Source organism: Geobacillus sp. FJAT-46040, assembly GCF_002335725.1.
GTDB classification, from domain to species: Bacteria; Bacillota; Bacilli; order Bacillales; family Anoxybacillaceae; genus Geobacillus; species Geobacillus thermoleovorans.
On sequence record NZ_NISS01000001.1, the window covers coordinates 1,325,011 to 1,382,681 of the forward strand.

General features: G+C 53.5%; 56 protein-coding genes, 1 other RNA gene and 7 pseudogenes (2 of these 64 only partly in view). 19 read left to right on the top strand and 45 right to left on the bottom strand.

The features are described from left to right. Positions 1 to 430, bottom strand: partial view of a thioredoxin family protein gene (locus tag CD000_RS07050; RefSeq protein WP_021322406.1) — the 5' portion only. It extends 134 nt beyond the left edge of the window; the window shows 430 of its 564 coding nt (coding positions 1-430); its start codon is at positions 428 to 430; the stop codon falls past the left edge of the window. Positions 431 to 530: 100 nt separating this feature from the next. Between CD000_RS07050 and CD000_RS07055 the strand changes: the two are divergent. From CD000_RS07055 to CD000_RS07065, 3 genes and pseudogenes are all read left to right on the top strand, one after another. Then, a pseudogene (locus tag CD000_RS07055) lies at positions 531 to 965 on the top strand (hypothetical protein); the annotation flags it as partial. 260 nt (positions 966 to 1,225) lie between these two features. Next, positions 1,226 to 2,230, top strand: coding sequence for an LLM class flavin-dependent oxidoreductase (locus tag CD000_RS07060; RefSeq protein WP_096225321.1), 1,005 nt, complete (start codon positions 1,226 to 1,228; stop codon positions 2,228 to 2,230). A gap of 5 nt (positions 2,231 to 2,235) precedes the next feature. Further along, positions 2,236 to 2,883 (top strand): MOSC domain-containing protein, encoded by a 648-nt coding sequence (locus CD000_RS07065; RefSeq protein ID WP_042379447.1) that lies wholly within the window; start codon positions 2,236 to 2,238, stop codon positions 2,881 to 2,883. Positions 2,884 to 3,042: 159 nt separating this feature from the next. Here CD000_RS07065 and CD000_RS07070 read toward each other — a convergent pair whose 3' ends face one another. The 9 genes from CD000_RS07070 to CD000_RS07110 all read right to left on the bottom strand — a co-directional run bounded on the left by CD000_RS07070 (position 3,043) and on the right by CD000_RS07110 (position 15,536). Continuing rightward, positions 3,043 to 4,848, bottom strand: a complete 1,806-nt coding sequence (locus tag CD000_RS07070; RefSeq protein ID WP_096225322.1) for an ABC transporter ATP-binding protein — start codon at positions 4,846 to 4,848, stop codon at positions 3,043 to 3,045. Continuing rightward, a complete protein-coding gene (locus CD000_RS07075) occupies positions 4,832 to 6,568 on the bottom strand; it encodes an ABC transporter ATP-binding protein (protein ID WP_096225323.1) in 1,737 nt (578 codons plus the stop codon). The genes CD000_RS07070 and CD000_RS07075 overlap by 17 nt, the downstream gene beginning before the upstream one ends. Before the next feature lie 440 nt (positions 6,569 to 7,008). Further along, positions 7,009 to 8,559, bottom strand: a complete 1,551-nt coding sequence (locus CD000_RS07080) for an IS1182 family transposase (protein WP_198962485.1) — start codon at positions 8,557 to 8,559, stop codon at positions 7,009 to 7,011. 217 nt (positions 8,560 to 8,776) lie between these two features. Beyond that, positions 8,777 to 9,202: an STAS domain-containing protein gene (locus CD000_RS07085; protein ID WP_096225324.1), complete on the bottom strand. Its 426-nt coding sequence runs from the start codon at positions 9,200 to 9,202 to the stop codon at positions 8,777 to 8,779. Positions 9,203 to 9,294: 92 nt separating this feature from the next. After that, positions 9,295 to 9,720 carry an ATP-binding protein gene (locus tag CD000_RS07090; RefSeq protein ID WP_096225325.1) on the bottom strand — a complete coding sequence of 142 codons (426 nt, stop codon included), beginning with the start codon at positions 9,718 to 9,720 and terminating at the stop codon, positions 9,295 to 9,297. A 12-nt stretch (positions 9,721 to 9,732) separates the two neighbouring features. After that, positions 9,733 to 11,178: a SpoIIE family protein phosphatase gene (locus tag CD000_RS07095; protein WP_096225326.1), complete on the bottom strand. Its 1,446-nt coding sequence runs from the start codon at positions 11,176 to 11,178 to the stop codon at positions 9,733 to 9,735. Positions 11,179 to 11,553: 375 nt separating this feature from the next. After that, positions 11,554 to 12,657: a GerAB/ArcD/ProY family transporter gene (locus CD000_RS07100; RefSeq protein ID WP_096225327.1), complete on the bottom strand. Its 1,104-nt coding sequence runs from the start codon at positions 12,655 to 12,657 to the stop codon at positions 11,554 to 11,556. Positions 12,658 to 12,711: 54 nt separating this feature from the next. Continuing rightward, on the bottom strand, positions 12,712 to 13,914 hold the full coding sequence (locus CD000_RS07105) for a Ger(x)C family spore germination protein (RefSeq protein ID WP_096225328.1): 1,203 nt from the start codon (positions 13,912 to 13,914) through the stop codon (positions 12,712 to 12,714). Beyond that, the gene (locus CD000_RS07110) at positions 13,911 to 15,536 is read right to left on the bottom strand and encodes a spore germination protein (protein ID WP_096225329.1); all 1,626 of its coding nucleotides are present in this window, start codon (positions 15,534 to 15,536) and stop codon (positions 13,911 to 13,913) included. The genes CD000_RS07105 and CD000_RS07110 overlap by 4 nt, the downstream gene beginning before the upstream one ends. Positions 15,537 to 15,661: 125 nt before the next feature. On the opposite strand from CD000_RS07110, the gene CD000_RS07115 reads away from it, so the two are divergent. Then, positions 15,662 to 15,889, top strand: a complete 228-nt coding sequence (locus CD000_RS07115; protein WP_021322398.1) for a YczF family membrane protein — start codon at positions 15,662 to 15,664, stop codon at positions 15,887 to 15,889. Between the two features lie 69 nt (positions 15,890 to 15,958). Here CD000_RS07115 and CD000_RS07120 read toward each other — a convergent pair whose 3' ends face one another. The 4 genes from CD000_RS07120 to CD000_RS07135 form a co-directional block, all read right to left on the bottom strand. Next, positions 15,959 to 17,668 carry an ABC transporter permease gene (locus CD000_RS07120; RefSeq protein ID WP_096225330.1) on the bottom strand — a complete coding sequence of 570 codons (1,710 nt, stop codon included), beginning with the start codon at positions 17,666 to 17,668 and terminating at the stop codon, positions 15,959 to 15,961. Beyond that, on the bottom strand, positions 17,643 to 18,542 hold the full coding sequence (locus CD000_RS07125) for an ABC transporter ATP-binding protein (protein ID WP_096225331.1): 900 nt from the start codon (positions 18,540 to 18,542) through the stop codon (positions 17,643 to 17,645). The genes CD000_RS07120 and CD000_RS07125 overlap by 26 nt, the downstream gene beginning before the upstream one ends. Beyond that, positions 18,508 to 18,915, bottom strand: a complete 408-nt coding sequence (locus CD000_RS07130) for a GntR family transcriptional regulator (protein ID WP_015374759.1) — start codon at positions 18,913 to 18,915, stop codon at positions 18,508 to 18,510. The genes CD000_RS07125 and CD000_RS07130 overlap by 35 nt, the downstream gene beginning before the upstream one ends. A gap of 120 nt (positions 18,916 to 19,035) precedes the next feature. Next, complete coding sequence (locus CD000_RS07135) at positions 19,036 to 19,314, bottom strand: YetF domain-containing protein (protein WP_053532572.1); 279 nt, start codon at positions 19,312 to 19,314, stop codon at positions 19,036 to 19,038. A 166-nt stretch (positions 19,315 to 19,480) separates the two neighbouring features. Between CD000_RS07135 and CD000_RS07140 the strand changes: the two are divergent. The 5 genes and pseudogenes from CD000_RS07140 to CD000_RS07165 form a co-directional block, all read left to right on the top strand. Further along, positions 19,481 to 19,771, top strand: a pseudogene (locus CD000_RS07140) (spore gernimation protein); the annotation flags it as partial. 152 nt (positions 19,772 to 19,923) lie between these two features. Next, positions 19,924 to 21,042, top strand: a complete 1,119-nt coding sequence (locus CD000_RS07145) for an RNA-guided endonuclease InsQ/TnpB family protein (RefSeq protein WP_096225332.1) — start codon at positions 19,924 to 19,926, stop codon at positions 21,040 to 21,042. Positions 21,043 to 21,334: 292 nt separating this feature from the next. Continuing rightward, positions 21,335 to 21,553: a hypothetical protein gene (locus CD000_RS07155; protein WP_483299624.1), complete on the top strand. Its 219-nt coding sequence runs from the start codon at positions 21,335 to 21,337 to the stop codon at positions 21,551 to 21,553. A 60-nt stretch (positions 21,554 to 21,613) separates the two neighbouring features. After that, positions 21,614 to 21,823, top strand: a pseudogene (locus CD000_RS19090) (hypothetical protein); the annotation flags it as partial. Between the two features lie 268 nt (positions 21,824 to 22,091). After that, entirely contained in the window at positions 22,092 to 23,384 is a 1,293-nt protein-coding gene (locus CD000_RS07165) for a sensor histidine kinase (protein WP_096225334.1), read from the top strand. Between the two features lie 56 nt (positions 23,385 to 23,440). Here CD000_RS07165 and CD000_RS07170 read toward each other — a convergent pair whose 3' ends face one another. After that, entirely contained in the window at positions 23,441 to 23,647 is a 207-nt protein-coding gene (locus CD000_RS07170; RefSeq protein WP_011231108.1) for a DUF6501 family protein, read from the bottom strand. Between the two features lie 212 nt (positions 23,648 to 23,859). Then, positions 23,860 to 24,024 (bottom strand): NETI motif-containing protein, encoded by a 165-nt coding sequence (locus CD000_RS07175; RefSeq protein WP_233130413.1) that lies wholly within the window; start codon positions 24,022 to 24,024, stop codon positions 23,860 to 23,862. Positions 24,025 to 24,557: 533 nt separating this feature from the next. Between CD000_RS07175 and CD000_RS07190 the strand changes: the two genes are divergently transcribed. The 3 genes and pseudogenes from CD000_RS07190 (at position 24,558) to CD000_RS07200 (ending at position 26,607) form a co-directional block, all read left to right on the top strand. Further along, a complete protein-coding gene (locus CD000_RS07190; protein ID WP_483299624.1) occupies positions 24,558 to 24,776 on the top strand; it encodes a hypothetical protein in 219 nt (72 codons plus the stop codon). A gap of 60 nt (positions 24,777 to 24,836) precedes the next feature. Then, positions 24,837 to 25,046 (top strand): annotated as a pseudogene (locus tag CD000_RS19095) (hypothetical protein); the annotation flags it as partial. Between the two features lie 268 nt (positions 25,047 to 25,314). Beyond that, a complete protein-coding gene (locus CD000_RS07200) occupies positions 25,315 to 26,607 on the top strand; it encodes a sensor histidine kinase (protein ID WP_096225334.1) in 1,293 nt (430 codons plus the stop codon). 56 nt (positions 26,608 to 26,663) lie between these two features. On the opposite strand, the gene CD000_RS07205 is transcribed toward CD000_RS07200, so the two are convergent. The 17 genes and pseudogenes from CD000_RS07205 to CD000_RS07290 form a co-directional block, all read right to left on the bottom strand. After that, a complete protein-coding gene (locus CD000_RS07205; RefSeq protein WP_011231108.1) occupies positions 26,664 to 26,870 on the bottom strand; it encodes a DUF6501 family protein in 207 nt (68 codons plus the stop codon). Between the two features lie 212 nt (positions 26,871 to 27,082). Beyond that, a complete protein-coding gene (locus tag CD000_RS07210) occupies positions 27,083 to 27,247 on the bottom strand; it encodes an NETI motif-containing protein (RefSeq protein ID WP_233130413.1) in 165 nt (54 codons plus the stop codon). A gap of 737 nt (positions 27,248 to 27,984) precedes the next feature. After that, positions 27,985 to 29,121, bottom strand: coding sequence for an IS110-like element ISGka2 family transposase (locus CD000_RS07225; protein ID WP_096224841.1), 1,137 nt, complete (start codon positions 29,119 to 29,121; stop codon positions 27,985 to 27,987). A gap of 271 nt (positions 29,122 to 29,392) precedes the next feature. Further along, positions 29,393 to 29,473: pseudogene (locus tag CD000_RS19545) on the bottom strand (DUF2639 domain-containing protein); the annotation flags it as partial. 82 nt (positions 29,474 to 29,555) lie between these two features. Next, on the bottom strand, positions 29,556 to 30,347 hold the full coding sequence (locus CD000_RS19550) for a penicillin-binding transpeptidase domain-containing protein (RefSeq protein WP_369806547.1): 792 nt from the start codon (positions 30,345 to 30,347) through the stop codon (positions 29,556 to 29,558). Beyond that, on the bottom strand, positions 30,283 to 31,053 hold the full coding sequence (locus tag CD000_RS19555) for a penicillin-binding transpeptidase domain-containing protein (RefSeq protein ID WP_369806548.1): 771 nt from the start codon (positions 31,051 to 31,053) through the stop codon (positions 30,283 to 30,285). The genes CD000_RS19550 and CD000_RS19555 overlap by 65 nt, the downstream gene beginning before the upstream one ends. Before the next feature lie 141 nt (positions 31,054 to 31,194). Further along, a pseudogene (locus tag CD000_RS07240) lies at positions 31,195 to 32,457 on the bottom strand (DHA2 family efflux MFS transporter permease subunit); the annotation flags it as partial. A 37-nt stretch (positions 32,458 to 32,494) separates the two neighbouring features. After that, on the bottom strand, positions 32,495 to 32,935 hold the full coding sequence (locus CD000_RS07245) for a MarR family winged helix-turn-helix transcriptional regulator (RefSeq protein ID WP_011231100.1): 441 nt from the start codon (positions 32,933 to 32,935) through the stop codon (positions 32,495 to 32,497). A gap of 201 nt (positions 32,936 to 33,136) precedes the next feature. Next, a non-coding RNA gene (gene ssrS, locus CD000_RS07250) (6S RNA) lies at positions 33,137 to 33,325 on the bottom strand. Between the two features lie 63 nt (positions 33,326 to 33,388). Beyond that, positions 33,389 to 34,942: an acyl-CoA carboxylase subunit beta gene (locus CD000_RS07255; protein ID WP_096225336.1), complete on the bottom strand. Its 1,554-nt coding sequence runs from the start codon at positions 34,940 to 34,942 to the stop codon at positions 33,389 to 33,391. A 173-nt stretch (positions 34,943 to 35,115) separates the two neighbouring features. Further along, a complete protein-coding gene (locus CD000_RS07260) occupies positions 35,116 to 35,898 on the bottom strand; it encodes an enoyl-CoA hydratase (protein ID WP_096225337.1) in 783 nt (260 codons plus the stop codon). A 17-nt stretch (positions 35,899 to 35,915) separates the two neighbouring features. Further along, entirely contained in the window at positions 35,916 to 36,815 is a 900-nt protein-coding gene (locus CD000_RS07265) for a hydroxymethylglutaryl-CoA lyase (protein ID WP_096225338.1), read from the bottom strand. A gap of 16 nt (positions 36,816 to 36,831) precedes the next feature. Continuing rightward, entirely contained in the window at positions 36,832 to 37,092 is a 261-nt protein-coding gene (locus tag CD000_RS07270; RefSeq protein ID WP_233130503.1) for an acetyl-CoA carboxylase biotin carboxyl carrier protein subunit, read from the bottom strand. Then, entirely contained in the window at positions 37,067 to 38,419 is a 1,353-nt protein-coding gene (accC, locus tag CD000_RS07275; protein ID WP_096225339.1) for an acetyl-CoA carboxylase biotin carboxylase subunit, read from the bottom strand. The genes CD000_RS07270 and accC overlap by 26 nt, the downstream gene beginning before the upstream one ends. 71 nt (positions 38,420 to 38,490) lie before the next feature. Next, on the bottom strand, positions 38,491 to 40,125 hold the full coding sequence (locus CD000_RS07280; protein ID WP_096225340.1) for an AMP-binding protein: 1,635 nt from the start codon (positions 40,123 to 40,125) through the stop codon (positions 38,491 to 38,493). 59 nt (positions 40,126 to 40,184) lie between these two features. Continuing rightward, positions 40,185 to 41,327: an acyl-CoA dehydrogenase gene (locus tag CD000_RS07285; RefSeq protein ID WP_033025298.1), complete on the bottom strand. Its 1,143-nt coding sequence runs from the start codon at positions 41,325 to 41,327 to the stop codon at positions 40,185 to 40,187. A 137-nt stretch (positions 41,328 to 41,464) separates the two neighbouring features. After that, positions 41,465 to 42,091, bottom strand: a complete 627-nt coding sequence (locus tag CD000_RS07290; RefSeq protein WP_063329931.1) for a TetR/AcrR family transcriptional regulator — start codon at positions 42,089 to 42,091, stop codon at positions 41,465 to 41,467. Positions 42,092 to 42,501: 410 nt separating this feature from the next. On the opposite strand from CD000_RS07290, the gene CD000_RS07295 reads away from it, so the two are divergent. After that, entirely contained in the window at positions 42,502 to 42,750 is a 249-nt protein-coding gene (locus CD000_RS07295) for a hypothetical protein (protein ID WP_013145420.1), read from the top strand. Positions 42,751 to 42,756: 6 nt separating this feature from the next. Beyond that, the gene (locus tag CD000_RS19360; protein WP_020755515.1) at positions 42,757 to 42,891 is read left to right on the top strand and encodes a hypothetical protein; all 135 of its coding nucleotides are present in this window, start codon (positions 42,757 to 42,759) and stop codon (positions 42,889 to 42,891) included. Between the two features lie 49 nt (positions 42,892 to 42,940). On the opposite strand, the pseudogene CD000_RS07300 reads toward CD000_RS19360, so the two are convergent. Beyond that, positions 42,941 to 43,147, bottom strand: a pseudogene (locus CD000_RS07300) (GNAT family N-acetyltransferase); the annotation flags it as partial. Positions 43,148 to 43,386: 239 nt separating this feature from the next. Between CD000_RS07300 and CD000_RS07305 the strand changes: the two are divergent. Further along, complete coding sequence (locus tag CD000_RS07305) at positions 43,387 to 43,644, top strand: DUF6154 family protein (protein WP_023634448.1); 258 nt, start codon at positions 43,387 to 43,389, stop codon at positions 43,642 to 43,644. A gap of 569 nt (positions 43,645 to 44,213) precedes the next feature. Here CD000_RS07305 and ilvA read toward each other — a convergent pair. After that, positions 44,214 to 45,422: a threonine ammonia-lyase gene (gene ilvA, locus CD000_RS07315; protein WP_096225341.1), complete on the bottom strand. Its 1,209-nt coding sequence runs from the start codon at positions 45,420 to 45,422 to the stop codon at positions 44,214 to 44,216. A 528-nt stretch (positions 45,423 to 45,950) separates the two neighbouring features. Here ilvA and CD000_RS07320 point away from each other — a divergent pair. The 3 genes from CD000_RS07320 (at position 45,951) to CD000_RS07330 (ending at position 48,847) form a co-directional block, all read left to right on the top strand. After that, positions 45,951 to 46,082 carry a hypothetical protein gene (locus tag CD000_RS07320; protein ID WP_014195711.1) on the top strand — a complete coding sequence of 44 codons (132 nt, stop codon included), beginning with the start codon at positions 45,951 to 45,953 and terminating at the stop codon, positions 46,080 to 46,082. 38 nt (positions 46,083 to 46,120) lie between these two features. Further along, a complete protein-coding gene (locus CD000_RS07325; RefSeq protein ID WP_096225342.1) occupies positions 46,121 to 47,383 on the top strand; it encodes a two-component system sensor histidine kinase NtrB in 1,263 nt (420 codons plus the stop codon). 96 nt (positions 47,384 to 47,479) lie between these two features. Continuing rightward, positions 47,480 to 48,847, top strand: a complete 1,368-nt coding sequence (locus CD000_RS07330) for an MATE family efflux transporter (protein ID WP_096225343.1) — start codon at positions 47,480 to 47,482, stop codon at positions 48,845 to 48,847. 582 nt (positions 48,848 to 49,429) lie between these two features. On the opposite strand, the gene CD000_RS07345 is transcribed toward CD000_RS07330, so the two are convergent. From CD000_RS07345 to CD000_RS07375, 7 genes are all read right to left on the bottom strand, one after another. Continuing rightward, entirely contained in the window at positions 49,430 to 50,317 is an 888-nt protein-coding gene (locus CD000_RS07345; RefSeq protein ID WP_096225345.1) for a DUF1028 domain-containing protein, read from the bottom strand. A gap of 139 nt (positions 50,318 to 50,456) precedes the next feature. After that, entirely contained in the window at positions 50,457 to 50,591 is a 135-nt protein-coding gene (locus tag CD000_RS07350) for a YjcZ family sporulation protein (protein WP_096225346.1), read from the bottom strand. Between the two features lie 33 nt (positions 50,592 to 50,624). Then, entirely contained in the window at positions 50,625 to 50,723 is a 99-nt protein-coding gene (locus CD000_RS07355) for a YjcZ family sporulation protein (RefSeq protein ID WP_011231081.1), read from the bottom strand. 124 nt (positions 50,724 to 50,847) lie between these two features. Further along, positions 50,848 to 51,777 carry an EamA family transporter RarD gene (gene rarD, locus CD000_RS07360; RefSeq protein WP_011231080.1) on the bottom strand — a complete coding sequence of 310 codons (930 nt, stop codon included), beginning with the start codon at positions 51,775 to 51,777 and terminating at the stop codon, positions 50,848 to 50,850. A 185-nt stretch (positions 51,778 to 51,962) separates the two neighbouring features. Then, entirely contained in the window at positions 51,963 to 52,067 is a 105-nt protein-coding gene (locus tag CD000_RS07365; RefSeq protein ID WP_013145431.1) for a YjcZ family sporulation protein, read from the bottom strand. Positions 52,068 to 52,399: 332 nt separating this feature from the next. Next, positions 52,400 to 53,356, bottom strand: coding sequence for a magnesium/cobalt transporter CorA (gene corA, locus CD000_RS07370; protein WP_013523676.1), 957 nt, complete (start codon positions 53,354 to 53,356; stop codon positions 52,400 to 52,402). A 237-nt stretch (positions 53,357 to 53,593) separates the two neighbouring features. Further along, positions 53,594 to 54,472 (bottom strand): cation diffusion facilitator family transporter, encoded by an 879-nt coding sequence (locus tag CD000_RS07375; protein WP_483299625.1) that lies wholly within the window; start codon positions 54,470 to 54,472, stop codon positions 53,594 to 53,596. A 177-nt stretch (positions 54,473 to 54,649) separates the two neighbouring features. Between CD000_RS07375 and CD000_RS07380 the strand changes: the two genes are divergently transcribed. Then, a complete protein-coding gene (locus tag CD000_RS07380) occupies positions 54,650 to 55,348 on the top strand; it encodes a class I SAM-dependent methyltransferase (RefSeq protein ID WP_096225348.1) in 699 nt (232 codons plus the stop codon). A 38-nt stretch (positions 55,349 to 55,386) separates the two neighbouring features. Here CD000_RS07380 and CD000_RS07385 read toward each other — a convergent pair whose 3' ends face one another. The 3 genes from CD000_RS07385 to CD000_RS07395 form a co-directional block, all read right to left on the bottom strand. After that, positions 55,387 to 56,205 (bottom strand): M15 family metallopeptidase, encoded by an 819-nt coding sequence (locus CD000_RS07385; RefSeq protein ID WP_023634442.1) that lies wholly within the window; start codon positions 56,203 to 56,205, stop codon positions 55,387 to 55,389. A gap of 32 nt (positions 56,206 to 56,237) precedes the next feature. After that, entirely contained in the window at positions 56,238 to 56,948 is a 711-nt protein-coding gene (gene deoD / locus CD000_RS07390; RefSeq protein ID WP_011231075.1) for a purine-nucleoside phosphorylase, read from the bottom strand. A 515-nt stretch (positions 56,949 to 57,463) separates the two neighbouring features. Next, positions 57,464 to 57,671: the 3' portion of a hypothetical protein gene (locus CD000_RS07395; protein ID WP_011231073.1), read on the bottom strand. 200 nt of this gene lie beyond the right edge of the window; 208 of the gene's 408 nt are visible here — the last part of the coding sequence; the start codon falls outside the window, past its right edge; the stop codon is at positions 57,464 to 57,466.

A 57,671-nucleotide genomic window follows, 5' to 3' on the forward strand; every position in this document is an offset into this window, starting at 1 on the left:
GCGAATCATCAAGCTGGCCGCGGTAAACGCATTTCAGCTCACGGTCGAAAATATAAAAATCCGGGGTGCAGGCGGCGTCGTACGCCTTCGCCACTTCTTGCGTTTCGTCATACAAGTATGGGAACGGGTAGCCAAGCTCTTTAGCCACTTTTTTCATGTTTTCGGGCGAATCTTCCGGATATTGTTCAGCATCGTTGGAGTTGATGGCGACAAACGACACCCCTTTGGGCATATAATCGTTTGCTAGGCGAACAAGCTCGTGCTGTACATGCTTTACAAACGGGCAATGATTGCAAATGAACATAATGACAGTCGCTGCGTCCGATTTCACATCCTCAAGACGAACGACGTTGCCATCGATGACATTCGTGAGGGCAAACGGGGGCGCTTGTTTGCCAAGCGGAAACATATTCGATTCGACAGCTGGCATACCTAACACCCTTTCTTCCATTTTTCTCTTTCTATTATACCAAAAGAGAGCGGAACGCCACAAATAAACCGCCCAAACCGACCGAGCGGCAGCGGCATAGGAGCACGAACAGCGGCGCGCATGGGAGGAGCAGTTTACAAAAGAAGAAACAGCGCGCCAAGCGGTCATCGAAGCGTTGATGGTGCAAAGTGAAGCGATGCACCGGCTTGAGCGGCAATCGACTGAGCGGGAACAAACAACCGAAAGAATGGCCGCCCGCCTGGAAGGACAAGACAAACTGTACCAAAAATTAGTGGAACAGCTCGAGTTGCAGCACGTCTTTCACCAGACCGTCATCGAGCGGCTTGAAGCGCAAGAGGCGGCGCAATACAAAGTGACCTGCCAGCTCGACAGCTTAAAAGAAGCGCTGTATGAACGATGCTCCTTTATCGTTGACAGCGTCAAACAACTGTTTTCCTCGTTCTTTTCCGGGAGGGGGCGCAGCCAAAAAATCGACCGCCAAGCCGCTGAACCAAAAAACCCGATCCGCTTGTAGAATGTCATCCTCTTTCGGCGTCTGCCGCCATCCGCCGGCTGAAACGGCGGACTGTTTTTTTGGCTGGCTGCCGTCGGATGGCAAAAGCAAATCAATGGACAACAAGAAACGAAACATCCCATAATAAGAACTAACCATTTTTATCATCTCGCGCCGAGAAGACCCCCACTTCCACGCGTTAGCGTAGGTGGGAGAGCGTTCAACTGCAAGGAAAAGAAAGCCTTGATACATCAACATTTCGAGAGGGAGGAGAAATGATCATGCCGCTAAAGCTCAGCGTTCTTGATCAATCGCCCATCGCCGAAGGCATGACCGCGGAAGAAGCGCTTGAAAACACGGTCCGGCTCGCCCAGTTTGTCGAAGAGCTCGGCTACAAGCGTTTTTGGGTGTCCGAACATCACGACGCGAACAGCCTCGCCGGCTCGTCTCCAGAAGTGCTGCTTGGACACATCGGGGCGAAAACGTCGCGCATTCGCATCGGCTCAGGCGGAGTGATGCTGCCGCACTACAGCGCCTATAAAGTGGCAGAAAATTTCCGCGTGTTGGCGGGTCTAGCCCCCGGCCGCGTCGATCTCGGCATCGGCCGCGCGCCTGGCGGCATGCCGCGGGCGACGATGGCGCTCCAAGACGGCCGGCCGCGTTCAGCGGATCGCTATCGGGAGCAAATCGATGACTTGCTTGGGTATTTGCACGATGCGCTTCCGCCCGTCCACCCGCTTTATGGCGTCAAGGCGACGCCGATTGTGCAATCGCCTCCAGACGTTTGGCTGCTCGGATCCAGTTCGGAAACAGCGAAGCTGGCGGCGGAAAAAGGGCTGCCGTACGCCTTCGCGCAATTTATTAACGGCGAAGGCGGCCAAGAGTACATGCAACTGTATCGCGACCGGTTTACCCCATCGCCGCATTTGGACGAGCCGCGTACACTCGTGGCTGTATTTGCGATTTGCGCCGAAACGGATGAAAAAGCGGAATGGATCGCGGGAAGCCTTGACTTGACGCTCCTCATGATCGAACAAGGGATGGCCGTCAACGGCACGCCGAGTCCGGAAAAAGCAGCCGCCTACCCATACAGCCCGTATGAACGCAAACGGGTTGCGGACAACCGGAAGCGGATGATCGTCGGCAGTCCGGCGCGCGTCAAAGACGAGCTGTATCGGCTGAGCGAAAAGTATGAAACAGAGGAAATCATGCTCGTGACGATTACATACGACTTTGAGGATAAACTCGCGAGTTTCCGGCTCATCGCCGACGCTGTATGGGGGTGAACGCGATGCAGATTCTCTCCATTAATGTCGGGAAGCCGAAAACGCTCCACATCGGCGGCCAGCGGATCACAACCGGCATTGACAAAACGCCGGTCGCTCATCCCGTTGCGGTCGGCAAACAAAACTTGGCTGGAGATGGACAAGCCGACCTCGTCCATCACGGAGGAGAAGATAAAGCGATTTGCGCCTATCCGTCCGAGCATTTCGTCTATTGGGAAGAGCGATACGGCCGCCCGTTTACGGCGGGGGCGTTTGGCGAAAACTGGACGCTTCTCGGTTTGACGGAAGACGATGTGTGTCTTGGCGACATTTATGCCGCCGGCACGGCGCTCGTACAAGTGTCACAGCCGCGCCAGCCGTGCTCCAAATTGGCGTTCAAACATCAGCTGCCCGATTTGCCGAAAGCCGTCTGCCAGACAGGAAAAAGCGGGTTTTACTTTCGCGTTCTCAAAGAGGGCGTCGTCGCTCCAGGCGCGCCGCTCGTTCTCGTCGAGCGGGGCGCGGGGGCGCTATCCATCGCGTATATCAATCACATTTACTATCATGAGCGGGACAATGCCGCTGCCATGAAGCAAATCGCCAGCCATCCGGCCTTATCCGCAAGCTGGCGCGAAGCGTTTCAAAAGCGCCTCTCCGAGCGAACGCGTCCTTAAGCCTATGCTGGCAAGACACGCCCGACACAAGCCGGCGTTTCACATAGCGATAGAAAGGCGCCCTGATCGTCGACCCTCGCGACACATGGCTTTGTTCAACGATCGGGGCGCTCGTTTTCGGTTCAGCGGGAGAGCGGCGTCGCCGCGCAGGCGCATTCCTCATCGGGCCGCATGCACACTGCGCTTCCAATAGCGGCAATACAACTGGAAATAAAATCCTTTTGCGACCAACAGCTCTTCATGCGTCCCTTGCTCGATCACTTTGCCTTCGTTGAGTACAAGGATGCGGTCGGCATGTTGAATCGTGTTCAACCGATGGGCGATGACCAAGCACGTCCGGCCGTTCATGAGCCGCGCGAGCGCTTCTTGAATGCGCACTTCGGTCACCGTATCGATGTTGCTCGTCGCTTCGTCCAAAATCAAAATGGCCGGGTCGGCGATCATCGCCCGAGCGATGGCCAACAGCTGCCGCTGCCCTTGGCTGATTCCGCCGCCTCCTGGGGCCAAAACGGTGTCATAGCCGTCCGGCAGCTTCATAATAAAGGAGTGGGCGTTCGCCTGGCGCGCCGCCTCCTCAACTTCTTCATCGGTCGCCTCAAGCCGGCCGTAACGAATGTTGTCGCGGATCGTTCCGGCGAACAAAAACGTATCTTGAAGCACAAATGCCATATGCCGGCGCAAACTCGCCCGCTTGATCGTCCGGCTGTCGCGCCCGTCGATCAAAATCACTCCTCGATCTGGATCGTAAAAGCGGGTCAACAGCTGCAATACGGTCGTTTTGCCGGCTCCAGTTGGGCCGACAAGCGCGACCGTCTCCCCTGGGGCGATGGAAAAGGTGACGCCGTCGAGCGCCGGGCGCTGTTTGTCGTAAGAAAAGACGACTTGACGAAACTCAATGCGTCCATCAAGCCGGTCCAAGGCCACCGCTTCCCGCTCGTCTTCCTCTTCTTTCGGCAAATCCAAAATTTCCAACACCCGTTCAGCGCCAGCCAACGCCGACAGCAACGTGTTCCATTGGTTGGCCAGGTCATTAAGCGGTCGGGTAAACTGGCGGGCGTATTCGACAAACACGACGATCGTCCCGACCGATATCGCTCCTTTGGCCGCCAGCCATCCGCCGACGCCAGCGATGAGGGCGAAGCTTACGTTGTTTAAAAAGTTCATCAGCTTCGGGATGAAGCCGGAATACGTTTGCGCCCAAAACCCGGCTTGTTTCAGCTCGGCGTTTTTGCGCGCCAATTCAGACTCCATCCGCTCTTCTTGGGAAAACAGCTTCACGACTTTCTGTCCGGAAATGACCTCTTCGATAAAGCCGTTCATCTCACCGAGCGCCCGTTGCTGCTCACGGAAACGCACCCGCGTCCGGTTTGTGATCCAGCGCATGCCCACATACATCAGCGGCACGACAACAAGCGTTACGATCGTCAACACAACGCTCTGTGAAAGCATGACCACGATAGCGCCCATCAACGTCAACGTGCTCGAGACGACCTGGACAACAGTACTGTTAAATGTCTGGCTCATATTGTCGATGTCGTTTGTAATCCGGCTCATCAGCTCCCCTTGCTGGCGGCGGTCAAAAAACGAAATCGGCAGCTCATGAAAATGGCGAAACAACCGCTCTCTGATCGCATGCACCGTCCGCTGGCCGACATCGATCATCCAATAGTTTTGCCAAAACGTCGCCGCGCCAAGGGCCATATAAATGGCAAGAAGCAAAACGAGCGTCGCTAAAAAACCGTCCGTCCTCCGCTCGACGATGTACACATCGACCGTCCAGCCGATGACGTACGGACCGGCGAGCGCCAGCGCTGAGCTGACGACAACCATGGCCATAGCCGCAAACAGCTTTCGCTTTTGCGGAGCGATAAATGCCCAGAGCCGCCGCAAGGTGCCGACGCTGTTTTTTGCCCGCTGCGGACTTGCTCCCAAACGCGCTACGTGAGGACTATGCCGTAGTGACATCAATCGATCCCTTCTTTCCTTCCTGCGTGGCGACGATGCGTCGATACAGTTCGCTTGCCGCCAGCAGTTGTTCATGGCTTCCTTGCGCGATCAGGCGGCCGTCTTCCAAAAGCAAAATCGTATCCGCCGCCATCGCTGTGCTCACCTTTTGCGTCACTATCACCGTCGTGCACGCATACCGCCGCAACGCTGCGAGCAGCTTTGCTTCCGTCTCTGCATCGAGCGCGCTTGTGCTGTCATCCAAAAGCAAAATGCGCGGTTGCCCAACCAAGGCGCGGGCGATCGACAGCCGCTGCTTTTGCCCGCCTGATAAATTGACGCCCTTTTGACCGATCAGTGCGTCGTATCCATCCGGAAACCGAGTGATGGTTTCATGAATTTGCGCATCACGAGCCGCCTGCACAATCTCTTCCATCGTCGCTGTCATCTTGCCGAAGCGAAGGTTGTCGGCAACCGTTCCGGAAAATAGCAGCACTTCCTGCGGAACAAAACGAACATACATTCGCAGTTGTTCGACAGAAAACTCGCGCACATCGATGCCATCAATCAACACGCGCCCGCCGCCTGGTTCATACAGCCGGGGGATGAGCTGAAGAAGCGTCGATTTGCCGGAACCAGTCGCCCCTAAAATAGCCGCCGTTTCTTGCGCGTGGATGACAAACGATACGTCAGAAAGCGCGTCAAGTTCGCTGTCTGGATAGCGGAACGAAACGTGCTCAAAGCGAATTTCCCCGCGCCGGACGATCGGTTCATCGGCTCTGTGCTCCCCGCTTCGCTCTTCCGGCACCTCAAGCAGTTCAGCGAGGCGGGCGGCCGAGGCGCGCGCCCGCGAGAACGCCATGGTAATAAACGTAAACATCGACAACGCCGCCGTCGCCCGCGTCGCGTAGTTGACGACGGCGACGACTTGCCCGGCGCTCGCCGTCCCGGACTCAACATCCAGGCGGCCGAAAAACAGCAGAGCGAGAATGGCCGTGTTCATCAAAACCAACAACACCGGGGTGATCGTCTCGATGAGGCGCAGCACGCCCATCGTCCGCTCCATGAGCGCATTGTTCGCCGCCGCAAATCGCTCCTCTTCATATTCTTTTCTCATCCATGCTTTGATGAGGCGCATGCCGGCCAAATTTTCACGCATCACGCCATTCACTCGATCGAGCGCCCGTTGGACGGCGGAAAAGGACGCCGCTGCCCTTTGCACAACCCACAATAAAAAAGCGGCGGAAAGCGGAACCGCGACCGCTAAAACCAACGCCAGACGAGCATGGACGACAAACGCCATCGCGACGCCAAAGACGACCAGAAGCGGTGCACGCAAGGCGATGCGCAAACTCATAAACAACATGTTTTGCACTTGGGTCACATCGTTCGTCATCCGGGTGATGAGCGAGGCCGGCGCCAACTGCTCGATGCGCGCAAGCGAAAACGATTGGATTTTGGCAAACAGCGCCGTCCGCAGCCTAAATCCATACTCCTGCCCAACATAAGCGGCGGCAAATGAGTTGGCGATGCCCGAGGCAAACGCCAACAGCGACGCCCCGAGCATCACGGCTCCCCACGTGAAAATGGCCGCAACATCCTGTTTCATGACACCATCGTCGATGATTTTCCCCATCAACAGCGGCTGCCAAAGCTCGATGATGAGCTCGGTCAACATAAACAACCAAGCCAACGCCATCCACTTCCAGTATGGCCGCAAATAGATCAGCACCCGCCCCATGTCTGCGCCACTCTCCTCTCCATTCCGATCGCGGGGCCCAGCCGCCGTTCATCGTTGTGTGTAATTTTATTCTAAACCCGAAATATTTATTTGACAATGAGAATGCATTTGCAGAAGCGGAGATGCTCCCGGCCAAGAGGAACAAAACCCCCGAACGAATGTCTCATCACTCGGGGGCCATCGGCGGCAATAGGGGAACAACTGGTCTGTTCAGTCATTTCGATCGAGATGCCCGACTGGCGGGTGACTGAACAACACCGCTTCCAGACCCATGCATGGGTCTGTGAAGCAGGGGGTTATTCAGTCTTCCGTCACACCTTGGCGCGACGAAGGGGCTGACCCAAAAGTCCGCCAAAAAGCGGACTTTTGGAGTCAGCCCTCTCTGGTTTTTGTATATTTTACCAAACGGAACAAAATTCCGACTCTGTTCTCCCCCTCATTTACGCCACCAAGGACAATTGCTTGTCCCTAGCGGCTTTTTTGAGAAGATTGTGGGCAGCACAAACCAGCCCCCATTCGATGGAAACTTTTTGGAGGCCTCGCAGGACAAAGCGACGAAACCCGCGATTTTGTTTGATTTGCCCAAATGCACTCTCAATGTCGGTTTGGCGTTGGCGGTATCGGGCTTGCCCTTCTTCACTCTCCAACCGTTCGCGGGCTTTCTGTTTTTGTTCATGATAGACGGGGTTCCATTGCGTGGTTCGTCCATACTTGGAAGTCGTGCAGGCCGAACGGAACGGACATCCTTCGCATTCATGGCATTGGTAGTGTCGGGTGACCGAGGTGTATCCTGATTCCGTGGTCTGTTTCGAAGTTCCGGTGCGAACCAGCTTTTTCCCATTGGCGCAAATCCAAACGTCTTCTTCTTCCACATAGGTCCAATTCTGCTGATGATGCGGATTTTTCTTGACCTTGCGCGTGTTCTCCTTCTCATACGTATGGTACTTGATCAAGGCCGATATGTGCTTCTCTTCCAGCTTCACGTAGTTCTCTTCCGAGCCATAAGCCGCGTCAGCGATCAAACGTTCGGGTTCCACGCCGTACTTCTCTCGAACGGTCTCCAAATGCGGGAGAAGACAACGAGTGTCGCCCGGCCTCTGATGAAGGGAATACCCCAAAATAAATTGGCCGGAAGAACCCACCTGTACGTTATAGGCCGGCTTGAGCTGGCCGTTTCGCATGTGATCCTCCTTCAACCGCATGAAGGTGGCATCCACATCGGTCTTGGAATAGCTGTTGCGATCCCCGCATACATGGAGTTGGTGTTCATACTTTTCACTGCGGGGCAAGTAGTCCTCCTTCATCTTCTTGATGGCCTTCTTCAACGGTTGGTTGTCCGGCTCGGCCTCCAACCGTTTTTCCCACTCCTCGGTTTTCTTTCGGATTTCTTCTGACGTAAAGGCCGGCGAAGGGTCGATGTCTTCCGCCTTTTCTTCTTCCACGATCGCCTCGATCTGGGCAATCAGCCGATCGACATTGGCTTGGAGTTTCTCCTGGTACTTCTCAGCCGATTTGCGCCAAACGAAGGTGTACCGGTTGGCATTCGCTTCAATTTTCGTTCCATCCACAAAATAATCTTCCATCTTGACATAGCCGTCGGCCACGAGCAGCGTGATCATTTCCCGGAACAGGTCGTCAATCAGGTCTTTCATCCGCTCCGAACGAAACCGATTGATGGAGCGGAAGTCCGGCTTTTGAAATCCACTTAGCCACATGAGGGGAAGGTGGACTTCGAGCTGCCGTGCAATCTCACGGCCATGATACATTTTTTGGGTGTAAGCGTAAAGGAGGATTTTGGTCATCATTTTCGGATGATAGGCGGAGGCGCCCCCTCCTTTGTAGTAAGCAAGAAACGTCTCCATCGGGATGCGTTCAACCATCTCATGAACCACGTGGGCCATGTTATCCCGTGGAATGAGATCGGCGATGTTGCTTGGCAAAGAGAGGTTGTCCATGGTATACTCTTTAAAGGAAATATGATCATGTTTCATAAAAGAATCGCCCTTCTTTCGGTGGTAGTGGTTTTGGTGACTCTATTCTACCAGAAAAAAGGGCGATTCTTCTATATTTGAGGCAAAAAAGTGGGGGCTGATCCCAAAACGCATTCGCGTTTTGGGTCAGCCCCTTCAGCAGTCGGAAAAATAGACGACACGCTTTTGGGCCAGCGAAATGTGAAACCTTCCAGTTGATTCGGCATGAGAGCCATGTCTATGACGAACGCTGACGCCATGCCGAATAAAGCGCCTCCTGGCTCATATGGTCGAAAGAGCTTGGCGGTGCAAGGGACAACAGCTGTTGTTCATCGCCAACGATCGGCAGCAGCCGGTCGAGCTTGGCTATCAACAAAACCTTTTCTATAGCCGCGTTATCCCGGACGACGATGGCCATGGCGCGGCTTTCGCTGACGATTTGCTTAAAAAAGCGGACAAGGAGCGCTAATCCAGTACTGTCCAAAAATCGAAGGCCGCTCACGTCGACGACGACAAGGCGGCGCTTGACAGCAGCCATCGCCGTCGTCAGCTTTTGTTCCGCCGCAAGCTGCGTATCATAGGCGAGCCGTCCAGTTAGCTTGATGCATTCGTATGCGCGTTCTACAACCATTTCCAATTCAAACGACAACCGATGCTGTTTCATTGTATCCCCCTATCGTTGACCAGCCATGCCCTGCCCCCGCCACCACCCGCATTCGTTTCGATCATATGGATGCGTCCTTGCACCAAAGCCAGTTATGTTGCGTTTCGGCTCATTTTCATGACCAGCATCCGACGGCCTCCCTTCCGCTCAACCCACATAACGTCATCCATAATTTCACGGATGAATAGCAACCCCCGCCCCGATTCGGCGAGCAATACATCAGAGAGCGTCATTTGATCGAGCTGTTGGATCACTTCCACCGGAACGCCGCCGCCCTCGTCCTCAACCGCCACGGCCACATCAGCGCTCGTGACGAAAAAGGAGAGCGAAATCGTCCCCGCCTCCATCCCCGCCCGTTGAACAGCTTTAACGGCATTGACGACCGCTTCATGCACCGCCAACACAAACAATTCCGCATCACGGACAGCAAACAACGAAGCAGCCTGCTCCGCAAGGAGATGGCAAACCAAAACCGCTTCCTCGTCCGCCCGGCAGCGCACGATCCATTCACACACCACCAAGCGTCCCGCCTATCCATGAACCGTGATGGACAATAAGCAAATGTCGTCCGAAGGGCTGACAAGCGGCGGACCTTGGCTGATTAAACGTTCGAGGAAGCGTTTATCCGGCAAATGGCGGTACATTTGCGTGCATGAGCGAATTTTTTCAATGCTTTGCAAAATCGACGGGTCGATCTCCTCTAAAATGCCGTCTGTATACAAAAGGAGGCGGGCCCGCTTGTCGTAATGAATCACCTCTTTTTCAAACGGCAAGGAAAACGGGCTGCCGATCGCCAAACCGCCTTTGTCCAACTCGTGGACGCTTCCGTCGTCCAAAACGAGCAGCCCAGCCGGATGGCCGGCGTTCGTATATTCAATTTTCCGCTCTTTCGTGTCAATCACTAAATAAATCATGGAAAATAGGTGGCGGATGTCGTTGGCCTCATCAGGAAACAACGTTTGCACATGCTTCTCCAGCTCGCTCGCCACCGAGACCGGGTCAATGACGCGCACGATCAACCCGCGCAAAAGCGAGCGGAGCAGCATGCTCACCAAGGCCGACGAAATGCCGTGGCCCATCACGTCGATGACGATCACCCCGTAGCGGTACAGGTCGATTTGATAGCAAGCGTAAATATCGCCTGACAAATCATCGGATGGAATATAGACGGCTTCCATCGTCACCGCCTCGTTTTGAATGAGTGGCGTCAGCAAATTTTGCTGAATTTTTTTGGCCAGCTCGACTTGGCGCCGCCGCTCCGCCTCTTTTTGCTTTTGCTTCGTCTCATCTTCGATAAGGACGATATATCCGTCCCCCTGAAGCACGGGAATGACCGTATAGGCGACATTGGCGGACGTGCCGTCCGGACGCTGAACCATCCCTTTGCCGCATCGCTGCTCTTTGGGAGGAAATGGAATCCATGTTGGGCCGCCGCAACGAAAGAGCGACCATATCGGGCGGCCGACCGCCTCTTCTTTTCGGCGTCCAAACAGCCGCTCGGCACTAAGCCCCCAATCTTGCACAATTCCGTCCGCCGCCACCGGAACAACCGCGAACGGGGCGGAATCGCAAATGACTTCGAGCCACTCAGACGGCGTCGGTCGATCAGCCGGAGGCATAGCGGTTTGTTCAACAAAATGCCAAACGAGCCATTCTCCCTCGCTGCCTGATAGCCGATAGACGTTCATCCAGCTCATGTATGCTTTCCCGCTTTTCGCCACATGGCGCGCTTCTCCTTGCCAGCACCCGTCCTTTTTTACCGCCTCGGCGATGCCATCCAACAACGCGGCCGACCATTCGGCTGAAAACAGAACGCCGACCGGCCGCCCGACTAATTCGTTTTTGGCAAATCCGAGCCATCTTGGCGTCGGCTCGCTGACCGCAACAATCAAAAGTTGACGGTCGGTCATCACCATGCCGCTGCCCAACTGCTCTGCGTCTAGCTGATCGATCGCCTGTACATTCGCCTTCACCATCGTTCAACCCTTTTCCGTGAAAATGCATGCGCCCCGATGAGTCATTTTCATGCCCGGGTGGAGAGCAAAAATTGCTCATGGAACTTTTCCGTGAAAATGCATGCGCCCCGATGAGTCATTTTCATGCCCGGGTGGAGAGCAAAAATTGCTCATGGAACTTTTCTTTGTAATCAAATCGATAACCCTCAGCTGACACCGGCCTCCCGAAACCAAAACGCGCATCGGCGCCGGGTTGTTTCCACCCCGCCTTCGGGTTGCATGTTCAGCACCATTTTTCGTTCCATTGTTCCCTATAGGAACAAGATGATTGTTGTATTCGAGTTTTTTGACGGTTTTTCCTGCTTGCTGCCGCATAAATCTTCTAGTCCGTTTTTCTTATTTTGCCGATGATCCAAACCGCCGGCGAATCGCCGCAATCACAAGCAAGAGCACCGGAATGATGATTTGCATCGGGATGTGCAGATAGAGCGTGACAATCTTTAATCCTTCATGAATATGCTCCACGTAGTTGCTTGCCATCGCCACCGACCACAATAAGACAAGCGCCCCAAACGGATAAACAAGCCGCTGGTGGTTCGAAAACCTGAATACATGAGCCACCCCCACGATGCCGGCATAAAAAAAGATGGAGACTTTAAAAAACCCGCCAATAATCAGGACAATCATAAAAAAGACATCAAGCCGCTCTAAAAAGTGAGCGACTTGAATGCGGCGGATCGTATCGAGCAGTGGAAACGATGAACGTGACACCTCATCAGCTCCCAAGACGGCCGTATTAACGGCCATAATGATCGCCAGGTTGATCCCGGTCAACACCATCCCGGCAACGGCGGCCCGCCGCGCTTTTTCCGAACGATTCAAGTATGGAAACAGCATGGTAAACACGATCATTTCGCCAAACGGCACGTACAACGTTTCCGTGAACACCGTTTTCCACACCCGTTTCCACCCTTCCTCTAACACTGGTTGGAGCTGGGTGAGATCAACAACTCCGGAAGCGATAACTAAGATGAATCCAACAACCGCCAGTATTTGCAATAACGTATAAAGCAGTTCGCCGGTGCGCGCCAATACTTCGATGCCTTTATAGGCGCTGTACATGACCGTCATAGCCATAAGGACATTCAAAACAAACAGCGGCGTTTCCGGATAGGCAAACGTGAGCAACAGTTCGCTAAAGTCACGCAACACACGGGCGGCGATATAGAAAAAATAGGTAATATAGAGAACCGCCAACAACTTGCCGAGCGGCTTGCCGACGATATGTGTCACATAGGAAGTCAGCGGCTGATCGGGGTAATAATGAAACAAACGCTCGTAAACCAAAAACAGCAACAGCCCAAGCGCCAGACCGAGCAAAATGGCGATCCACATATCTTGCTTGGCGCTGACGCCGAGTGGAATGACCATCGCACTGCCATGCTCAAACAACACAATCAGGACAAACAGCTGGCGCACATTGATTTTGCTATGTTCCATCTCGCTCCATCGCCCCTCACTCCACCGTATCCAAGTTTTTCGAGCCGAAAACGCTTATTTGATGTATGGCGTATTCCGCAATCCCGTGCGTCGAATGGAAGCATCCACTTTTACTGTTACCCGAAGATGAGGGAAATAGCGGTCATCCCACTCTTTTTTGATTCTCTTCCATAAGAGGGGATCGGCGCGATGCACCGCCTCGCCAAAACCAAAAACATCGGTTTTTTCATGCTGGGCCGTTTCAATCGCCTGTTTCACTTCCCGTTCAATATCCCGGCCAATCGCCTTTTCCAGTTGAAACAATAACCGGTAATCAGCCAAATTGATCGGGACGTACGTCTCACTGATATCCCCTTCTGTTTGAATGTGAACCAAAATCGAAGGCTGGCCGTTTTTCAATTTCACTTTTAACCCCGTTTTCACTCCCATCGTTCGATAACCAATCGCTTCTTTTTTTCCTTTCCAGGGGATCGTAATATTCGTTTGTTTGATTCGATCCAACACCCAAAGCACGCCTCGTTCCGTTGAGCCGTTCACCCAGCGAACAAGACGGTCTTTTTTAAATAACGCCAGTCCATCCAAGCTGATGCGAGCATCTGGCACAGAGGATTGAACGTTTGTTTGCCGTTTGCCCTGCTGTGGGTTTCCTTCAATGACAACACCCGTCACGACTGTATTTCTTCCTGAAGATGTCAAACCACGAATCGCCCACCAGACATCAGTGTTGATTGTCTGCCCCCAGGACATCTCGGAAAACTCCAACGTCTTAGTAATTTGATTGGCGGAAATTTTGTCAATCGGTGTTAATACGCTTAACACCTCTTTCGCTGAGTGGCCACGAGCAATAACCAGCCGCGCTGTCGTCCGAAACTGGTGGCTCCGTTCCATCGCATCGAATACGCCATTCAACCCTTGGCGCGCCACTTCTTCGCCGATGACCACCAAGTTGGTATGAGCGTAATACAGGATGCGCGACAGCTTTTTCGAGGCTTTCCGGCTTGCCTCGACCAACGTGTCTCCGGTCGACGTATAAATGGAGACGGGCACGCCGCCCGCTCCGCCTCCTCGTTGGATCGCTCCCGCAACGTTGCCCGGGTTGACGACTTGAAACGAGGCCAAATATCTGCCGTCTTTTGTTTTATCGAGGCCGACGGCAATGACAACGGCCAAATCGGTTAACTCTTTTTTACTCCAACAGCCAGCCAGCAGCACCGCACAAACAAAAAAGGACACAAACATGGCGATAGGTCGTTTCATGATCCATCCTCCTTTTCCCGGCGTGTTGGTGCCGGAGGCTGCGGTTTCTGATCCCCTGATTGGCGAATGATATTTTTCTGATTAATCAAGCGCGGCCGCTCGCGGTACATCCATGTCGGAATCCGAAACAGGGTATCGCCTACATTGGTTGCAATAAATGGAGCAAGCGGCGACATGTATGGCATGCCAAACGAGCGCAAGCTGCATAAATGGAGAATCATGACCAGCAGACCCATTATAATGCCATAAAACCCGAACATCGCCGCTAAAAACATCAACCCAAAGCGGATGAGGCGGGCTGAGATGGCGATGGCAAACGACGGCGTTGCAAAGCTGGCAATCGCGGTGAGCGAGACAACGATAACCATGGCCGGTGAAACGAAGCCGGCATTGATCGCCACCTCACCGATGACAAGCGCCCCGACAATCGACACCGACTGTCCGACTGCACGCGGCAGCCGAATCCCCGCTTCGCGCAAAATCTCAAATGTCACTTCCATGATCAATGCCTCGACAAAAGCGGGAAACGGCACAGCCTCACGCTGGGCGGCAATGGCGATGACGAGCTGGGTCGGGATCATTTCTTGATGAAACGTCATCGCAGCAATATAAATAGAGGGCGCGACGAGCGAGAGAAAAAAAATCAATACGCGCAAAAAGCGAAGAGCAGTGGCGATATCAAAACGGGTATAATAATCCTCTACCGCTTGAAAAAATTGGATAAACAAAACCGGCACAATCAGGATAAACGGCGTCCCCTGAATCAAAATCGCAATCCGCCCCTCCAGCAAATTCGCCGCCACCACGTCGGGACGCTCGGTATGGTAGATCGTCGGAAATGTCGTAAACGTTTGATCTTCGATTAACTGTTCAATATAACCGGACTCAAGCACGCTGTCCGTATCAATGCGGCGCAGGCGCGCTCTCACTTCCTCGATAACCTCGTCATTGGCAATGCCTTTGATGTACATGATCGCGACATCCGTTTGCGTCACGGTGCCGATTTGCATCGTTTCCAGCCAAAGATTGGGATTTTTAATGCGGCGGCGGATCATCGCGGTGTTCGCGCGCAACGACTCCGTAAATCCCTCGCGCGGCCCGCGGATGGCGAGTTGCGTTTGCGGCTCCTCGATTGCACGATATTGGCCGCCTTCCGTGCTGGCGCTGACAGCGGACGGCACCCCATCCAGCAAGATGATGGTCTCTCCGGAAAACAGCTCCAAAAACAGGTGTTCCCAATCGACGACATGCTTCACACCGCCCACCGCGGCCAACTTTTGTTCGATCCACGGAAACGATTCTTTTTCTGTTAATGACAGTGGAAATGACGCCTCCAGCAACGGCGTCAGCAAAAACTCGTACACATGTTTTTCGTCAACAAGGCCATCCACAAAGACGATGGCTGCTTTGATTTGCCTCTCTTGACCCAGCGAAAACCGACGGATGACGACATCGCTGCTTTGTCCAGTCGTTTGGCGGATGATGTCAAGGTTGACGGCTAATTCAGCTGACATCGGCTCTTGCGGGACGTCCGCCGCCTCGCCGCTATGGTCCGGTCCTTCTTGTTTCACCCCGTCATTGATCTGCTTTTTTTGTCGGCCCATTCCCCATTGAAACAGCATGTTTTTCCTCCTCACTCCGCTTCCTTTTTATCCCTCATTATGGACACGAAATCGGGAGGACATACGCCCGTGCATCGGTTTTGAATCAATAGCAAAAACTAAAGAAAAACAGCAGGTGGAACACCATGAAACTAATTGTTGTTTGGCTGATGTTTGCCTTACTCGCCATAGGAACGATGGTAAGCATGGATCAGTTGATGGGGATGACCTTGCATCAATCGTTGCATATCGTGCTGAACCCATTTCGAGTAATGAAGGCACCAGAACTGTTTATTTTCTCATTGTTCGTCCTTTCACTATTGCTCGATCTATTGAACGTTTGGATGTGGAAACGAAAAAACAAAACGTCTTGACCAACAGCCGGGGGCAAAAAGAGGAAGGTGCCCCAAAAGCAACGGGACACCTTTCCTCTTCATTGGGCATTACCTTTTCTGTATTTGCTCCCAATGATGCTGTTGTTGCAACCACTCGCGAACATGGGTGCTGTGTGAAGACAAGGGAACGGTAAACGAATCGCCGTCGCTTTGCAGCAATTCAATATACCCCTGCCATGTGCTCCCCACGCCGATGATGTCCTCCACCGGCTCATTCCACAAATCTTGTTTGAGCGCCTGGACAAACGACTCAATCTCCTTCGGCTCGGCAAGCACAACCTCTGCCCGCCCGGTTTCCACATTTCGGATCGTCACCTGACGGATCGGCGCATAGCCGCTTGGGCGAAGCAGCAAATAATATTGCTGCTTATATTCGTTTGAGCCCATGATGCGCTGAAAATACAGCATGTACGGTTCAATCGGCACTTCGTAGCGGCGGAGGAGACGCGTGCCGTCTTTGAGCACATACCCGATCACAATCGGCCGGACGTTGCCAAAACGTGACGGGAGCGGCTGATCGTGCACAAGCTGCGCATGAAGCGCCCTGACAGCTTTGATGTTGTCCTTCGTGCGCAAAAACTGATCGAATGCTTCAAACTCTCTTTCCATCAAGTTAGGATTTTGCCAATTCATCACCGACTGGCCGAAATAGACTTTCTCAATATCGGACAAATTCGGAACGTGTCTCACATATCCAACCGGATCAAGGCGCACAGTCAAAAATAAGACCGACATCACAGCGGCAAAGGCGATATACCCTTTCCATTTATGAAAAACACGCCATGTTTTCATCACGACCATTTGCGCAACGGCATACCCGATAAGCGAAAACGCAACATACCCAAAGATGATCCATCCCCACTGCCGTTGGACTTGTCCAAAGTAGAACCCGCCGGTCAAGCACATGCAAAACGCCACTCCATACACAAACAGTGGGCGAAGCACTGAAAAGGCGAGCGCCTGTCCGGCCGCTTCCGTCGGCCGCCGCTCGTACAACCAAATGGACACCCCGAAAAACAGAAGCGACAACAGCAGCAACAGTCCGGCTTCCCCCGCGCTCATCGCCTGATCCGTCAGCATCGCATAACGAATCGGCAGCGCCCAATCCATCAGATTTCCCGATAAATAGTACCCATCAGGGAATCCATACAACCATAACGGCAAATTGCTAAACAGCAACACCATGATGCCTGTCGGAAAAAAGAGAGCAATATTCGTTAACACAATATGAACGATCGATTGGCCGACGAGCACGCCGACCATGACACCTAGCGCAAAAATCACCGTCTCTACGACAAGCGTCTCGCCAAGCCATCGTCCCACATCCCCCGCTCCAATCGGCCACGGGAGATCAAGTCCGTACAGACATCCGATCGCAACCAAGGCGGTCAACACGAGCGGAACCGCCAAAAAGAGCCATCCAATAAGCATCTGCCCGGCAAGCAGTTCGGTGCGGCGGATGGGCAAGCTATGGATGAAATCAGCCGACCGTTTCTCGTGCATGTAGCGAACCACGCCGGCCGCCGCCAAGATCGGGACAAGCCAAGCAATCAACGTCTCGAACCCGTTGGATATATCGTAAACGTCTTTCCATGGCGGCACATTTCCGACTTTTGGATCATATTGCGAGTACGAAAGCCCAATCGGCAATACGATCGCCGCCAGCCATAACAGCAGATGAATGATGGCAATCCAGCCGATTTGGCGAACATTTTGCGTCCACATGGCGCGGTTAGCCGACAACCGTTTCGCGGACATCGACAACATCCCCCATTTCATACACAAAAATTTCTTCCAACGACAACGGCAAGACGTCAAGAATGAGCGGAGCAAACGAACTCACCGTCTCTTCGATGGATCGTTTCTCGCCGCGGACGACAAGAAGAACGATGCTGCCGCGCTCCTCGCGATGCACGATGTCAAGGTGTTCGGCCAACTCGCTCGGAAATCTGCCGCGAAACGCGACTTGAATTTTATGCATCCCGGCGCGCAGCTCGTTTAAATCGCGCTCCATCCGTACGGTCCCTTGCGCCATCAATCCGACGATGTCGCATAAATCTTCGAGCTCGCGCAAATTGTGCGACGAAATGACGACCGTCATCTCCCGTTCGGCCACTTCTTCTATGAGCAGCTGCTTCACATGACGGCGGACGAATGCATCGAGCCCATCAAGCGGCTCATCCATAATGAGCACATCCGGCCGGACGGAAAAGGCGAGCCAAAACGCCGCTTGGCGCTGCATGCCTTTGGAAAACTGCTGAATCTTTTTGTTCGGATCAAGCGCAAAGACGGACTGCAATTCCATAAACCGCCCGCGGCTGAACGACGGGTACAGTTGCTCGTAAAAATCCGCCATTTGCCGAATCGTCGCGTGCGGAAAAAAGTAGACAAAGTCCGGCAAAAACAAAAGGCGTTGCTTCACCCGGACATTTTCCCACACATCCTCCCCGTCCACTGTAATCGTTCCGCGATCTTGGCGGAGAATGCCGGCCATCATCTTGAGCAGCGTCGTTTTTCCGGCGCCGTTCGGGCCGAGCAGCCCGTAAATCGATCCTTTTGGCACCATCATGTTCGCGCCCTTGACAGCGGCAAATCGATCAAACATTTTCGTCACGTCCACAAGTTGAATCACGATTCTCCCCCTCTTTCTCTCCTTCTCGAACCCATTGCCATAACTGCTCATTTGTCACCCCTAAAAACCGTGCTTCCTTGACAAGGCGGACAAGCTGCTCACGGACCGCAGCGATCGCCTCGATGTTTGGTTCTTTCGAGCGCGGGGCAACGAAGCTGCCTTTCCCTGGAATCGAATAAATCCAGCCGTCGCGTTCCAGTTCGCGGTACGCTTTTTGAATCGTGTTCGGATTCACCATCAGCTGTTTCGCCATCGTCCTGACCGATGGCAGCTGATCGTGCGGCTGCCATAGTTCGCGAACGATCATTTCTTTCATTTTGTCAATCAGTTGTTCGTAAATCGGCTGGCGGCTGCGGATATCAAGCTCAAACATCTCCCCTCCTCCTCTCATTGTCACAACCGTACTATAACCAATAGTACACATAAAACAGAAGAAAGGCAAGAGTTTTTTCCAAAATAAAGAAAGAATCCATCCCTGGATTCTTTCTTTCTCTCATTCCGACGCCGTCGACCGCCGCGTTGACCGTTGCCGCTCGGCAGGCTGATACGTCTGAACAAACAGCCCATCTCCTTCGAGCCACTCGGCGATCAATACGTCTTTTGGCGAGGCAATTCCTTGTTTTTGCAGTTTGGCGGCCAGCCATTGCTCCGTTTTCCCAAGCTCCGCTAATTCGTCTGCCAACAGCTGGCCATCGCGGATCAGCGTCACCGGGACATACACCGGGTGGGGCGGCAGCTGGAAATCTTCACGCCGATCGTCAAATGAAGCCATTTCATGCTGCGCCCCCCTTGCATGCCGTTGATGTTCGCCCTTTCTTCCCTGTATTGTGCCCCCTGCCGCCTGAGAAGTTTCGCTGTTGGTTTGCCGTTTGCGCGGATAAATTACCCTAGACTGGAAACACTATCGTTCTAGAGATTGCATGGAAAGAAAGGGATCCATGATGAACGGACAGCCGCTTAGCGCCCTGCAATTGTTATTCATGGTCATGCTGTCAGTCGGGCTGATGAATCATGTCATCATCATCCCCTTTATGCTTGAGGCCGCCCACCGCGATGCGTGGATCGCCGCCTTGGGAGCGTTGGCGTGTTTGCTCGTTTGGCTGCCGCTGCTTTATTTCACCATCCGACAACTGAACGGCGAGCGGCTGTTTGACTGGCTCAAAGCCCGATTTTCGAGCGCGGCTGCTTATGCGATGGCCGGTGTCAGCAGCGCTTTTTTGCTTCTTCATCGTCTTTGGCGAGGAGACCCCCACTTCAACGACCAAAGGGAGTAAGTGGGGGAGGAATCGCTTTTTTTTGTTTTTGTATCACTAAAAAAATATGATATAATATATGATATAATATATTATATAATATATTTAGTGAAAGAGAGGTGAGACAAATGGACATGACGTTAACAGCCAAAATCAAAATTTACCCAACGGCGGAACAAGCAGAAGTATTGAAAGCCACCCTTTCCGCTTATCGACAAGCGTGCAACGCTGTATCTGTTGTGATTTTTGACACAAAAGTGCTTGCACAAGCCAAGTTGCACGACATGACCTATCGTCTACTTCGATCAAACTACGCTTTGCGTTCGCAAATGGCGCAATCTGTGATTAAAACGGTGATCGCTAGATACCGTTCCCTAAAAAGCAATGGTCACGAATGGACATTGGTTCGCTTTAAAAAGCCTGAATATGACCTCGTTTGGAATCGAGATTATTCGCTTGTTCAAGGGTTATTTTCTGTCAATACACTAGAAGGACGAATCAAAGTGCCATTCGAACCAAAAGGCATGGAACAATATTTTGATGGCTCATGGACGTTTGGCACAGCCAAACTCGTCTACAAGCATAACAAATTCTTTTTGCACATTCCCATGACCAAAACGATTCCAACCGTGGATGAACACAACATTCGCCAAGTGGTCGGTGTCGATGTAGGGGTTAACTTTCTTGCAGCAGCTTATGATTCGCAAGGGAAAACTACCTTTTTTAACGGGCGAAAAATCAAGCATATGCGGGCGAAGTACAAACGAATGCGAAAAACCCTCCAGCAAAAAGGGACGGCTTCTGCGCGTCGGAAGTTGAAAACAATCGGACAACGAGAAAACCGTTGGATGACGGATGTGAACCATGCTGTCACGAAGGCACTCGTTCGTCAATATGGAGAACGTACCCTTTTTGTATTAGAAGATTTAACAGGCATTCGTGAAAAAACAGAACGTGTACGTATCCATGACCGATATGAAACCGTATCGTGGGCTTTCTATCAGTTCCGTCAAATGTTAGAGTATAAGGCACGTTTGCATGGGTCAAAAGTGATGGTGGTTGCTCCGCATTACACCTCTTTGACATGTCCAAAGTGCGGGCATACGGAAAAAGCCAATCGAAAGAAACGTACACACACCTTTTGTTGCCGAACATGTGGATACACCTCAAACGATGACCGCATTGGTGCTATGAACCTTCAACGAAAAGGAATAGAGTACATCGTTGAAGGAACGACACAGGCATGACCTGCGTCGTTGGGTAGTTGTCAACCTGCCCCTAATGCAACCCCAAGTCAAGGAAGGAGGACGAAGTCCGCTCGCACTTCTGGGGAGTTGCAAGCCCCCACTTCAAGCGTTAGCGAAGTGGGGGTAGTTGACAGTTTTGTCACGTTAAACGATACGATCACGTTCACCACTACCTCCTATTTGACAGCGACGCCGAGATGGGCGCTGATTTTGGTCATAGGCGCAAGGCGCCATCATCGAACTGCGCAAACCGCTCTCGCGAAAACAACTGACCAAACTGGCGGAACAAACGGTGAAGCAGGAGATCCGCCGCTTGTATGAACTTGGCAAGAAGCAGCAGATCGATATATTGAATCTGTCGGAGCAGCTGTATCGCCAGCGTCCGAATATTTGGAAACAACATCAGTCCAATGGCCTCATCCCGCTCGGCAACAACACGCTGTCCGTGAGCGTCAAGCTCGCGATCGGGGCATCCGGAAAAGAAAAGTTGAATTACCGGGCCGGTGATTGAAAATATAATAAGATCAAGTATAATTAGGAATATTAGATATATTTTGAACAGGGGAGAACGATGAACACCCATACAGAGCGAACGAGCGCCGCAAGAATGACCGTCTACCCGATTTTGTTCGCCATCAGCCTCGGCCACTTTTTGAACGATGCAATGCAAGCGGTCATCCCGGCGCTCTTTCCGATTTTGCGCTCGACAATGGAGCTGTCGTATGCGCAAATCGGCTGGGTCGCCTTTGCCTTGAACATGACATCATCTGTCATGCAACCGGCTGATTCCGAACCATGTCGGCATGGCGTCCGGACTCATCGTCGGCCTGGCGTTTGACATGGGGGCGCTCGGCGCGGTCGTGCTCGGCAAAATCGCCGACTTGTCGTCGCTCGGCACATGAATGGGGCTTTGCAGCGTGCTGCCGCTCTTTGGCGCCTTGGCGGTTTGGCTGCCGAAAGACCGGACATAGCCAATGCATATTTTTCTTTCAATCTCTTTTCGCTATAATGGAAGGTGATAAGGTCCATTCAGTTAGGAGATTTTTCGTATGGCGGGTTTATACATTAACCAGCACGTCCTGAACAACTTATTTTATATTTTAGTCACGATCTTTGCCTTTTCGTTTATTTATGACCATAGTCGAGCGATCCGGCAGCGCCCGCTCTATGGCCAGGCGCTGCTTGGGGCTTGTTTGGCGTTGGCGGCCGTTTTGTGCATGAAATTTCCGATTTACATTGATCCGCTGTGCGTCCATGATTTCCGGCAAATTCCGTTTTTGCTTGGGACATTGTATGGCGGCGGCGCGGTCGGGGCGGTGCTGTTTGTTGTCTTGATGCTGGCACGCACCGTTTTGTACGGATTTCAGCCGCTCACGTTGATCGTTTACGCCATCATGTTTGCCATAGCGGCGGCCGCTTCGCCGCTGTTTCGCAAGCTGCCGCAGCCGAGCAAGCTCGTTATGTCGCTTTGGCTGACGTTTTTGCTCGCGGTGCTGACGACATTTGTCGCCGTGATGATTGCTGATTTTCCGGTAACGAAGCCATATATCGTGTATTTTATTATAATGCCGCCGTTCGTCATGATGTTCGCTGTCTATTTGATGGAGACGCTTCATGAGGCGCAGTTCGCTCGGGCAGAGCTGATGAAGATGGAAAAAATGCAGATCGTCAGCCAAATGGCGGCCAGCATTTCCCATGAAATCCGCAACCCGCTCACCGTCGTCAAAGGATTCATCCAGCTGCTGCAAACTGGTCGGCTGCCGCGCGAAACCGAAGAGCGGTACATTCGCATCGCCTTAGAGGAACTCGAGCGGGCGGAAGCCATCATCCGCGACTATTTGACGTTTGCCAAACCGGCGCCAAAAGAGACCGAGCCGATTGATGTCGCCACCCAGCTTCAGAAAGTGCTGCAAATGATTACGCCAATGGCGCATATGCATTCGATCCATGTATCCTCTTCCCTCGAACATGGTGTCGTCATCGGAAACGTACAATATTTCCAACAGTGTTTTCTCAACTTGTTGAAAAACAGCATTGAGGCGATGCCGAACGGCGGCACGCTCCATGTTGCGGCCGAGAACCGGGGGGCATCAGTCGTCATCACCATTTCCGACAACGGCGTTGGCATGACGAAAGAACAAGTGCGCCGCTTCGGCGAGCCATACTTCAGCACAAAAGAAAAAGGCACTGGGCTTGGTGCGATGGTCGCCGTCAAAATCATCGAACAAATGGGAGGAACGTGGACGATCGAAAGCGCCGTACAAAAAGGGACGACGTTGACGATCACGCTGCCGGCAAGCCGGTTGCGGCCGCCGACGGCGGAACAAAGCGCCGCCGGCTGATCGAAAAAACGGATGCCCTGTTTCGGACATCCGTTTTTTCTTGGCTATTGGCGCGATCACTTGACTTCCTCAAAATAATCTTTGTAAAACCCGCCGACTTTTCCGCTGTTGTCGATGACAAAATAAAACTCGTCCGTTTCGCTTTTCACTTCATATACTTTGCCCGGCGTCAACACATTGCTGACCATGTACTTTTCCGCGTTCGTGTGAACGCACTTTACTTTTTTGATCGTCGGCCGGGTCGCCCATGTGTGATGAATCATGGCGTCATCCCCTTATCTAGATGGTGTTCTCTTTTTTATTGTAGCGGGACGGCGCGCCGGCTGCAACTTGGAATTCCCGCTTTGTATAGGCGGCGATCGTTGGGAAAAGAACTTCCTTCGCAATTTTTTGATGAATTCTCTTGCCCCTATAACCAGAGCCCGTCGAATCTGCGGCCGCGCCTTCAGCCTAAGGTGGAGCCAACAACCGCCCGTTATGGCTCATCGCGCACACCCTCAAATTCGATGATGCGCCCGCACGGCTCAACCATCGTTTCGCCGTTCGTTTCCACTTCGCGGAAAATCGGCTGCTCGATGCGGCGGACAGGGCGGTAGCCTTCCTGTTTCATCCTATTTCGCGCAGGAGACTCCCACTTCAACGACCAAAGGGAGTAAGTGGGAGAGGAATGTGCGTTCCCCCTTTCTTTTGTGTATGATATAATAAAGGCATGGAGAAAACCGTTCAATAAAGGCACTCCAATAACGGCTGCTCGATGGATGGAGTTGGTTGCAGGAAATGTTGCAACCGTAAAACATCGAGCGTAGGTCTGTCTGTTGTGTGTGGAAGCCAAGTACTGCCAACAGACACACCGAGAGAATCGGTAACGATGCAGGCATGACCTGCGTCGTTGGGTAGTCGTCAACCTGCCCCCTGATGCAACCCCAAGTCAAGGAAGGAGGACGAAGTCCGTTTGCACTTCTGGGGAGTTGCAAGCCCCCACTTCAAGCGTTCGCGAAGTGGGGGTAGTTGACAGTTTTGTCACGTTAAACGATACGATCACGTTCACCACTACCTCCTATTTGACAGCGACGCCGAGATGGGCGCTGATTTTGGTCATAGGCGCAAGGCGCCATCATCGAACTGCGCAAACCGCTCTCGCGAAAACAACTGACCAAACTGGCGGAACAAACGGTGAAGCAGGAGATCCGCCGCTTGTATGAACTTGGCAAGAAGCAGCAGATCGATATATTGAATCTGTCGGAGCAGCTGTATCGCCAGCGTCCGAATATTTGGAAACAACATCAGTCCAATGGCCTCATCCCGCTCGGCAACAACACGCTGTCCGTGAGCGTCAAGCTCGCGATCGGGGCATCCGGAAAAGAAAAGTTGAATTACCGGGCCGGTGATTGAAAATATAATAAGATCAAGTATAATTAGGAATATTAGATATATTTTGAACAGGGGAGAACGATGAACACCCATACAGAGCGAACGAGCGCCGCAAGAATGACCGTCTACCCGATTTTGTTCGCCATCAGCCTCGGCCACTTTTTGAACGATGCAATGCAAGCGGTCATCCCGGCGCTCTTTCCGATTTTGCGCTCGACAATGGAGCTGTCGTATGCGCAAATCGGCTGGGTCGCCTTTGCCTTGAACATGACATCATCTGTCATGCAACCGGCTGATTCCGAACCATGTCGGCATGGCGTCCGGACTCATCGTCGGCCTGGCGTTTGACATGGGGGCGCTCGGCGCGGTCGTGCTCGGCAAAATCGCCGACTTGTCGTCGCTCGGCACATGAATGGGGCTTTGCAGCGTGCTGCCGCTCTTTGGCGCCTTGGCGGTTTGGCTGCCGAAAGACCGGACATAGCCAATGCATATTTTTCTTTCAATCTCTTTTCGCTATAATGGAAGGTGATAAGGTCCATTCAGTTAGGAGATTTTTCGTATGGCGGGTTTATACATTAACCAGCACGTCCTGAACAACTTATTTTATATTTTAGTCACGATCTTTGCCTTTTCGTTTATTTATGACCATAGTCGAGCGATCCGGCAGCGCCCGCTCTATGGCCAGGCGCTGCTTGGGGCTTGTTTGGCGTTGGCGGCCGTTTTGTGCATGAAATTTCCGATTTACATTGATCCGCTGTGCGTCCATGATTTCCGGCAAATTCCGTTTTTGCTTGGGACATTGTATGGCGGCGGCGCGGTCGGGGCGGTGCTGTTTGTTGTCTTGATGCTGGCACGCACCGTTTTGTACGGATTTCAGCCGCTCACGTTGATCGTTTACGCCATCATGTTTGCCATAGCGGCGGCCGCTTCGCCGCTGTTTCGCAAGCTGCCGCAGCCGAGCAAGCTCGTTATGTCGCTTTGGCTGACGTTTTTGCTCGCGGTGCTGACGACATTTGTCGCCGTGATGATTGCTGATTTTCCGGTAACGAAGCCATATATCGTGTATTTTATTATAATGCCGCCGTTCGTCATGATGTTCGCTGTCTATTTGATGGAGACGCTTCATGAGGCGCAGTTCGCTCGGGCAGAGCTGATGAAGATGGAAAAAATGCAGATCGTCAGCCAAATGGCGGCCAGCATTTCCCATGAAATCCGCAACCCGCTCACCGTCGTCAAAGGATTCATCCAGCTGCTGCAAACTGGTCGGCTGCCGCGCGAAACCGAAGAGCGGTACATTCGCATCGCCTTAGAGGAACTCGAGCGGGCGGAAGCCATCATCCGCGACTATTTGACGTTTGCCAAACCGGCGCCAAAAGAGACCGAGCCGATTGATGTCGCCACCCAGCTTCAGAAAGTGCTGCAAATGATTACGCCAATGGCGCATATGCATTCGATCCATGTATCCTCTTCCCTCGAACATGGTGTCGTCATCGGAAACGTACAATATTTCCAACAGTGTTTTCTCAACTTGTTGAAAAACAGCATTGAGGCGATGCCGAACGGCGGCACGCTCCATGTTGCGGCCGAGAACCGGGGGGCATCAGTCGTCATCACCATTTCCGACAACGGCGTTGGCATGACGAAAGAACAAGTGCGCCGCTTCGGCGAGCCATACTTCAGCACAAAAGAAAAAGGCACTGGGCTTGGTGCGATGGTCGCCGTCAAAATCATCGAACAAATGGGAGGAACGTGGACGATCGAAAGCGCCGTACAAAAAGGGACGACGTTGACGATCACGCTGCCGGCAAGCCGGTTGCGGCCGCCGACGGCGGAACAAAGCGCCGCCGGCTGATCGAAAAAACGGATGCCCTGTTTCGGACATCCGTTTTTTCTTGGCTATTGGCGCGATCACTTGACTTCCTCAAAATAATCTTTGTAAAACCCGCCGACTTTTCCGCTGTTGTCGATGACAAAATAAAACTCGTCCGTTTCGCTTTTCACTTCATATACTTTGCCCGGCGTCAACACATTGCTGACCATGTACTTTTCCGCGTTCGTGTGAACGCACTTTACTTTTTTGATCGTCGGCCGGGTCGCCCATGTGTGATGAATCATGGCGTCATCCCCTTATCTAGATGGTGTTCTCTTTTTTATTGTAGCGGGACGGCGCGCCGGCTGCAACTTGGAATTCCCGCTTTGTATAGGCGGCGATCGTTGGGAAAAGAACTTCCTTCGCAATTTTTTGATGAATTCTCTTGCCCCTATAACCAGAGCCCGTCGAATCTGCGGCCGCGCCTTCAGCCTAAGGTGGAGCCAACAACCGCCCGTTATGGCTCATCGCGCACACCCTCAAATTCGATGATGCGCCCGCACGGCTCAACCATCGTTTCGCCGTTCGTTTCCACTTCGCGGAAAATCGGCTGCTCGATGCGGCGGACAGGGCGGTAGCCTTCCTGTTTCATCCTATTTCGCGCAGGAGACTCCCACTTCAACGACCAAAGGGAGTAAGTGGGAGAGGAATGTGCGTTCCCCCTTTCTTTTGTGTATGATATAATAAAGGCATGGAGAAAACCGTTCAATAAAGGCACTCCAATAACGGCTGCTCGATGGATGGAGTTGGTTGCAGGAAATGTTGCAACCGTAAAACATCGAGCGTAGGTCTGTCTGTTGTGTGTGGAAGCCAAGTACTGCCAACAGACACACCGAGAGAATCGGTAACGATGCAGGCATGACCTGCGTCGTTGGGTAGTCGTCAACCTGCCCCCTGATGCAACCCCAAGTCAAGGAAGGAGGACGAAGTCCGTTTGCACTTCTGGGGAGTTGCAAGCCCCCACTTCAAGCGTTCGCGAAGTGGGGGTAGTTGACTCGCGCTAAACAGGCGGCGATCGTTTCCCCTTCCGCTACAGTAAACCGTTTTTTCTTCATCGCTTCCGGCGCGTTTGTCAACCATCAGGCGCGCCTCCCTCCTTTCCCCTTTAGGTTGCCCAAAAAAGAAGCCGGATGTTTCATCCGGCCTAGCGCGTTTTCTGCACATATTTTCGGTACAGCCCATACAGCTCGGCTGCTTTGTATGTCTCAATTTTTTTCCGTGAAAATCCCCACCACTTGGTGAGTGCGGTATACGCTCCTGATCCGTGAGGGTATACTGAAAATGGCCAAAAAAGGCAATAGGAAAGCAGAGGTGCCCGATTTTAGGCATCTCGTATAACCTGTCTGCCTTTTGGCTAGACTAAATAAGTTGTGGTTGGCGGAACGGCTCTTTGCGGGAGATCATGCAAAAGATGATCACCAACATCCGCCGAGCTGTGGCGATGAGGGCTTTTTTCTTCCCGCACCGGGCCGCCAACGACCAAAACTTTCGGGACAAGGGATGCGTCTTGGATCGAGCTGCTGACCATGCCGCCTCGCATAACGCCGATCGGAGATGGGGATTGCCTTTTGTCGTGCGCGTGCTCTTTCGCTTTCCGGCGCTTTCATGGTTGCCGGGGGACAATCCAGTCCATGAAGCCGCCCGTTCCGGCGTTTCAAAGACGCTCATGTCGGTTCCCATCTCGGCTATGATGACGGCGGCGGTTTGTTTTTTCACTCCGGGCATGGTCATCAACAGGTTCACTTCCTCGCGATACGGCTCGAGCAGGCGGTCGATGTGTTGGTCGACTTCTTCGATGAGCCGCTCCAATTCCTCAACGTGTTTCCACAAGAGGCGAAGGAGACGGAGCTCGTGTTCGGTCAAGGTGCCGAGCAGCGAATCGTACACCGCTTGCTTTTTCTTTTTGAGCCTTCCGCGCAGGCATTGATCCAACTCGTCCTTGTCCACGTATCCCTTCTCAAGCAGCCGGGCGAGGATGTCTTTTCCGGAAACGCCGAAGAGATCGGAGAGGACCGAGCCGAGTTTGACATTGGAAGACTCGAGCACTTTTTGAATCCGGTTTTTCTCCGAAGTCAGCTGTCCGACCCACTTTTTGCGGAGGCGGGTAAAATCCCGCAATTCGCGAATATCCGCTGGGGGGACGAAACTTTTTTCAACGAGTCCATGGCGGAGCAGCTTGGCGATCCACTCGGCGTCAGAGACATCGGTTTTTCTTCCCGGGACATTTTTGATCCGCTGCGGATTGGCCAGTGTCAAGTCGACATAGCCCTCGAGGAAGGCAAAGACCGGTTTCCAATACACGCCGGTGGATTCCATGGCGACATGGGTGACCCCATGTTCTTCGAGCCACTCGAGCAGGTCGCCAAGTCCTTTCGAGAACGTGGAGAAGGTTTGAATGTCCTTTTGAATGTGTCCATCTTCTTCCCATAGCGCGCAGGCGACGATGGTTTCGGCATGAACATCCAATCCTGCGCAGCGAGGATAGATGACATCCATGATGAAAATCCTCCTTTTCGATGATCGAGTGCGCAAACAGCGAATCCACGGGAGAAATGCGGCAGTTTTCCGTTCGTCGTCACCTTTCCTCTATCACAGGAAAGGGCGGACAATGGGTGGTGCACCCAGTGGATTCAAACACTTTTCCGTACAGGGTCTAAGCCACCATTAAGCATAACGTCCTGTTGAACTGTTTGCGCCTATTCTTCATTATGGGAAGAAAAGGGGGATTTTCATGCCCGGGTGGAGAGCAAAAATTGCTCATGGAACTTTTCCGTCCGACCGGATGGCGGGCGATGCCCGCCTTTTTCAACTCGGCAACAAGCCATCCTTTCGAGCCGAAATGCGCCATGGGCGCTCCCCCTCCTTTTTCGTGCGGCTTGTCTTTATATATATGCGCCTAAACAGGGGATAAGAACGCCTTTGGCAACAGCTTATTCATGCTTGCCGCCATGCCCTTTTCCGTGCTTTTTTTCTTTTTTCTCTTTTTTGTTTTTTCCTTTTTCATGGCCGGGCGTACGCGGTTTTTCCTTCACCTTTGGCGGCACGGATTCAGGCGCCTTTGGCTCACGTTTTTTGTGTTCTCGTTCCGCTTGTTTCACAAGCGGCAGCGAGAAGCGGACGACAGGCTCGTCGGCCAGCGCTTTTTCCATTATATGGCGGAAAATGATGGCCGCCGTTTCCCCGCTCGTCGTCGTCAAATAATGTGTTTCGTCCGGCCGGTCATAGCCGAGCCAAAGCGCACCGACCAGCTGCGGCGTATAGCCGACCATCCATTGGTCTTTCACCCCGTCGATGCCGGGGATCGTCATTTCGGTCGACCCAGTTTTGCCCGCAAGCTCCCGCCCCGGGATGGCAGCGCGCTTCCCGGTCCCTTCGCGGATGACGCCTTCGAGCAAAAACGTCATTTGCTGCGCCACTTTCTTGGACGTGACAACCGTTCGCCGCGGCTTCCACTCCGCTACCTTGCGGCCGTAAGCATCAACGATTTTTGTAATGAGATGGCCGTCCAAACGGACGCCGTCATTGGCGAATACGGCGTACGCTTCCGCCATCTCGAGCGGCGAGACGCCGCGGGACATGCCGCCGAGCGCGATGCCGAGCTGGCGGTCCTCTTTTCCCAACGGCAAACCAAACCGGTGCAGCGCCTCCATCCCTTTGTCAAGGCCGATTTCGTTTAACAGCCAGACGGCCGGCACATTGAGCGAAATGGATGATCGCCTCATACATCGTCACCGTGCCGCGGTGCGTGTGGTCGTAGTTTTGCGGGCGGTAGCCGCCGAGATTAAGCGGCTCGTCTTTGAGCAGCGAAAACGGCCCGTACCCTTGTTCGAGCGCCGGCGTGTACACGGCGAGCGGCTTGAGCGTTGACCCCGGTTGACGCCTGAGCTCTGTGGCGCGATTGAAACCGCGGAACACATGGCGGCCGCGGCCGCCGACAAGCGCCTTCACCCCGCCCGTTTTCGGGTCGAGCAGCACTGCTCCGCTTTGGACAGGCACACCGTCCGGGCTTGATGGAAACAGCGAATCATTCGCATACACGGCTTCAAGCGCTTGTTGCATGTTCGGGTCAAGCTCCGTGTAAATGCGGAGCCCCCCGGAAAGGACATCGCTTTGCGTCAGGCCGTATTGTGCAATCGCTTCGTGGCCATCATGCTCGTAAAAGCGGCGGTCTTCCGTCGCGACGATGGCCTCAAGAAAATAGTTGGGCACCCTGTCGATCGGCACTTCTTCGATGTTTGCCGCCGCGAGCTTGCTCGCGATGCGGCCGTGTTCATCATAAATGATTGTCGCTGCCGGCAACGGTGTTTCCAAGGCGGCAATGTTTTGTCGATCAATCGCCCACTCGAGCGCAGCAACAACGGCGGCCAAAGCCAAGGCGGCGACAACGAGCGCCTGCAGCCAACACCGTCTTCGTCTTGTTTGTCTCATTTGCTGCCTGCTTTGCGCCTCCACAATGTTCCCCCCTGTCTCTTCGTCACGATTATACGATTCGCAGCCGGCCGCCCGTTTTCGTCTCTTTTCCATGGCTCAAAACAAAAAAGAAGCGGCCGTGTGCGCCGCTTCCCTTGTTTACGCCGATGGCGATTTATGCTTTTTTCCCTTTAAGAAAAACGCCATGACGAGCGCCACCACCGTTAAGCCAGTAGCGACGAAAAAGGCGTCGTTGATCCCCTCGACCGTTGACCGTTGCTGCACAAGTCCATACAACAGCTGAGCGATCGCCTCATCACTTGGGATGGCCTGTTTCAGCTGGCCGACAAGGCTCATGAAAAACGGATTGTTTTCCGTCATCTCATTTCGGTACATGTCCGCATGGAATTTGGCCCGGTTGGACATGATCGTCACCAAGAACGCCGTTCCGAGCGAAGCGGCCACTTGGCGGATCGTATTGGACATCGCCGTGCCGTGGCTGTACAAATGGCGCGGCAAGGCGTTCAATCCTTCCGTCATAATCGGCATTCCGAGCATCGACATGCCGAACATGCGGAAAATATAAAGCCAAATTAACTGGCTGTACGGTGTATCCATCGTCAGCTTGCTGAATTCCCACGTCGTGACCGCGGTGATGATCAAGCCGACGATCGCCAGCGCCCGCGCGCCGATGCGGTCAAACACCCAGCCGGAAATCGGCGACATGATCGCCATGACAATCGCTCCCGGTAGCAACAGCAAACCGGCATCAAGCGGCGTAAAGCCGCGCAAGTTTTGCAAATACACCGGCAGCAGCACCATCGCTGCAAACATCGCCATATTGATGACCGATCCGATGACGGTCGCCAACGTAAACACTGGGTAGCGGAACACACGGAAATTGAGCACCGGATACTCCGAGTGGAGCGAACGCCATGTGAACATGATCAAGAACAAGACGCCGATGATAAGCGACACAACGACTTCCGTCTCGCCCCATCCTTTGCTGCCGGCTTCGCTGAAGCCATACAGAACGCCGCCAAACCCGATCGTGGAGTAGACCGCCCCTTGCACGTCCAGCACTGGATTGCCTTTACGCGGCGTATGTTTCAGCCAGACGGAGGCGAGCACAATGTCTAAAATCGCGATCGGCAACACGACGTAAAACAACAGCCGCCATGTATAATGTTCAACGATCCAGCCAGACAGCGTCGGCCCGACCGCCGGCGCAAACATCATGGCGATTCCGACCGTTCCCATGGCCACCCCGCGGCGTTCCGGCGGGAAAATCGACAACATAATGACCATCATCAGCTGCATGATGATGCCCGCCCCGACCGCCTGCGTCAGCCGCCCTGCGAGCATGACGGCAAACGACGGGGCGATCGAGCAGACAAACGCGCCGATGGCGAAAAACGACATGCATGTTCAGCGCAACCAATCGTTTCACGTTCACCGTCTATTCCTCCCCGAGTAAAATCGCTTTAATTTTTTCATGAAGATGCAAAAACTGTTCAATCTCCTCTGGAGAGACGAGTTCTTGAATGCGGCCAAGCCGCCGGCGCAGCACCGACTGCTCGCCAAACGCTTCCGACACCGTCTCTTTTCCTTTTTCCGTCAAACTCAAAATGACCGCGCGCCGATCTTGCTTCGACGGCTCTCGGACAACAAGGCCGGCGCCGACGAGCCGGTCAACCGTGCCGCTGACATTGCTGTTGCTTAAGTTTAATTTTTCCGCCAAGTCATTCAGGCGAATATGCTCTTTTTTCAGCAGCGTATATAAGACGATCAGCTGCACCTCTGTCACCCCGACGCGGGCGGCGTCCTCGCGGATGAGGCGATAAAGCGCCTTTTGCGTCCGGAAGACAGCGTACATGATGTCCCGGCTGATCCCTTCCATTCATCCCCCTCCTTGCCTCATCTTTCTTGTTGGAATAGTTTTAATACGAATTATTCCTGCACGAAATATGATTATAACATGAAAACAGGGAAAATCAACTATATTGTTTCATGTCTTTTTGAGAAAACATACGCAACGAAAAAGAGTCCAACCGGATGTTTTGCATCCAGTTGGACTCTTTTGCCAACTCCTCATTCGTGAATCCGCGCCGCTGTTGCCGTTGGCTGAATGCAGTTTCTCAACCACGCTCCACCAGGTGGGTGTTCGCAGAAGCGTTCCTGCCGTCCTCCATCACGAATATTGAGGCATGACATTCCCGCTTCAATGTAGAACTCCCTTTTGATTGCCATCGGTTGAAACTTCATTCTACAACGCACAACGCAGCAACGGATTGGTGATTATTATGATACATGATCGGCCGTCCCTTGGCAAGAGGGACAGCCATCCATTTTTTCAAACTGGATACACCCCATGCTTCCGCTCAGAAAAGACGATATACTTGGACATATACGCGTCAAATCGGCGGATGAGCTCGTTGCGCAAATCGTTCGGCGCGACAATTCCGTCGACGACAAGCTCGGAGGCGAGACGGTAAATGTCGATGTCGCGCCGGTATTCCTCGCGTTTTTGTTCGACAAATGCCGCACGCTCTTCTGGCGGCAGCTCGGCAATTTTGTTGGCGTAGACGGCGTTGACGGCCGCTTCCGGCCCCATGACGGCGATTTGCGCGTTCGGAAGCGCCAAGCAGCAATCTGGTTCAAACGCCGGCCCGGCCATCGCGTACAATCCGGCGCCGTACGCTTTGCGAACGATGACCGAGATCTTCGGTACGGTGGCTTCCGACATGGCCGCGATCATTTTCGCCCCATGGCGGATGATGCCGACCCGCTCGACTTTCGTGCCGATCATAAAGCCAGGGACGTCGGCCAAAAACAGAAGCGGGATATGGAACGCGTCGCAAAGCGTGATGAATTTCGCCGCTTTATCAGCCGAATCGTGGAACAATACGCCGCCTTTGACGCGCGGCTGGTTGGCGATGATGCCGATCGGCTGGCCGGCAAGGCGCGCCAGTCCCGTAATGATTTCTGGCGCAAACAGTTTTTTGATTTCACAAAACGATCCTTCGTCAATGATCCGCTCAATCAAATCATACATGTTGAACGGCGCATTTTGGTTTTCCGGCAAAATGTCCTCGATCGTTTTGTCAAACGATTTCGGCGGCTTCGCCTCGACCACCGGCGGCTTTTCGCTGTAATTGGACGGAAAATACGACAAATAACGGCGCGCATAGGCAATCGCTTCTTCTTCGGTTTTCACGAGCACGTCGCCGCAGCCGGAGACGGTGCAATGCATGCGGGCGCCGCCCATCTCTTCGAGCGTGACTTTTTCCCCAATCACCATTTCCGCCATGCGCGGCGAGCCTAAGTACATCGAGGCATTGCCTTCGACCATGATGACGATATCGCAAAACGCCGGAATATAAGCGCCGCCGGCTGCTGACGGGCCAAACAACAGGCACACTTGCGGCACTTTGCCGGACAGCTTCACCTCATTGTAAAAAATGCGCCCTGCCCCGCGCCGGCCGGGAAACATTTCGAGTTGGTCCGTAATGCGGGCGCCGGCCGAGTCCACCAAATAAATGATCGGGCAGCGCAGTTTTTCCGCTGTCTCTTGAATGCGGATGATTTTTTCGACGGTGCGCGCTCCCCATGAGCCGGCTTTGACCGTCGAATCGTTCGCCATCACGCAGACGGTGCGGCCGTTGATTTTGCCGATCCCGGTCACAACTCCATCAGCCGGCAAATCGCCCGCCAAACAGTTGGCAAACAATCCGTCTTCCACTTCCAAACCGTTATCAAGCAGCAAGTTCAGCCGCTCGCGAACAAACAATTTCCCTTGGGCGGCGTTTTTTTCATGATATTTTGGCGCCCCGCCTTTCTTGATTTCCGCCGCTCTTTTCTCCAGCTCCGCTGCGAGCGTGTCTTGTTGATTGGCTGTTTCCTTCATCTCTTTGTTTCCCCTCCTTGTTTTGATGGATCTTGCTGTTCCATCCCGCTTGTTCGGCTGGAGCAAGGTTGGATGCCGTGTTTTATTTATCGCTGTGAAAAGGCCGATGCGGCGCAAGCGCTCCGTGCGGCTTTTTCCTTATCCAAACAGCCTCATCCTGCCCAAGCGCAGGCTTACTCCCCTTTGTACACCGGCTTCCGCTTTTCTTTAAACGCCTGCAATCCTTCCAACCGGTCTTTCGTCGGAATGGTCGCCTCATAGGCGAGCTGCTCAATCGCGAGGCCCGTCTCCAAATCAACGTTGAATACGCTTTGGATCGCCCGTTTCGCCTGACGGACGGCTATCGGCGCATTGTCAGCGATTTGTTGCGCGAGACAAAGCGCACGCTCCATCAGCTCGGAGCGCGGCACGGCGTATTCGACAAGGCCGATTCGCTCGGCTTCCTGCGCTGTAATCCGTTTGGCGGCAAAAATCAACTCTTTCGCTTTGCTGAGGCCGACAAGGCGCGGCAGCCGCTGCGTCCCCCCCGCTCCCGGAATGATGCCGAGCGACGTTTCCGTCAACCCAAGCTGGATATCGTCGGCAGCAAACCGAATGTCGCAAGCCAAGGCAAGCTCCAACCCGCCGCCAAACGCCGAGCCGTTTAAAACGGCGATGACCGGCTGCGGCACTTTCTCGACCTCATTGATCGTTTTGCTGATTAAGGCGACGGCCTGCCGCACTTCCGTTTCATTCATCCCCGCCCGCTCTTTCAAATCAGCGCCGGCGCAAAACACCTTGTCTCCTGCCCCGGTCAACATGACAACGCGCACGTCTTTGCGAAATTTGATCTCCTGAAAGAGCGCGCCAAGCTCGAAAAGAAGCGCTCTTGAAAGCGCATTGGCCGCTTCCGGACGGTTTAATGTCACAATGGCGATGCCGTTTTCTTGTGTTTCAAACGATACAAGTGCGCTCACGTTTTCTCCCCCCCCCCTTATGATCCAACCGTTTGCAAATACCGGCTCGAAAGCGGGCGGCCGATTTTGTCGCGGATAAACAACGCCGCTTTCGTCAGCTGCTCGACATCGATGCCGGTTTCAATCCCCATGCCGTGAAGCATATATACTAAATCATCAGTGGCGACGTTTCCCGACGCTCCGGGAGCGTACGGACAGCCGCCAAGGCCGCCAAGCGAGCTGTCAAACGTCGTAATCCCCATCTCCATCGACACCAAAATGTTGGCAAGCGCCGTTCCTCTCGTGTCATGGAAATGCATCGCGATCCGATCAGCCGGAAAACGGCGGAGCACGATTGCGAGCACCTCTTCGACTTGCTTGGGCGTCGCAACGCCAATCGTATCGCCAAGCGACAGTTCGTCAACCCCCATCGCCAACAACCGGTCCGCCACCATCAGCACTTGATCGACGGCAACTGCCCCTTCATACGGGCAGCCAAAGACGGTGGAAACGTAGCCGCGCACCGTTTTTCCTGCTTGTTTTGCCGTTTGCACGACCGCTTCCAGCACCGGAAATGTGGCAGCGATCGTTTTGTTAATATTTTTTTGGTTGTGCGTTTCGCTCGCTGACATGAAGACGCCCACTTCATCGACCCCGGCGCCAAGCGCCCGCTCAAGCCCCTTTTCGTTGGGGACGAGCGCCGCATACGTGACGCCGGCTTTTCGGCGAATGCCCGCTGCCACTTCAACGGCGTCCGCAAGCTGCGGAATCCATTTCGGATGGACGAAGGAAGTCACCTCAATGTACGACAGCCCCGTTTCTGACAATAGGTTGATCCAAGCGATTTTATCGGCGGTCGCGATCGGCGATGCTTCGTTTTGCAGGCCGTCGCGCGGGCCGACTTCTTTGATCGTCACCTTCGCCGGCCATCGGCTCATGCTTTGCTCCCCCTTTTTACTCAATCTCGACAAGCACGTCGCCTTCGTTCACGAAATCTCCTTCCTGCACGTGGATGTGCTTCACGACGCCAGACGTTTCCGCGGCAATCGGAATCTCCATTTTCATCGATTCTAAAATGATGACATCTTGGCCTTCTTCTACATGATCCCCGACAGCCACCAACAATTTCCATACACTTCCAGCCATTGTTGCCGTTACTTGGGTCATCGTGTCTTCCTCCGTTTCTGCTTCATTTTGCTTTTGCTGGCTTCCAATGCTTCGAAAGGAAATCGGTCGTCGTATCCCCCGCTTGAAACGCCGGATGGGACAGCACGGCCTCAAGCAGCGGAATGTTCGTTTTAATCCCTTCAACGCGATAGTGTCGAAGCGCTTCGAGCAAGCGTTCAATCGCCGTTTGCCGATCCGGTCCTTTGGCGATTAGTTTGGCGATCATCGGATCATAAAACGGCGTAACCGCGGCGCCGCTTTGAACCGCCGTTTCATGACGAATCCATTCGCCTTGTGGGGCGGAAAACGCCGTAATGCGGCCGGGCGACGGGTAAAACGTGTTCGGGTCTTCGGCATAAATGCGCACTTCAATGGCGTGTCCATCGCGGCGGATGTCTTCCTGCTGATAACGAAGCGGCTCGCCGGCGGCGATGCGCAGCTGCTCTTCGACGATGTCGATGCCGGTGATTTCTTCTGTCACCGGGTGCTCGACTTGCAGCCGAGTGTTCATCTCAAGAAAATAAAAATTTTTCTGTTCATCGACGAGAAATTCAATGGTACCGGCATTTGCATAACCGATGTAACGCGCAGCCCGCACCGCCGCCTCCCCCATCTTCCGCCGCGTCTCTTCATCCAAAAACGGCGACGGCGCCTCTTCGACCACTTTTTGGTGGCGGCGTTGGATCGAACATTCACGCTCCCATAAGTAAACACAGTTGCCATTTTGGTCGGCAAGAAGCTGAATTTCAATATGGCGCGGGCGATCGATATATTTTTCGATATACATCGTCCCGTCGCCGAAAAACGAAGCGGCCCGTTTTTGGCTCCCTTCAAACGCTTGGCGCAGCTCAGCTTCATCGCGAGCGATATGCATGCCGATGCCGCCGCCGCCGGCTGACGCCTTCAGCATGACTGGATACCCAATCGAAGCCGCCGCTTTGGCCGCTTCATCGGCGCTATCAAGCGCAAAGGAGACGCCTGGGACGATCGGCACGCCGGCTTGTTCCATCGTCCGCCGCGCTTCGATTTTGCTGCCCATCGCCGCAATGACGTCCGCCTTCGGACCGATGAAGACGATTCCTTCTTCCTCGCAGCGGCGGGCAAACGCTGGATTTTCCGACAACAGCCCGTAGCCGGGATGGATCGCCTCCGCTTTCGCCGTTTTGGCAACCTCAATGATTTTTTCGATATTTAAATAGCTTTCCGCGACGCGCGGCTTGCCGATCAAATACGCTTCATCCGCGAGCGAGACATGAAGCGAATCGGCGTCTGCTTCGGAATAAATGGCAACCGTTTGAATGCCGAGACGTCGGCACGTGCGGATGACACGGACGGCGATTTCGCCGCGGTTGGCAATCAACACTTTCGAAAACATCGTCTCACCCTTTCTTAAAAGTACAGGTGCCGACGCCGGACGGTTCGTCCGCCCGGCGCGGCGGTTTAGGCTTAGGTTGTTAAGCCGAGGCGCTGTTTCGCCATTTCCCGCAATTTGAATTTCTGAATTTTCCCAGATGCCGTCATCGGGTACGAGTCGGTAAATTCGATATAACGCGGGATTTTATGCCGGGAAATGTTGCCGCGGCAAAACTCGCGAATCTCCTCAGCGGTCGCCGTTTCGCCGTCTTTTAAGATGATCCACGCCATCACTTCTTCCCCGTATACTTCATCCGGCACGCCGACGACTTGAACGTCCAAAATTTTCGGATGTTTGTACAAAAACTCTTCGATTTCACGCGGATAAATGTTCTCCCCGCCGCGGATGATCATATCTTTCAGCCGGCCGGTGATGCGGAAGTAACCGTTTTCATCCATCACCGCCAAGTCGCCGGTATGGAGCCAGCCGTCTTGGTCGATCGCTTCATTTGTCGCTTCCGAATTGTTGTAATATCCTTTCATGACATGATAGCCGCGCGTGCACAGCTCCCCTTGCACACCGGGCGGCACTTCCTTGTTCGTTCCCGGCTCGACGATTTTCACCTCGACGCCCGGCAAGGCGCGGCCAACCGTTTCGACACGCAGCTCAAGCGGATCGTCGGTGCGCGTTTGCGTGATGACTGGGGACGCTTCCGTCTGCCCGTAGGCGATGGTAATGTCTTTCATCCCCATTTTCTCGATGACCGCCTTCATCACTTCGACCGGGCAAGGGGAACCGGCCATAATGCCCGTGCGCAGCGACGACAAATCGTATTTGGCAAAATCCGGGTCGTTGAGCTCGGCGATGAACATCGTCGGCACGCCGTGAAGCGCCGTGCACCGCTCCGCTTCCACCGTCTCGAGAACCCGCTTCGGATGGAACTCCACAACCGGCACCATCGTCGCCCCGACCGTCACGCATGCAAGCGTGCTCATGACGCAGCCGAAGCAATGGAAAAACGGCACCGGAATGCACAATCGATCGCCTTCGCCAAGTCCCATGCATTGCGCCACTTGGTGGGCGTTGTTGACGATGTTGTAATGCGTCAACATCACCCCTTTCGGGAATCCAGTCGTCCCGGACGTGTATTGCATGTTGATCACATCGTGCGGGTCGAGGCTCTCCATCCGTTCATCGAGTTCTTCTTCCGATACGTCGTGCGCCATCGCCAAGATGTCGTTCCATGTAAACATGCCCGGGTGCCGTTTGTCGCCAAGAAAGATCACGTTTTTCAACTTCGGCAGCCGTTTCGATTGCAGCTGTCCGGGCGCCGACGTGCGCAGCTCGGGAACGATTTCATATAAAATATCGATATACGACGAGTCGCGATATTGCTCAATCAAAAAGAGCGTCGTCGAGTCGGACTGCCGAAGCAAATACTCAAGCTCCGCCGCGCGGTAGTTCGTATTGACCGTAACGAGCACCGCTCCCATTTTGCCGGTCGCAAACTGGCAGGCGATCCATTCCGGGACGTTCGTCGCCCAAATGGCGACATGCTCCCCTTTTTCGATGCCAAGCCGCATCAACCCGCGCGCAACGAGGCGGCAATAGTCGTTAAACTGCCGATACGTCAGACGCAAGCCGCGGTCGGCGTACACAACCGCTTCATGATCCGGGTATTGCCTGGCGCGCTCCTCTAACAATTTCCCCACCGTCACCGCTAACATCGACCGTCTCCTCCCCTTTGTCCGAATTCACTGTTATGGATATGCGCATCGTTCCGCTTTTAGCATCCCAGTTGGCGGGCGATGACGAGACGCTGGATTTCCGATGTGCCTTCGCCGATTTCCATGAGCTTGACGTCGCGCAAGTGGCGTTCGACTCCGTATTCTTTCATATAGCCGTAGCCGCCATGGATTTGGATCGCCTGGTTGCAGACGCGAAACCCCATTTCCGAGGCGAACAGCTTGGCGAACGATGCTTCTTTTGTAAACGGTTTCCCTTGATCCTTCAGCCAGGCTGCTTTGTACACCATGTTGCGGGCAAGCTCAATTTCCATCGCCATGTCAGCGAGCTTAAACTGGATCGCTTGAAACTTGGAAATCGGCTGGCCAAACTGAACGCGTTCTTTCGCGTATTGAAGCGCTTTCTCAAACGCCGCTTGCGCGATGCCGACGGCTAAAGCTGCGATGGAAATGCGGCCGCCATCAAGCGTGTACAAAAACTGTTTAAACCCTTTTTGAGGGTCGCCCAAGACGTTTTCTTTCGGCACGCGGACGTTCTCGAAAACAAGCTCGCACGTATTGGACGCGCGCACGCCCATCTTGTCGTAATTCGAACGGATCGTAAATCCTGGGGAGTCAGTTGGCACGATGAGAGCGGTGATGATGTTTTTGCCGCGCGCATCTTTGCCCGTCACAGCTGTGACAATGACTTGCCGCGCGTATTGGGCGTTTGTGATCCAACATTTTTCGCCGTTGATGACATACTCATCGCCGTCCAGCACCGCGGTCGTGCGCGTGCCGCCGGCGTCCGATCCGGCGTTCGGCTCCGTGAGCCCAAAAGCGCCAAGCGTCTCGCCTTTCGCCATCGGCACAAGCCATTTTTGCTTCTGTTCTTCCGTCCCGAAGTAGTAAATCGGGCTCGCTCCGAGCGACACAGCGGCCGCATAGCTCAACCCGGTGCCGCCGCAGGCGCGGCCGATTTCCTCAACGGCGATGGCGTACGAAATCGTATCGCCCCCAGCGCCGCCGTACTCTTCCGGAAACGGCAGGCCCAACAACCCCAACTCGCCCATTTTGCGAAAGACATCGAGCGGAAAATGCGCTTCTTCATCCCATTTCGCCGCGTATGGGGCAATTTCCTTCTCAGCAAAGTCGCGAACCATTTCTTTAATCATTTGTTGTTCTTTCGTCAATGAAAAATCCATGTTCTCCCTCTCCCCCATAGAAAATGTTCTATCATTTGAACCGACTAGTCGGTTTCAGTAAGGAAACGAGTGTAAACGGTTTTGATTTTTTGAAGCGTTTCCGAAACCGACTAGTTGGTCTGTATACGATCAACAAGTTATTCGGCGGCCGGCCGCAACAAAAACCGCGCCGCCGCTGGGTTTTCTGGTGTGCGGAGCACCGCATGCAAAATGAAATCGGCAAAATACGCCGCGATCTCCTCAATTGACAACGGACCATCCGGATTGTACCATTTGTATGTCCAGTTGACCATGCCGATAATGGACATGCCAGTAATCTCCACCGACAGCTCCGGACGAAACTCGCCGGCCTCGATTCCCTCGCGGATGACGCGAAAAATAATTTGTTTAAATTCTTCGCGCTTTTCATTGATCGGTTCGGCGTATTCCGGTTTTAAGTACGTGCTTTCCTGGTAAAACACGGTGATGTGTGGTTTATACAAATGAAACACTTTGACAAACGACTGAACGATGGCGTACAAGCGCTCGGTCGGCGTCGAACAGCTTTCATACGCTTCCTGCGCCTTCGTCAGCGCATACGTGATAAAGACGTCATGAATATGGTAAAGCAACTCGTCTTTTGATTTAAAATTATGGTAAAACCCGCCTTTCGACGTATCGCTTTCCGCGACGATGCGGTCAACCGTCACGCCATGGTAGCCATATTTCTCAAACAAATGAAGAGCGGTGTCGATAATGCGGTCTCGAAGCGGTTTCTCTGCCATAACAGTCTCCTTCGCCTGAACTGTAAAACATTGGCTCTTCACCACAACATGTATTTGACAAGCAATACGGTTTCCTGCACAAAGATGTGCAAAAATCACTGATTTGTTGATTTTCCCTCACAAGCGTAAATAGGGTATGTTCAGAAAAAATCAAGTACAACTTTTGGTGAAGAGCCAAAACATTTCGAAAAAAGCAAAATCTTCTTCTTGTTTATTAAGATACTCGACAGTTGCAGCCATTGTCAACAAAAATCGTTCCGGCGCCCGAAAAATGGAGGCGTCTTTCGCCGCACATCGTCCGATCGGCTGCGCGAGCCCTATCCCCTAGCCGCACGAACTGAAACAAAACAGATGACCTATACATAACCACGGCCGTTTTTCCAAAAGATAAAAACCGGAGGTGGCTTCCATTGGAACCGATGCTATGCCCAAACTGCAAAACGAACCGGACGCGGTTTCATCTCATTGAGCAGCACCCGCGTGCGGTCAAGCTCGATCCGCACACCGGCGACATCGAGCACGAATACACAAACGAAGCGCTCGAACCGTTCCATCTCCCATACCGCGGCCCGAGCTACCGCGTCCAATGCGGCGTCTGCGGGCTGATCGAAGATGCGGACATGTTCATTCAGCGCGCTAAATCGTCTCCATTGAGGTGATTCGATATGGCGAACAAAAAACAAACACCTTCTTCCATCGCTGACCAAAAACAGCTCGTCAACGACAAGGCAAAAGCGATGCGGGAGCACGGCGGCGAGCACATTCGCCGCGGCACGCCCAACGGCGCAGACGGACAATAACCGCCAGCCTGCTTTTGTACACAAGCAAGCTGGCGGGACTTCCGCCCTTCTAACGGTACATCGCCCACAATCCGATATCGCGAAAACCAAGGCGATGGTAAATGCGGCCGGCGTCTGGATTGTCATAAAACAAGCACGGCATCTTCCCTTCAGCGAGCAAATCGCAAACGAGCTTCGCCACGATGGTGCTGGCATACCCTTTCCCTCGATGCTCCTGATCCGTGCAGACGCCGACGATCATCGCCGACAATGAGAATTGAACGACGGATCTTGCCGCAAAAACGAAAATACTTGTTGATCGTCTTCGGCCGTTAACCGGCGAATCATAGAATTTCCCCGCTTTTCGAATGATATTTTTTCCATTATACTATGAATCATCCCTGTTGCCAATGGCATTTGTGGCGTCAAACCGAGAGGACTGCCGATGCCCCTAAGTCTGCATCGGCCAACTGCAAAGAAAGGAGGAAGCCCGCTCTCAAAAAAAGCGAGGCGACGATGCCGATGAAGTTTATTGACGATCTGTACGAATACTATAAAGATCGACTGACCGGAGATGAAGAAGACGCCGAAGCGGTGGCGATGTCGATTTTGGATGAACTCGACCGCCGCGATGTGCTCAAGCTGATCGGTGAGATGACTGATGAAGAGCTGCTTGGCATGTTCGGTTTGTATGTCCTGGAAAGCTTGAAAGCGAAAATGGCCCGCGAAGGCCTCGGCGCGACGCGGCCGCAAGATGCGCCGCGCGTGCATTGACAAAACAAAACGGCTGTCCCCCATGTCATAAGGAACAGCCGCTATGTTGGGCAAATGATGGTTTCGTATTCATCCTATTTCGCGCAGGAGACTCCCACTTCAACGACCAAAGGGAGTAAGTGGGAGAGGAATGTGCGTTCCCCCTTTCTTTTGTGTATGATATAATAAAGGCATGGAGAAAACCGTTCAATAAAGGCACTCCGATAACGGCTGCTCGATGGATGGAGTTGGTTGCAGGAAACGTTGCAACCGTAAAACATCGAGCGTAGGTCTGTCTGTTGTGTGTGGAAGCCAAGTACTGCCAACAGACACACCGAGAGAATCGGTAACGATGCAGGCATGACCTGCGTCGTTGGGTAGTCGTCAACCTGCCCCCTGATGCAACCCCAAGTCAAGGAAGGAGGACGAAGTCCGTTTGCACTTCTGGGGAGTTGCAAGCCCCCACTTCAAGCGTTCGCGAAGTGGGGGTAGTTGACTTGGCAGCCCTGTGAACATGATTTCGAAGACGGCTTTTCCACTGTTTGCTTAACAGACAGTGGCGAAACACAAACCGTTTTCCCATCGCGCGCTCATCGGTAAAACTGTACATCATAGCCTTCTTTCAACAACACTTGGTAGATTTGCTGAATGTGGTCTTCGTTTTTTGTCTCGAGCGAAAAGTGAATTTCCGCCTGACCTGGCAGCACTTTGGCGCCGATGCGCTGATGATGAATCGACATCACGTTTGCCTCAAGCTCCGCAATAATGCGCAGCAGCTTGTTCAACTGGCCCGGCTTGTCGGAGATGACCGTTGTAAACGTAACAAATCGCCCGGCTTCGACAAGCCCCCGCTCAATAATGCGGGAAATGAGCGTCACATCGACGTTGCCGCCGCTTAGCACAGCGGCGACTTTTTTGCCGCGAAACGGCAGCTTTTGATACAACAATGCCGCCAACGGACAAGCTGCCGCCCCTTCGATTAACAGCTTGTTCCGCTCGAGCACATACAGCATCGTCCGTGAAATTTCCGCCTCTTCCACGCACACAACGCCATCGACGTATTGCTCAATGTATTGGTACGTAATATTGCCCGGCTTTTTCACGGCAATCCCATCGGCGATCGTATTCGATGCGGCAATGGAGACGGGCTGTTTATGGCGTATGGCCGCCGTCATGCCTGGGCAAGCCGATGACTCAACGCCGTACACTTCAACCGATGGCTTCAGCTGTTTTAACGTAAACGCCAGGCCGGCCAACAAGCCGCCGCCGCCGACCGGACAAAGAACGACATCGACGTCGGGAAGCTGTTCGATCAGCTCCAAGCCGATCGTCCCTTGGCCAGCCATCACCGCCAAGTCGTCAAACGGATGAACGAACGTCATTCCCCGCTCGCGCTGCAACTCTAACGCATATTCCAAAGACTCGTCAAACACATCGCCGTACAGCACGACTTCCGCCCCGTAGCTTTTCGTCGCTTCAATTTTGCTGAGCGGCGCGCCTTTTGGCATGACGATCGTGCACGGAATATGAAGCATGCCGCTTGCGTAGGCGACCCCTTGGGCGTGGTTGCCGGCCGAAGCGGCGATGACGCCGCGCGCCCTCTCTTCTTCCGTGAGCGACATAATTTTATTGAATGAACCTCTTACTTTAAACGAGCCCGTTTTTTGCAAATTTTCGAGTTTCATATATACATCCTTGCCAGACAGCCGGCTGAACGTTTGCGAATGCTCAAGCGGCGTTTGATGGACGATGCCTTTCATTTTCGCTCGCGCTTGTTCAATGTCTGCTAATGTCAACATCATCAAACCACCCTTTCTGATCGGCGATCGGTTCGTTTTCGCTCCGTTTTATTATATACAAAGCATTTCGCCGCCGACAAATGTTGCTTTTCTTTTGGATGGTCACTCTTTTTATTGATTATTTAGCACATAGTTTTTTATTATAAAATATATTGTTGAACGAACCCATCACTGCAATCCGTTGCATTTTGTCAGCTGCTTGAAGGTAGGGGATTTGACAAAAACCATCGCAAAACCGATTCTTTTCCAGTTGAGAAACTGTGTACAATCGTCTTCTCTTTTTTGACGAACTTTGGCATGGTATGCAAAAACCATTTTTGTTCATTCCATTGATGATTTAGCACATTGTTTTATCAATTAGGAAATTCGTCTTCATTTGGCTGTGATCCATCAAAACCTAATAGCGCCAATGGAATCCTTCGCCCGTTTGATGGGAGAAAGCGGTTGGGAAGATCCACGATAGGCAAATGCGAGCGAATTTGCTAATATGAAAGAAAAGCATTCGGAATACGAAAGGATGAAGCGATTGTGACTAAAAAGTTGTACTATACAGCGCCGGATGTTGCCGCGTGGACAACGGCGATGACAAGCGTCCGCCAAGGCGGCGAAACATATGTCGTCAGGATGTCCGCCATAGCCAACGGAGGGCGGTTTTTGTAAAATAAAAAACGAAATGTGCAGCTAAGGAGTTTGGAAAGATGAACGATCGACTCGTACAATCGCAAATCGAAGAACTCGAACGAAAGCTGCGCGCTTATGAGCGGCTCATCGAAAAGCTTCCGTTTCCGTTCACCTTTGCCGATTATGAAAGTGGAATCGCCATCGAAAAAAAGCGCGGCGACGTCCGGCCGCACCTTCGCACCATTCCGCCGTCCCTTGAAAAGGAAGCCAAATGGCAGTGGGATATTGACTTGCATCGCGACGTACCGTTTGAAAAAGTGGAAGCCTTTTTGACGCCGTTGCTCGATCTCGTTCCGCACCACATTGTCTTTGTCGACGCTCAAGGGATCATCACGCTTTGCAATTTGCAGGCGGCTGTTGACACCGGCGTGGATCGCGATGCCATCATCGGCAAACATATTCGCGAGCTGCTGAAGCTCCCTGATGAGCTGATCGCGACGCTCAAATCGCTTGAAAAAGGCGAGCCGCTTTACAATTACGAAGTGCTCGACCGATTTTACGGGATCGTTAACACCCGTTTTATTTACAACGATGACGGATCGATCAAACGAGTCATCAGTATGTTTCAGTCGCTCAATATGATGAAAGAAACAGAAAAGCTGGCGGTCGCTGGCCGCATCGCCGCCGGCATCGCCCATGAAATCCGCAATCCGCTGACGACGGTGCGCGGATATTTGCAACTATTGAAAAGCGACTTGCCGGATCGCATCGCCTCGCTCGTTGAGCGGCTTTTAATTCCTGAGCTCGACCGAGCGAACGACATTATCACGGATTTTTTGAATATCGCCAAGCCGGCGGACGTCAAAATGGAGACGTTCAACTTGCACCGCTTTTTGCGCGACGATGTCGGCGTCCTATTGCAAAGCGAAGCGCTATTGCATAACGTCGACGTCCATTTTGACCTTGATGACCAGCTTGACGATTACGAAATGAACGGCGACCGCAGCCAGCTTTTGCAAGTGTTTTTAAACTTATTTCGCAACGCCGTGGAAGCAAAAGTGGCGAAAACGATGAGGGTGTCGATCTGCAGCCGAAAAATCAACCATCTCGTTCAGCTTCGCTTCTGCGACGATGGACCCGGCATTCCGCCGTCGGTCATCGACCATGTTTTCGATCCGTTTTTTTCAACGAAGGAAACGGGAACTGGGCTCGGCCTGTCATTATCGAAAAAAATCGTCGAACTGCATCGCGGGACGATGAAAGTGCAAAGCGACGCGCACGGCACATGTTTTTTGATCGAATTCCCGCTTTGCAGCCAACCGCCGTTTCTTTCGTCATAAATCGCTTCCGAAGAGGGGGCCATCCCAGCTTCGGAAGTGGGGAGATTGATGATTTAGAACAATGTGTCACTTTATCGCAGAAAAGGAGGAGCCATTATGGCAACGACCGCTCCGCCCAACGGCAAATGGCGGCGCCTGTTCGCCTTGTTTCTTCCCATTTTTGTTTCGCAAACCGGTCAATATGCCATGAACTTTGTCGATGTCGCCATGTCCGGTCATGCGAGCGCCGAAGATCTTGCCGGCGTCGCGATCGGCTCAAGCCTATGGGTGCCGGTGTTTACCGGCGCCGGCGGCATTTTGCTCGCCCTGTCCCCGATCGTCTCACACCATTTCGGCGCCGGACGGCATGACTCGATCACTCGCGCCGTCGCCCAGGCGCTCTACTTGGCTGTCGCGCTTGCTGTCGCCATTGTCCTGATCGGCGCCGCTGCCGTGCCGTTTATCTTGAAACAGATGTCTTTGGATGAAAACGTTCGGCATATCGCCTTTCATTATTTGCGCGCCTTGTCGTTTGGGATCATCCCTCTGTTTCTTTATTCTGTGCTCCGCTATTTCATCGATGCGCTTGGGCAAACGAAAGTGACGATGTGGATTACGCTCACCGCCTTGCCGGTCAATATGCTGTTCAACTGGTTGTTGATTTACGGGCATGGCGGATTTCCGCGCCTTGGCGGCATCGGCACTGGTTACGCGACGGCGATCACGTATGCGTACTGCTTCGCGGCCGCTGCCTTTGCCGCTTTGAAATTTCGGCGCTTGGCTCCCTATCGTGTACTCGTCCGTTTCTACCGTCCGTCATGGGCCGCATGGAAAGAGTTGCTGAAAACCGGGGTGCCGATCGGGTCGGCCATCTTTTTTGAAACGAGCATTTTCGCTGCTGTGACGCTGCTTGTCGGCCGGTTTGGCGCGGAAACGGTCGCCGCGCATCAAAGCGCCCTCAACTTCGCTTCACTGTTGTATATGATTCCACTCAGCTTATCGATGGCGCTGACGATCGCCGTGGGCGTTGAAGCCGGGGCCAACCGTTATGAAGCCGCCAAACAATATTGCTTGATCGGCATCACCCTCGCCTTGGCCGTCGCCGCCGCAGCAGCGCTGTTCCTTTCCGCCTTCCGCAGCCATGTCGCCCGGCTGTATACAAACGATCCGACAGTGGCGGCGTTGACAGGGAAGTTTTTGCTCTATGCGATCTTCTTTCAAGTTTCCGATGCCATCGCCGCTCCCATCCAAGGAGCGCTGCGGGGCTATAAAGAGGTTAACGCCGTTTTTTGGTCCGCTCTTCTCGCCTATTGGGGCGTTGGGCTTCCGCTTGGCTGCGCGCTCGCTCTCTTGACTGCCGCCGGGGCGTTCGGCTATTGGATCGGCCTGATCGCCGGATTGGCAACGGGCGCGCTGTTTCTCAGCTTTCGCCTGCGGGCCGTTTGGCGCAGACATGACAGCGGGCGTGCGCCGCTCGCCTCCTAAACGGCCGCTGCCCAAACACGGGCTGTTTTTCCTGAACCGAAACACCGCATAAATCGTTGTTTGCGCATATGCAGTCATAGGAAAAGGTGTCCCGCTCCTTTTGGGACACCTCCGCTTTTCATACAACGCCATTCATCCGCCCGACCAACCATGCAGTGATCGTTTTTATTTTTTTATTTTTCCCCCTGCGGCGACGGCTGCTGTTTCATCCTATTTCGCGCAGGAGACTCCCACTTCAACGACCAAAGGGAGTAAGTGGGAGAGGAATGTGCGTTCCCCCTTTCTTTTGTGTATGATATAATAAAGGCATGGAGAAAACCGTTCAATAAAGGCACTCCAATAACGGCTGCTCGATGGATGGAGTTGGTTGCAGGAAACGTTGCAACCGTAAAACATCGAGCGTAGGTCTGTCTGTTGTGTGTGGAAGCCAAGTACTGCCAACAGACACACCGAGAGAATCGGTAACGATGCAGGCATGACCTGCGTCGTTGGGCAGCGGTCAACCTGCCCCCTGATGCAACCCCAAGTCAAGGAAGGAGGACGAAGTCCGTTTGCACTTCTGGGGAGTTGCAAGCCCCCACTTCAAGCGTTCGCGAAGTGGGGGTAGTTGACATACGCGAGCACGTCAAGATCGATTTTCCCTTTTTCTAGTTCGCGTTCCTCAAAGTTTTCTGTATGTATATACGCTGTCAGCGCTTCGTGAAGCGCCTCGCTGTCGGCGGCGCGCTCTTTCGGCAAGTAGCCGAGCCGGATCAAGTGGGCAGCCGCCTCTTCCTTGACCGCGCCTTCCATTACAGCCACTTTTTCGGGGCGCGGTTTCTCAAAATAAAGCTGGCGCAGCTCATACAGGCGAATGAGCTCCTCGATCGGCCGCGGGTGGTCGTCAACGCGCAAATCGATATAGCGGTCATTGTACCCGCCATAGCCGCCCCTTTCTTTCACAACGAGCAAGGCAGCCGACTGTTGCCCGCGGCGGTCGCCCCCCGCCGCCTGACCAGCTTGAAGCGCCTTTAGCAATCGCTCGGCGAGCGGCCCTTTGGCCTGCTCGAATGTTCTTCCCATCGCCAGCACCGTTTCCTCCCCGGCTAAAATATTGCCTTGCGCTGCATAGTTCGGTCCGGTAATGCCGCCCGCCCACGGGTAACATTTTTTTCCGGTGAACGTTGCTGCCCGTCCTTTCGCATCCACGATGCCGACCTGGCGCAAATCGCGCTCGCTGTCATCGGCAACGAGCAACTCAAGCGTTTCTTGCGCCGATTTCCCTTTTGCCATCCATTCGAGGCCGCGCGGTCCGTACGACGTGTTGGCGTATGATTGCGTCGCCACCGCTCCGACGCCCGCTTTCGCCCACGGAACAACCGCACCAACGCCTAAAAATTTCGATTGAACAGCGATGCCAAGCTCCCCGGTCGCCGGATCGAACGCGACGATCGAAAACGTCGCGACGATGTCTTTTGCAATATGTGTCATTTCCCCGTCCTCCATATGCTTTCCATTTTCTCATCGTTTATGATTTCTCCACTTCCTTTCGTTGTTCCTGCCTGTTCACAAAAAAAGCGGGGGAAACAGCCGTTGCCCGGCCGTCTCCCCCCGCATGCCCATCATCCGCCTAGCACCATGTTGCCCCGACGATAATGAGCAAAATAAACAAAACGACGATCAGCACAAAGCCGTAGCCGTAGCCGCCATAACCCGGATAACCGAAGCCATAGCCGCCCCAGCCGCCATAAAAGCCATATGGCATATTCGTCACCTCCTTGCTAGCAAGTAAGAGGCATCAGTACACCCAACCACCGATACATGCACATCCGACAATAATCAACAAGATGAACAGAACGACGATCAACGCGAATCCGCCGCCGTAAGCTGCACCCATTTGCCAGCACCTCCTTCGTTTTTGTACTAGTAGACTATTCAGAAGCCGAGGAAATGGTTAGATGTTTCGGCAAAAATGGGTATTTGCCGCAACGTAAAAAAAACGGTCCATCCGCGGACCGATGTTATGCTCCGAGCGAGTTTCGCTTCCATTTTTTCCGCCCCGGCGCTTGCTTGATTTGAACAGCGGAAAACAAAATAAGCGCCGTCCAGATGCAGCTAAACGCATAAAAATGCGCTTTCGTAAACGGCTCGCCGAACAAAAAGACGCCAAGGAGAAGGCTGATCGTCGGCGAAATGTATTGCAAAAAACCAAGTGTTGTCATTGACACACGCTTCGCCCCTTTGGCGAAATACAAAAGCGGCACGGCCGTCGCTGGCCCGGCTCCAGCCAACAGCGCCCATTGCCACCATTCGGCCGTCTTGACGAGGGCTGGCGTTTCGTTGTACACACATAATAAGTAAACGGCTGAAAGCGGCATGACGGCCATTGTTTCAAGCGTCAAGCCAATGGACGAGTCAACGCTGGCCAGTTTTTTCACTAAGCCGTAAAACCCGAACGTCAACGCGAGCGATATGGCGACCCACGGAAACGCGCCATATTCCGCCGTCATCGCCGCCACGCCGGCGGCGGCAAGAAAAACAGCGGCCCACTGCCCAACGCTCAACCGCTCGCGCAATACGATCGTCCCAAGCGCCACGCTGACAAGCGGGTTGATATAATAGCCGAGGCTCGTTTCAACGACATGATGATGATTCACCGCCCATATGTAGACAAACCAGTTGGCGCTGATGAGCACGGCAGCAGCGGCGATCCCCCATGCCTTAGCCGGCTTACGGCGCATCGCCCGAAGCTCCCGGCGGAAGGCGCCAAGCTGCCCATTCGCTGCCAGAAGGATGGCCATAAACACGAACGACCACACGATGCGGTGCGCCAAAATCTCAAGCGCCGGGCGCGCCTCTAGCAGCTTCCAGTACAGCGGCAATACTCCCCACAGCAAGTACGAAGCAGCCGTATACAAGATGCCTTGCTTTTCTTCGCTCCAATGCCCCACGTCGTCTTCTCCTGTTCCATGATCATTTCTGTTTCATTATACCGCCGCCGCTTCACTTTATCCATCAAAACACTCACCCGCATCGCTCGACGCGGTTGCGCAATGGAGAAGGGGCGCAGCTGAATATGAGCACCCGCCCCCTTCGCGGCCCGTTTGACCGCCGTCCTTTCTTATTTTTTCGCTCATCAAGCGACACAGGCACAGCCAACAATAATCAGTAAAATGAACAGGACGATGACGACCGTATAACCGCTGTTGACAAAACCGCTCACGGCGGGCACCTCCTTCATCGGTTCACAGGGCCATCATATGCGCCTGCCCGCCCAAACGGCCGGGCGAATGCCCAAATTTCTAGAAGATTGGTGAAAAACCGCGTTTTCTTCAAAAAGATTGGTCCACGAACGCACGGAAGAGCCGTTGATCCATTGGCGAAAGCTCCTTGCTGGAGCGTTTTCTCCGTTAAATCACCGACCTTCTAGAAGGCTGGTGAAAAACAACGGATTCGCTCGGTTTGTGAGAAATCGTAAGGAAGGAGGTTATGGTGTTGCAAGGTTTTTCAATTTGAGAAACACTGTTGGAGAGCAGCATTTCCCCTTAAATCACCAACCTTCTAGAAAAACGCCTATTTTTCTTTCGTCCCCGTCTCTCCCCACCAACCTTTTCGCTTAAAATAGAGGGCGATGAGCATAGCAACGGTTGCCATGAGCAACAAGGCAAACGGGTAGCCGTATCTCCATTTCAGCTCTGGCATAAACGCAAAATTCATGCCGTATACACCGGCGATAAACGTCATCGGCAAAAATATGACGCTCACCAATGTCAATGTCTTCATAATGACGTTCATATGATCTGATTTGAGCGACAGTTGCAAATCGAAAATGGCGGACAATGATTCCTTAAACGCGTCGAGCGCGGCGGGCACGCGTGAGAATCGCGACGCCACTTCCTCGATATACGGATTCGTCTCTTGATTGATATACGGCAAATCAGCGTGGCGGATCATTTTGATCGCTTCTTCCTGCGCCTCGGCGATTTGGCGCAGCTCATGAAGATGTGTTTTCATCCGATAAATCTCGCGCCCGATTTCGTTGGCAAACGGGGTCGCAAACACTTGCCGTTCAAGCGTCTGAATGCGGTCAGCGATCTGATCGATGACTTGCAAAAAACGGATGGCGGCCAAGTCTAAAAAGTGATACAGCACGTACCCAGGATACAGCGCCTGACCGCGATGGTTCAACAAACGTTCTTTCACGTGATCAACAAGCGGATCGTTTTCATCCATATAGCTGATCATATATTGGCTGCCGGCCAGCAAACGAACGTTCACTGTCCGGCCGGACGGACGAACGATAAACAGCGATAAGAAGAAACATCCTTCGTATTCGTCAAACGTGGGAATATCTGTCCCGTTCATCAGCCGCTGTTGGGCGAGAGGGTGAATGGACAGCGAAGAAAGAAGCTGCTCCAAATCCGGCTTGGCGGCGGCGGTGAAATGAAGCCAACACGACTGGCTGCCTGCCGGCGCATGGCGTTTGTACGTTCCGTCAACCGTCAAACGAAAGTTATGCTCGATCGCCATAGACTGACATCCTTTCCATGCAAACGATTTTAATTGTATTGTTTGCTGTTTGCCGCAAAACTACTCCCCTCCCGCCGCCAAAAACAAGTCAGCGGCAACGGTTTGGCCGCATCCGCTCGCTGTTGGCGACAAGCAGCTTCTCCCGGCTGCATCCCGCCTGCAAAGCGTCACATCCCGGCAAGTCATTCGCTGTCTAGGCGCCTCGCCGCGTCCGCCCGCCAATGCGCCCGAAGCCAGTCAGCGCACCGCTTCCGGTTCCACATGGACGTGCGTCGCCCGAATGTTATGCCGGTTTCGCATCAAACGCTCGACTTCATCAGCGATTTCATGACTTTTTGCCACCGTCAAATGCGAGTCAACGCGGATCGTCACTTCCAGCACAATGTCGTTGCCTAACATGCGCGCTTTAATGTCAGCGACATCGCGCACGCCGCTCACCGCCGCGATTTCGTCTTTATAAACGGCGAGCTGCTGTTCATCAAAACCGTCGGTGAGCGTATGCGCCGTCTCCATAAACACCTCCCACGCCGTCTTGCCAATCATCGCCCCGATAACAAGCGCCGCCAGCGGATCAAGCCATGGCCACCCAAGCCGCGCACCGGCGATGCCAATGGCGGCGCCAATGCTCACCAGCGCATCCGATAAATTGTCTTTCGCCACGGCCGCCAGCGCCATGCTGTTCGTCCGCCGCGCCAGCCGGCGATTGATTGCATAAACGCCAATCATAACGGCCGCCGAGGCGAGCGCAACCACAGCCGCTAAAACGTCAGGAGCCGCTGCCTTTTCCTTGCCGAACAGCGAGCGGATGCCGCTTGTGATCACGTCAATGCCAATGGACATCATCAAAAAAGCGGCCAACAGCGAGGAGATGTTCTCCGCCCGCGAATGTCCGTACGGGTGGTTGCAATCACGCGGTTTTTTAGCGATTTTCATGCCGATATAGACTGCCGAGGAAGCGATAATATCACTCAAATTATTCCAACCGTCCGCTTCCACCGCATCCGAGCCGAACACCGCCCCAGCCAACAGCTTGCCGGTCGAAAGGAGAAGATAGACGAAAATGCTCAGCAGTGCGCCCGCCTGGGCTCCTTGTTTTCGATCCACTTTCTTCACCAACCTAGCCATCTCATTCTTGCACGTATCAGTGTACCAGCTTGAAGCCGGTTGGGTCTACAGCAAGAAAATTTCCTTTTTTCATAAGAATAGGGACAAGCAAATTTTTTTGTCTAAAGGCAAAATCGAGCGCATTTGCGTATGATAAACCAAGTCGAAACAAAAAAAGGAGAGGAACAGATGTCTGCATATTTAGACTGGTTGGCGGACATGGGGATCGATGGCGCTCACCCAGGCGGTTTTGAGTTAACAAAACAAATCTTACGTAAACTTAAGATCGACCGTTCGACATCCGTGCTTGACGTCGGCTGCGGCACCGGACAGACGGCGGCTTATATCGCCGAACAGTACGGGGCCAACGTCACCGCCATCGACATCCACCCGACGATGATTGCCAAGGCGAAACAGCGTTTTGCCTCCAAGGCGGTCTCAGTCCGTTTGCATCGCGCCTCGGTCGAAGCGCTCCCGTTTCCCGCCGGGACGTTTGACCTTGCGCTTTCTGAATCGGTACTTGCTTTCGTTTCATTGCCAAACGCGCTCGCCGAAATCCGCCGCGTGCTCAAAAACGATGGCCTATTCGTCGGCATTGAAGCGTGTCATGAGCGGCTGACCGCCGCCGAGCAAAAGCAAATCGCCGCCTTTTACGGCTTCCGTCAGCTCATGACATCAGCGGAGTGGAAAGAAGTGCTCGAACAAAGCGGCTTTGGCTGCCGCCAGTTTTCCTACGCGGCTGCGGCCGAAGCGCCAAGCCTTGGGGCACCCATCGTCATCGCCCTTCCGCCGACACCGGAGATGGCGAGCATGTGGCAGATGCACCAACAGTTTACAGCTCAATTCGGCGACCGTCTTGGCTATTGCGTCTTTTGCTGCGAACCATAGCTGGCAAGAAAAACGGCGTCCTCGACGAGACGCCGTTTTCACACTTTTTTCACTACTTTGAAATATTCTTCAAGCGTCAAGCCGCGCTTTTTGATCACCGCGGCCGCCTTCCGCCCAACATAGCGGAGATGCCACGGCTCATACTTGTAGCCGGTCACCGCTTCCTTTCCTTTCGGGTAGCGGATGATGAATCCGTACTCGTGCGCATGGGCGGCTACCCATTGCCCTTCTTTTGTCGCCCCGAACGATTGGGTCAGCTGACAGCCGGCCGAGCGGCTGCTGATATCGACCGCCAGCCCTGTCTGATGCTCGCTCTGCCCTGGGTGAGCGACCGCTTGAACCGCTTTTTCCTTCCCTTTTTGCCGCACTTCTTCAGCAAAAATCACCTGCTGCCGCTCGTATGAACGATAAGCGGACACGGCCACCAGCTCAATGCCATCGCGGCGTGCGGCGGCAAACATCTCCTCAAGCGCCGCGGCCGCTTCGGCCCGCATATGCCGTTTTTCCGCGTTCGGGTCAGCACACACAAACGGCACGCGCGGCACGACCAAGTCCGCCGGCTTATAGCCAGGCGGGAGCGACTGTTCTTTATTGACGAGCACCAAAATGTTGTCAGGGTTTTGAATCACTTTTTGTCCGTTTTGCACCTTGACGATGTTCCAATATTTCGCCTCAAGCTGCAAATCGGGATCGACGGGGCTCTGGCTCGTTTTCCCCTGTTGATGATCGCTTGGGTGCACCGCGCTTTCCGGCGGCTGGCCGGACGGGCCGGCCGCACCGTTGCTGCCGCTCTCCCCTGTTTGGCAGCCGGCGAGCAGCAGGCATACCAACATCGCCGCTTGCCATCGCTGGTTCATGTTCCTTCTCCTTTTCTGTTTTCCCAGGCCCATCACGCGCCATTGCGGATCGCCGCTTCAAGCGCCACTTCAATCATCTCGTTAAACGTCATTTGCCGCTCCTCAGCCGTTGTTTCTTCTCCGGTGAGAATATGGTCGCTGACCGTCAGCACCGACAGCGCCCGGCAGCCGAATTTCGCCGCCAGCGTATAGAGCGCCGCCGTTTCCATCTCGACGGCCAATACACCGTAGCGCGCCCACGTTTCCCAATTCGGTTCATCATTGTAAAACATGTCGGCGGTGAACACATTGCCGACTTTTAGCGCCAGCCCTTTTTCCACACCTACTTCATACGCCGTCCGCAGCAGATGGAAATCGGCGGTTGGCGCATAATCGCGGCCGCGGAAAATGAGCCGGTTCATGTTGGAATCGGTCGACGCGCTCATCGCCAAAATGACGTCGCGGACGCGCACATCCGGCTGAATCGCTCCGCACGTTCCGACGCGGATGAGCGTCTTTACGCCGTAGCTTTGGATCAGTTCGTTCACATAAATCGAAATGGACGGCACGCCCATGCCGGTCCCTTGCACGGAAATGCGCTCCCCTTTATACGTCCCGGTAAACCCGAGCATGCCGCGCACTTCGTTGTAGCATACCGCTCCTTCCAGAAACGTTTCAGCAATGTATTTGGCGCGCAGCGGATCACCCGGCAGCAAAATGCGCTCCGCGATCTCCCCTGTCTTCGCTCCGATATGTACGCTCAATGGGATTCCTCCTTTGGTTTGAACGATCGTTGTCGGGCCATGCCCTCGTCTATCATATCATATGTTTGCGGAAAATGGCAGTCTTCCTTCGAGTAGCCGAGGCGGCGAACGGGCATACTATGTGTGCCTGCCCGAGGAGAAAGGAGGAAAAGACCGATGAAAAAGAAACTCGAACAAGCGGTGGAATACGCCAACAAAACCAATCCATCGTCCAAATCAAACAATCAGCCGTCCACATCGAAAAAGGAAAAGACCAAATTCTAACATCATTCCGAAAGAAGTCTCCCACTTCGAAACGTGAAGGTGCACGAGCACCCGTCCATGTGGGAGATGAATGTTGGCCGGCAATCGCTGTCGGATCGAATCACATGTTGTTCAAACGGGCACCTTCGAAACGAAGGGAAGCGGAAAGGGTCCTTGTGCGGCTTGTCGTTTGGCACATATGCAAATCGCTGAAAGCTCCCCCTATGCACTCGCGTAGGTGGGTGAGTCGTTTGCGGGGGAGCCGCTCTCTTTTATGATGTTTTGGATCGGCGGTAATCGCTGCGATGGCGGCGCGCCAAATACCGCTCATTGATATACAGCACCTTTTTGTCTTTGCTGCGCGTATATTTTTTCTCGCGCTCGCGCCGCCTGGCGACAAGCCAACAGGAAAACAAATACAGTGGAAAGACGAGCTGCATCGCGCCGGCAAAGACATACCAAAAACCGTTGATATCGGCC

Bases quoted from the DNA above. Each gene is read 5' to 3' on its own strand.
- CD000_RS07325 (WP_096225342.1), top strand. From the start codon at position 46,121: ATGAACGATCGACTCGTACAATCGCAAATCGAAGAACTCGAACGAAAG.
- CD000_RS07225 (WP_096224841.1), bottom strand. From the start codon at position 29,121: ATGGATGTCATCTATCCTCGCTGCGCAGGATTGGATGTTCATGCCGAA.
- CD000_RS07100 (WP_096225327.1), bottom strand. From the start codon at position 12,657: ATGGAACATAGCAAAATCAATGTGCGCCAGCTGTTTGTCCTGATTGTG.
- CD000_RS07305 (WP_023634448.1), top strand. From the start codon at position 43,387: ATGCCGATGAAGTTTATTGACGATCTGTACGAATACTATAAAGATCGA.
- CD000_RS07095 (WP_096225326.1), bottom strand. From the start codon at position 11,178: ATGGTGAAGGCGAATGTACAGGCGATCGATCAGCTAGACGCAGAGCAG.
- CD000_RS07345 (WP_096225345.1), bottom strand. From the start codon at position 50,317: ATGACACATATTGCAAAAGACATCGTCGCGACGTTTTCGATCGTCGCG.
- CD000_RS19360 (WP_020755515.1), top strand. From the start codon at position 42,757: ATGGCGAACAAAAAACAAACACCTTCTTCCATCGCTGACCAAAAACAG.
- CD000_RS07060 (WP_096225321.1), top strand. From the start codon at position 1,226: ATGCCGCTAAAGCTCAGCGTTCTTGATCAATCGCCCATCGCCGAAGGC.
- CD000_RS07330 (WP_096225343.1), top strand. From the start codon at position 47,480: ATGGCAACGACCGCTCCGCCCAACGGCAAATGGCGGCGCCTGTTCGCC.
- CD000_RS07170 (WP_011231108.1), bottom strand. From the start codon at position 23,647: ATGATTCATCACACATGGGCGACCCGGCCGACGATCAAAAAAGTAAAG.
- CD000_RS19550 (WP_369806547.1), bottom strand. From the start codon at position 30,347: ATGAGGCGATCATCCATTTCGCTCAATGTGCCGGCCGTCTGGCTGTTA.
- CD000_RS07205 (WP_011231108.1), bottom strand. From the start codon at position 26,870: ATGATTCATCACACATGGGCGACCCGGCCGACGATCAAAAAAGTAAAG.
- CD000_RS07065 (WP_042379447.1), top strand. From the start codon at position 2,236: ATGCAGATTCTCTCCATTAATGTCGGGAAGCCGAAAACGCTCCACATC.
- CD000_RS07355 (WP_011231081.1), bottom strand. From the start codon at position 50,723: ATGGGTGCAGCTTACGGCGGCGGATTCGCGTTGATCGTCGTTCTGTTC.
- CD000_RS07115 (WP_021322398.1), top strand. From the start codon at position 15,662: ATGAAACTAATTGTTGTTTGGCTGATGTTTGCCTTACTCGCCATAGGA.
- CD000_RS07265 (WP_096225338.1), bottom strand. From the start codon at position 36,815: ATGAGCCGATGGCCGGCGAAGGTGACGATCAAAGAAGTCGGCCCGCGC.
- CD000_RS07200 (WP_096225334.1), top strand. From the start codon at position 25,315: ATGGCGGGTTTATACATTAACCAGCACGTCCTGAACAACTTATTTTAT.
- CD000_RS19555 (WP_369806548.1), bottom strand. From the start codon at position 31,053: ATGAGACAAACAAGACGAAGACGGTGTTGGCTGCAGGCGCTCGTTGTC.
- CD000_RS07085 (WP_096225324.1), bottom strand. From the start codon at position 9,202: ATGAAACAGCATCGGTTGTCGTTTGAATTGGAAATGGTTGTAGAACGC.
- CD000_RS07385 (WP_023634442.1), bottom strand. From the start codon at position 56,205: ATGAACCAGCGATGGCAAGCGGCGATGTTGGTATGCCTGCTGCTCGCC.
- CD000_RS07380 (WP_096225348.1), top strand. From the start codon at position 54,650: ATGTCTGCATATTTAGACTGGTTGGCGGACATGGGGATCGATGGCGCT.
- CD000_RS07135 (WP_053532572.1), bottom strand. From the start codon at position 19,314: ATGGCTTCATTTGACGATCGGCGTGAAGATTTCCAGCTGCCGCCCCAC.
- CD000_RS07105 (WP_096225328.1), bottom strand. From the start codon at position 13,914: ATGAAACGACCTATCGCCATGTTTGTGTCCTTTTTTGTTTGTGCGGTG.
- accC (WP_096225339.1), bottom strand. From the start codon at position 38,419: ATGTTTTCGAAAGTGTTGATTGCCAACCGCGGCGAAATCGCCGTCCGT.
- CD000_RS07350 (WP_096225346.1), bottom strand. From the start codon at position 50,591: ATGCCATATGGCTTTTATGGCGGCTGGGGCGGCTATGGCTTCGGTTAT.
- CD000_RS07290 (WP_063329931.1), bottom strand. From the start codon at position 42,091: ATGGCAGAGAAACCGCTTCGAGACCGCATTATCGACACCGCTCTTCAT.
- CD000_RS07365 (WP_013145431.1), bottom strand. From the start codon at position 52,067: ATGAAGGAGGTGCCCGCCGTGAGCGGTTTTGTCAACAGCGGTTATACG.
- CD000_RS07245 (WP_011231100.1), bottom strand. From the start codon at position 32,935: ATGGAAGGGATCAGCCGGGACATCATGTACGCTGTCTTCCGGACGCAA.
- CD000_RS07145 (WP_096225332.1), top strand. From the start codon at position 19,924: ATGGACATGACGTTAACAGCCAAAATCAAAATTTACCCAACGGCGGAA.
- CD000_RS07130 (WP_015374759.1), bottom strand. From the start codon at position 18,915: ATGTTTGAGCTTGATATCCGCAGCCGCCAGCCGATTTACGAACAACTG.
- CD000_RS07280 (WP_096225340.1), bottom strand. From the start codon at position 40,125: ATGTTAGCGGTGACGGTGGGGAAATTGTTAGAGGAGCGCGCCAGGCAA.
- ilvA (WP_096225341.1), bottom strand. From the start codon at position 45,422: ATGTTGACATTAGCAGACATTGAACAAGCGCGAGCGAAAATGAAAGGC.
- CD000_RS07165 (WP_096225334.1), top strand. From the start codon at position 22,092: ATGGCGGGTTTATACATTAACCAGCACGTCCTGAACAACTTATTTTAT.
- CD000_RS07285 (WP_033025298.1), bottom strand. From the start codon at position 41,327: ATGGATTTTTCATTGACGAAAGAACAACAAATGATTAAAGAAATGGTT.
- corA (WP_013523676.1), bottom strand. From the start codon at position 53,356: ATGGCGATCGAGCATAACTTTCGTTTGACGGTTGACGGAACGTACAAA.
- CD000_RS07255 (WP_096225336.1), bottom strand. From the start codon at position 34,942: ATGAAGGAAACAGCCAATCAACAAGACACGCTCGCAGCGGAGCTGGAG.
- CD000_RS07075 (WP_096225323.1), bottom strand. From the start codon at position 6,568: ATGGGGCGGGTGCTGATCTATTTGCGGCCATACTGGAAGTGGATGGCG.
- CD000_RS07080 (WP_198962485.1), bottom strand. From the start codon at position 8,559: ATGAAACATGATCATATTTCCTTTAAAGAGTATACCATGGACAACCTC.
- CD000_RS07120 (WP_096225330.1), bottom strand. From the start codon at position 17,668: ATGTCCGCGAAACGGTTGTCGGCTAACCGCGCCATGTGGACGCAAAAT.
- CD000_RS07110 (WP_096225329.1), bottom strand. From the start codon at position 15,536: ATGCTGTTTCAATGGGGAATGGGCCGACAAAAAAAGCAGATCAATGAC.
- CD000_RS07070 (WP_096225322.1), bottom strand. From the start codon at position 4,848: ATGTCACTACGGCATAGTCCTCACGTAGCGCGTTTGGGAGCAAGTCCG.